This is a genomic window from Janthinobacterium sp. YR213, from assembly GCF_900099875.1.
In the GTDB taxonomy this organism is placed as follows: domain Bacteria; phylum Pseudomonadota; class Gammaproteobacteria; order Burkholderiales; family Burkholderiaceae_D; genus Janthinobacterium; species Janthinobacterium lividum.
On the sequence record NZ_FNDA01000005.1, the window covers coordinates 335,878 to 393,548 of the forward strand.

The 57,671-nt window shown below is 61.2% G+C and carries 44 protein-coding genes (1 of these 44 running past the window's edge); 20 read left to right on the forward strand and 24 right to left on the reverse strand.

The features are described from left to right. Both BLT98_RS22625 and BLT98_RS22630 read right to left on the reverse strand, forming a co-directional pair. Positions 1-139 carry the 5' end (the start) of a M24 family metallopeptidase gene (locus BLT98_RS22625; RefSeq protein WP_034784489.1) on the reverse strand. It extends 989 nt beyond the left edge of the window, so 139 of the gene's 1,128 nt are visible here — the first part of the coding sequence; its start codon is at positions 137-139; its stop codon lies beyond the left edge, outside the window. Between the two features lie 194 nt (positions 140-333). Next, positions 334-1,839, reverse strand: coding sequence for a dipeptidase (locus BLT98_RS22630; RefSeq protein WP_092612052.1), 1,506 nt, complete (start codon positions 1,837-1,839; stop codon positions 334-336). A 214-nt stretch (positions 1,840-2,053) separates the two neighbouring features. On the opposite strand from BLT98_RS22630, the gene BLT98_RS22635 reads away from it, so the two are divergent. After that, a complete protein-coding gene (locus BLT98_RS22635; protein ID WP_034784490.1) occupies positions 2,054-3,052 on the forward strand; it encodes an LLM class flavin-dependent oxidoreductase in 999 nt (332 codons plus the stop codon). A gap of 184 nt (positions 3,053-3,236) precedes the next feature. Then, complete coding sequence (locus BLT98_RS22640) at positions 3,237-4,466, forward strand: MFS transporter (protein ID WP_092611661.1); 1,230 nt, start codon at positions 3,237-3,239, stop codon at positions 4,464-4,466. 126 nt (positions 4,467-4,592) lie between these two features. Here the strand turns inward: BLT98_RS22640 and BLT98_RS22645 are convergent, their stop codons facing one another. From BLT98_RS22645 to BLT98_RS22670, 6 genes are all read right to left on the reverse strand, one after another. Then, on the reverse strand, positions 4,593-6,233 hold the full coding sequence (locus BLT98_RS22645) for a M28 family peptidase (RefSeq protein ID WP_092611664.1): 1,641 nt from the start codon (positions 6,231-6,233) through the stop codon (positions 4,593-4,595). A 137-nt stretch (positions 6,234-6,370) separates the two neighbouring features. After that, on the reverse strand, positions 6,371-7,207 hold the full coding sequence (locus BLT98_RS22650) for an HDOD domain-containing protein (RefSeq protein WP_092611668.1): 837 nt from the start codon (positions 7,205-7,207) through the stop codon (positions 6,371-6,373). A 115-nt stretch (positions 7,208-7,322) separates the two neighbouring features. Continuing rightward, entirely contained in the window at positions 7,323-8,399 is a 1,077-nt protein-coding gene (locus tag BLT98_RS22655) for a BMP family ABC transporter substrate-binding protein (RefSeq protein WP_092611671.1), read from the reverse strand. Between the two features lie 21 nt (positions 8,400-8,420). Further along, positions 8,421-9,350 (reverse strand): ABC transporter permease, encoded by a 930-nt coding sequence (locus BLT98_RS22660; RefSeq protein ID WP_092611674.1) that lies wholly within the window; start codon positions 9,348-9,350, stop codon positions 8,421-8,423. Then, positions 9,343-10,419 (reverse strand): ABC transporter permease, encoded by a 1,077-nt coding sequence (locus BLT98_RS22665; protein ID WP_092611677.1) that lies wholly within the window; start codon positions 10,417-10,419, stop codon positions 9,343-9,345. The genes BLT98_RS22660 and BLT98_RS22665 overlap by 8 nt, the downstream gene beginning before the upstream one ends. Next, positions 10,412-11,926, reverse strand: a complete 1,515-nt coding sequence (locus BLT98_RS22670; protein WP_092611680.1) for an ABC transporter ATP-binding protein — start codon at positions 11,924-11,926, stop codon at positions 10,412-10,414. The genes BLT98_RS22665 and BLT98_RS22670 overlap by 8 nt, the downstream gene beginning before the upstream one ends. 440 nt (positions 11,927-12,366) lie before the next feature. Between BLT98_RS22670 and BLT98_RS22675 the strand changes: the two genes are divergently transcribed. From BLT98_RS22675 to gluQRS, 10 genes are all read left to right on the forward strand, one after another. Continuing rightward, entirely contained in the window at positions 12,367-13,179 is an 813-nt protein-coding gene (locus BLT98_RS22675) for an outer envelope protein (protein ID WP_092612055.1), read from the forward strand. 78 nt (positions 13,180-13,257) lie between these two features. After that, on the forward strand, positions 13,258-15,123 hold the full coding sequence (gene tssF, locus BLT98_RS22680; RefSeq protein ID WP_092611683.1) for a type VI secretion system baseplate subunit TssF: 1,866 nt from the start codon (positions 13,258-13,260) through the stop codon (positions 15,121-15,123). Further along, a complete protein-coding gene (tssG, locus tag BLT98_RS22685; protein ID WP_092611686.1) occupies positions 15,087-16,127 on the forward strand; it encodes a type VI secretion system baseplate subunit TssG in 1,041 nt (346 codons plus the stop codon). Before tssF ends, tssG begins: the two co-directional genes overlap by 37 nt. A gap of 77 nt (positions 16,128-16,204) precedes the next feature. After that, on the forward strand, positions 16,205-18,346 hold the full coding sequence (gene tssI, locus BLT98_RS22690; RefSeq protein WP_092611689.1) for a type VI secretion system Vgr family protein: 2,142 nt from the start codon (positions 16,205-16,207) through the stop codon (positions 18,344-18,346). Between the two features lie 2 nt (positions 18,347-18,348). Beyond that, entirely contained in the window at positions 18,349-19,647 is a 1,299-nt protein-coding gene (locus BLT98_RS22695) for a DUF2169 family type VI secretion system accessory protein (protein ID WP_092611692.1), read from the forward strand. Then, positions 19,644-24,653, forward strand: coding sequence for an RHS repeat-associated core domain-containing protein (locus BLT98_RS22700; protein WP_092611695.1), 5,010 nt, complete (start codon positions 19,644-19,646; stop codon positions 24,651-24,653). The genes BLT98_RS22695 and BLT98_RS22700 overlap by 4 nt, the downstream gene beginning before the upstream one ends. Then, on the forward strand, positions 24,650-25,114 hold the full coding sequence (locus BLT98_RS28925) for a hypothetical protein (protein WP_139179353.1): 465 nt from the start codon (positions 24,650-24,652) through the stop codon (positions 25,112-25,114). The genes BLT98_RS22700 and BLT98_RS28925 overlap by 4 nt, the downstream gene beginning before the upstream one ends. 473 nt (positions 25,115-25,587) lie before the next feature. Beyond that, positions 25,588-26,001: a VOC family protein gene (locus BLT98_RS28930; protein ID WP_139179354.1), complete on the forward strand. Its 414-nt coding sequence runs from the start codon at positions 25,588-25,590 to the stop codon at positions 25,999-26,001. 521 nt (positions 26,002-26,522) lie between these two features. After that, complete coding sequence (locus BLT98_RS29365; protein ID WP_211615070.1) at positions 26,523-26,906, forward strand: hypothetical protein; 384 nt, start codon at positions 26,523-26,525, stop codon at positions 26,904-26,906. Positions 26,907-27,033: 127 nt separating this feature from the next. Beyond that, complete coding sequence (gene gluQRS / locus BLT98_RS22705; protein WP_092611698.1) at positions 27,034-27,948, forward strand: tRNA glutamyl-Q(34) synthetase GluQRS; 915 nt, start codon at positions 27,034-27,036, stop codon at positions 27,946-27,948. Positions 27,949-28,023: 75 nt separating this feature from the next. Here gluQRS and BLT98_RS22710 read toward each other — a convergent pair whose 3' ends face one another. After that, complete coding sequence (locus BLT98_RS22710; RefSeq protein ID WP_092611700.1) at positions 28,024-30,255, reverse strand: TonB-dependent receptor; 2,232 nt, start codon at positions 30,253-30,255, stop codon at positions 28,024-28,026. 516 nt (positions 30,256-30,771) lie between these two features. On the opposite strand from BLT98_RS22710, the gene BLT98_RS22715 reads away from it, so the two are divergent. Then, on the forward strand, positions 30,772-33,447 hold the full coding sequence (locus BLT98_RS22715) for a hybrid sensor histidine kinase/response regulator (RefSeq protein ID WP_092611703.1): 2,676 nt from the start codon (positions 30,772-30,774) through the stop codon (positions 33,445-33,447). After that, complete coding sequence (gene bla / locus BLT98_RS22720) at positions 33,440-34,333, forward strand: class A beta-lactamase (RefSeq protein WP_092611706.1); 894 nt, start codon at positions 33,440-33,442, stop codon at positions 34,331-34,333. Before BLT98_RS22715 ends, bla begins: the two co-directional genes overlap by 8 nt. Here the strand turns inward: bla and BLT98_RS22725 are convergent, their stop codons facing one another. From BLT98_RS22725 to BLT98_RS22790, 14 genes are all read right to left on the reverse strand, one after another. Continuing rightward, a complete protein-coding gene (locus BLT98_RS22725; RefSeq protein ID WP_092611709.1) occupies positions 34,334-34,768 on the reverse strand; it encodes a DUF695 domain-containing protein in 435 nt (144 codons plus the stop codon). It abuts the gene before it with no gap. Positions 34,769-34,812: 44 nt separating this feature from the next. Next, complete coding sequence (locus tag BLT98_RS22730; RefSeq protein ID WP_070282410.1) at positions 34,813-35,475, reverse strand: hypothetical protein; 663 nt, start codon at positions 35,473-35,475, stop codon at positions 34,813-34,815. A gap of 84 nt (positions 35,476-35,559) precedes the next feature. Continuing rightward, positions 35,560-35,826, reverse strand: coding sequence for a PAAR domain-containing protein (locus tag BLT98_RS22735; RefSeq protein ID WP_092611712.1), 267 nt, complete (start codon positions 35,824-35,826; stop codon positions 35,560-35,562). 13 nt (positions 35,827-35,839) lie between these two features. Beyond that, positions 35,840-37,456 (reverse strand): type VI lipase adapter Tla3 domain-containing protein, encoded by a 1,617-nt coding sequence (locus BLT98_RS22740; RefSeq protein ID WP_092611714.1) that lies wholly within the window; start codon positions 37,454-37,456, stop codon positions 35,840-35,842. 54 nt (positions 37,457-37,510) lie between these two features. Then, positions 37,511-39,805 carry a T6SS effector phospholipase Tle3 domain-containing protein gene (locus tag BLT98_RS22745; RefSeq protein ID WP_092611717.1) on the reverse strand — a complete coding sequence of 765 codons (2,295 nt, stop codon included), beginning with the start codon at positions 39,803-39,805 and terminating at the stop codon, positions 37,511-37,513. Between the two features lie 18 nt (positions 39,806-39,823). Continuing rightward, positions 39,824-42,619: a type VI secretion system Vgr family protein gene (locus BLT98_RS22750; protein ID WP_092611720.1), complete on the reverse strand. Its 2,796-nt coding sequence runs from the start codon at positions 42,617-42,619 to the stop codon at positions 39,824-39,826. A gap of 242 nt (positions 42,620-42,861) precedes the next feature. Further along, positions 42,862-43,725: a hypothetical protein gene (locus BLT98_RS22755; RefSeq protein WP_139179355.1), complete on the reverse strand. Its 864-nt coding sequence runs from the start codon at positions 43,723-43,725 to the stop codon at positions 42,862-42,864. A gap of 75 nt (positions 43,726-43,800) precedes the next feature. Then, the gene (locus tag BLT98_RS22760; RefSeq protein ID WP_070281050.1) at positions 43,801-44,796 is read right to left on the reverse strand and encodes an extracellular catalytic domain type 1 short-chain-length polyhydroxyalkanoate depolymerase; all 996 of its coding nucleotides are present in this window, start codon (positions 44,794-44,796) and stop codon (positions 43,801-43,803) included. Between the two features lie 84 nt (positions 44,797-44,880). Next, positions 44,881-47,100 carry a TonB-dependent receptor gene (locus BLT98_RS22765; protein ID WP_211615074.1) on the reverse strand — a complete coding sequence of 740 codons (2,220 nt, stop codon included), beginning with the start codon at positions 47,098-47,100 and terminating at the stop codon, positions 44,881-44,883. A gap of 148 nt (positions 47,101-47,248) precedes the next feature. Further along, complete coding sequence (locus BLT98_RS22770; protein WP_092611724.1) at positions 47,249-48,055, reverse strand: alpha/beta fold hydrolase; 807 nt, start codon at positions 48,053-48,055, stop codon at positions 47,249-47,251. 107 nt (positions 48,056-48,162) lie between these two features. Next, positions 48,163-48,810 carry a TetR/AcrR family transcriptional regulator gene (locus BLT98_RS22775; protein WP_211615077.1) on the reverse strand — a complete coding sequence of 216 codons (648 nt, stop codon included), beginning with the start codon at positions 48,808-48,810 and terminating at the stop codon, positions 48,163-48,165. Positions 48,811-48,917: 107 nt separating this feature from the next. Continuing rightward, on the reverse strand, positions 48,918-49,874 hold the full coding sequence (locus BLT98_RS22780; RefSeq protein ID WP_092611728.1) for a bifunctional helix-turn-helix transcriptional regulator/GNAT family N-acetyltransferase: 957 nt from the start codon (positions 49,872-49,874) through the stop codon (positions 48,918-48,920). Between the two features lie 97 nt (positions 49,875-49,971). Then, complete coding sequence (locus BLT98_RS22785; RefSeq protein ID WP_092611730.1) at positions 49,972-50,397, reverse strand: hypothetical protein; 426 nt, start codon at positions 50,395-50,397, stop codon at positions 49,972-49,974. A 27-nt stretch (positions 50,398-50,424) separates the two neighbouring features. Continuing rightward, positions 50,425-50,850 carry a hypothetical protein gene (locus BLT98_RS22790; protein WP_092611732.1) on the reverse strand — a complete coding sequence of 142 codons (426 nt, stop codon included), beginning with the start codon at positions 50,848-50,850 and terminating at the stop codon, positions 50,425-50,427. Positions 50,851-51,021: 171 nt separating this feature from the next. On the opposite strand from BLT98_RS22790, the gene BLT98_RS22795 reads away from it, so the two are divergent. The 4 genes from BLT98_RS22795 to BLT98_RS22810 are packed head-to-tail and all read left to right on the forward strand — an operon-like array spanning position 51,022 to position 53,321. Beyond that, the gene (locus tag BLT98_RS22795) at positions 51,022-51,516 is read left to right on the forward strand and encodes a hypothetical protein (protein WP_092611734.1); all 495 of its coding nucleotides are present in this window, start codon (positions 51,022-51,024) and stop codon (positions 51,514-51,516) included. A 9-nt stretch (positions 51,517-51,525) separates the two neighbouring features. Continuing rightward, a complete protein-coding gene (locus BLT98_RS22800; RefSeq protein ID WP_092611736.1) occupies positions 51,526-52,047 on the forward strand; it encodes a DUF1993 domain-containing protein in 522 nt (173 codons plus the stop codon). Continuing rightward, positions 52,031-52,762, forward strand: coding sequence for an Lcl C-terminal domain-containing protein (locus BLT98_RS22805; RefSeq protein ID WP_092611738.1), 732 nt, complete (start codon positions 52,031-52,033; stop codon positions 52,760-52,762). Before BLT98_RS22800 ends, BLT98_RS22805 begins: the two co-directional genes overlap by 17 nt. Positions 52,763-52,802: 40 nt before the next feature. After that, a complete protein-coding gene (locus BLT98_RS22810) occupies positions 52,803-53,321 on the forward strand; it encodes a hypothetical protein (protein WP_092611741.1) in 519 nt (172 codons plus the stop codon). 3 nt (positions 53,322-53,324) lie between these two features. On the opposite strand, the gene BLT98_RS22815 is transcribed toward BLT98_RS22810, so the two are convergent. Continuing rightward, positions 53,325-54,041 carry an SDR family NAD(P)-dependent oxidoreductase gene (locus BLT98_RS22815; RefSeq protein ID WP_092611744.1) on the reverse strand — a complete coding sequence of 239 codons (717 nt, stop codon included), beginning with the start codon at positions 54,039-54,041 and terminating at the stop codon, positions 53,325-53,327. Between the two features lie 163 nt (positions 54,042-54,204). On the opposite strand from BLT98_RS22815, the gene BLT98_RS22820 reads away from it, so the two are divergent. Next, complete coding sequence (locus BLT98_RS22820) at positions 54,205-55,509, forward strand: MFS transporter (RefSeq protein ID WP_092611746.1); 1,305 nt, start codon at positions 54,205-54,207, stop codon at positions 55,507-55,509. Positions 55,510-55,846: 337 nt separating this feature from the next. Beyond that, the gene (locus tag BLT98_RS22825; RefSeq protein ID WP_034784508.1) at positions 55,847-57,427 is read left to right on the forward strand and encodes an isocitrate lyase; all 1,581 of its coding nucleotides are present in this window, start codon (positions 55,847-55,849) and stop codon (positions 57,425-57,427) included. Positions 57,428-57,671 lie beyond the last annotated feature (244 nt).

The following is a 57,671-nucleotide window of genomic DNA, read 5'->3' on the forward strand; positions in this document are numbered from 1 at the left end:
GGCTGTTCGATGCGCCCGCCGTGGCCCACGCAAACCAGTCCACGCCGCGCAGGCGCACGGCACCGGCACGCTGGTCTTCCAGCCAGCCCCGCATCTGCGCCAGCTTGTGCGCCACTTCCAGCTCCAGCGGCCAGTTCATGACCGCCCCTCGTGCGGGATGCGGCGCGGCGCCACCCCGCCTGCCCTGCCTGGCACCAGCCGGGAATCCTGTTGTGCATGCATAGCTGCTCCCTTCCTACATGGAAACTTAAGACCGGCGCGCGCATAAAAAGTTCAGTGCCTGGCCTCGTCTCAGGCTTGCAGTCTATGACTTCCCGCTATTTTTGCAAGCGGCTATTTCGCCAGTTCAATCAACACGGCCGTGTACATCTGCAAGTTCAACAGCAACTGCTTTTCCGTGATGAACTCATGTTCGGAATGCCCCGTGTAGACTGTGTGCGGCATGGCCGGGCCAAAGCTCACGGCATTCGGGAACAGGCGCGAATTGGTGCCGCCGCCGATGGCCACCGGTTGCGGATTGGCGATGCCCGTGTAGTGTTCGAAGACGGACAACAAGGTGGGAATCTGCGGCGCCGCCGTCTGCAGCCACGGTTCACCGATCTGCACCTGCAGGGTAGCCGGCACGTGGCGCCGCGCCTTCCAGCCGTCGAACGCGGCCGTCACCTGCTGTTGCAGCACGGCCGCCGTCTTGCCTTGCGGACGGCGCAAATTGATAGTCAGTTCCAGCGCGCCACCGTTCTGCTTGAGCACGGTCGGCGCAACCGTCATCGGCCCCATGAAGCCGTCGCGGTAAGCGATCTGCCCAAAGCGTTCGCCGTAGATGCCAGTGCCCACCAGTTCATTCAGGAACGACAGCATGTCGGCCGCCTGCGTGCCCTGCCACGGCTGCACGGCCAGCGCGTCGGCCAGCATGCTGATGGCGTTGATGCCGTCTTCCGGTTTCGACGAGTGGGCCGACACGCCCAGCGCCGTCACCGTCAAGGTGCCGCCATCGCGTGCATAGCTGTAGCGCACGCCCTGTTGCTGCTGCGCGCGGGCGCGGATGGCCGCTTCCAGCGCGGCTGGCGCGTGGTCGATCACGGCTTGTGCATCTTCCGGGATCTGACTGCCGAAAAAGCCGCCCGTCAACCGCGCCAGCACGGGGCCGCCATCGGCTGGCAGGGCCGTGCGCGGCGGCAAGGTCAGCTTGATGGAACCGTAGCCCTTCTCGGCCGTCACCACCGGATATTCCGCATCGATGGTGATGTTCACTTGCGGCGGCGTGTGGGTTTTCAGGAACTGTTTCAGCGGTTCCCAGTCCGATTCCTCGGCCATGTAGACGTACAGCTCGATGCGCTTGCTCAGCGGCACCTGCTGGTCCTGGATAGCCTTCATCGCGTACAGGGCCGTGGCGATCGGGCCCTTGTCGTCTTCCGTGCCCCGTCCCAGCAGCTTGCCAGGTTCGCTGGTGCGGTCCAGCTCGAACGGCGAACGGGCCCACTTGGCGGGATTCACGGGCTGCACGTCGCCGTGCGTGATCACGCCCACGCGCTCGCTGCCGCTGCCCATGCCGATGATCACCACATGGCCATGCTCCTGGAAGTCGAATCCCAGGCGCTGCGCCTCGGCCGCCAGGTAGCGCTTGAAGCCCGTGTGCTGGGGATTCGCGGCAAACGGCACGGCCGGGTCTGCCACCGTGTTGAAACTGACCATCTTCGCCAGGCTGGCGATCAGCGGTTCAGGATAGGTGGCCAGCGCGTAGCGCGCCGTTTCCTGCGCCTGCAGGCTGATGGGCGCGGCGTGAACGGAGGGCTGCAGCAGCAGGCCAATCAGGGTCAGCAGGATGGGTTTCTTGAGCATGGCGGGGCGCATAAAGTGGGGAGGCCCACTCTAGCATTGCCCGCACCGATTTCCAATCGATACGAGTTTTTTACCGATCAGTACGCAAATTCCCGATTCGCATTATCATGTGCACAGCCTGTCATCCCTGCCGCTTCCAAGGCCGACCCTATTGTCGTCAGGGGATAGACAAATCGTCCATTGTGATTTTCCACCACGTCCCGATATCGCTACCATGATTCCATTTTCCATACTCGACCTGGCCCCCATCGCCGAAGGCAGCGACGCCAGCCAGTCGTTCAAGAACACGCTCGACCTGGCGCAGCACGGCGAACGCTGGGGCTACAACCGCTACTGGCTGGCCGAACACCACGGCATGCCCGGCATCGCCAGCGCCGCCACGGCCGTCGTCATCGCCCATGTGGCGGCTGGCACGACAACCATCCGCGTGGGCGCGGGCGGCGTCATGCTGCCCAACCATTCTCCGCTGGTCATCGCGGAACAGTTCGGTACCCTGGAAGCGCTGCACCCGGGCCGCATCGACCTGGGCCTGGGCCGCGCGCCCGGCTCCGACCAGACGACGGCGCGCGCGCTGCGCCGCGACCTGCAGTCCGACGCGGAACAGTTCCCGCAAGACGTGCTGGAATTGATCGACTACATGTCCGACGAGCCGCGCCAGCGCGTGCTGGCCGTGCCCGGCAAGGGCGCGAAAGTGCCCGTGTGGATACTCGGGTCCAGCCTGTTCGGCGCCCAGCTGGCCGCCCACCTGGGCTTGCCGTATGCATTCGCCTCGCACTTCGCGCCGCAAATGATGATGCAAGCCGTGGCCTATTACCGCGAACATTTCAAGCCTTCAAAACAATTGGCGAAACCATACGTGATGCTGGGCTTTAACGTGTTTGCCGCCGACACGGATGCCGAGGCGCACTTGCGCGCCACGTCGATGCAGCAAGCCTTCGTCAACCTGCGCACGGGCCGCCCGTCGCGCCTGCAGCCGCCTGTGCCCGGTTACCTGGAGCAATTGGGTCCGCAGGAACGCGCCATGCTCGACTCCGTCCTGTCCTGCACGGCCATCGGCGCGCCGGATACCGTCAAGGCGAAGATGGCCGCCTTCATCGCCGAAACGGGCGCCGACGAGCTGATGATCACCTCGCAGATTTTCGAGCACCAGCACCGGCTGCGGTCGTATGAAATCACGGCGCAGGTGCATGCGGAGCTGGCGCGCGCACAGTAAGTTTTAAGTCTCCCCTGGTATATCCCCCTATACCCTTTTCCCGGCCGTCGGCAACGATCGCCGGGATTTTTTTGCCTGCTGCGTTGTCTGCCGCCCCACCGCAAAATCGGCCGCGCCCGGCAAGAAATGTGCAGCCCCGCTATCATGCTCATCCAAAAGCATCACTCCAAGAAAGTTGTCTCGCATGAAATCTGCACCATCCACCGTCGACGCCAGCGCCCTGCTGACGTCGACCCGCATCCTGTTGTTCGCCCTGTCCGCCGGCGTGCTCGTCGCCAGCCTCTACTATGTGCAGCCGCTCACTTCCATGCTGGCCGCCTCGTTTGGCGTCAGCGTGCCGCAGGCGGGCTACCTGGTCACGGCCACGCAAATCGGCTATGTGCTGGGCATCGTGTTCCTGGTCCCCCTCAGCGACGTGCTGAACCGCCGCCAGTTGCTGACATGGATGCTGATCGCCAAGATCGGCGCCCTGCTGCTGGCCGCCACCAGCCAGAACATTATTATCTTTGCCATCGCCAGCGTCTTGATGGGGATCACGTCCAGCGCCTTGATGGTGGTCACGGCCATGGTGGCGTCGTATGCGCCCGACCACAGCCGGGGCCGCATGGTGGGCACCGTCATGACGGGCTTGTTGCTGGGGATTCTGCTGGCGCGTACCGTGTCCGGCACCGTGTCGCAGATCAGCGGCGGCTGGCGCACCGTCTACGTGCTGGCCGCCATCGTCGTGGCCGCCCTGCTCGTCATGCTGCGCCGCATCCTGCCGAACGAGGCGCCACGGGGCACGCTGCAATATGGCAAGCTGATGGCCTCACTGGCCGACATCATCCGCCAGGAACCGTTGCTGCGCCAGCGCGCCCTGTTCTCGGGCCTGGGCCTGGGCACCTTCAGCGTGTTCTGGACGGGCCTGACCTTTTTGCTCAGCGGCGCGCCGTACCACTACTCGGAAATGCAGATCGGCTTGTTCGGCCTGGCCGGCGCCACGGGCGCCTTTGCCGCCAACACGGCAGGCCGCATGGCCGACCGCGGCTATGCGCGCCAGGCCACCTGGCTGCTGGCCGTGGCTTCCATCGCGGGCTGGGCATTGATCGGCTTTGGCGCCCATTCGCTGGTGCTGCTGCTGATCGGTATCGTCCTGCTGGACATGGGCGTGATGGGCTTGCAAGTGACGCACCAGTCCATCATCTATAAACTGGCGCCGCATGCGCGGGCGCGGGTCACCACCGTATTCATCGCGGGCGGCTTCATCGGCGCGTCGGCAGGCTCGGCCCTGGCCAGCGCCAGCTTTGCCGCCGGCGGCTGGCCCGCCCTGTGCATGGTAGGCGGCGCCATGCCGCTGCTGATGCTGATTGTGTGGAGCAAGTACCGCCACACGCAGCGCAGGCTGGAACGGGCCGCCCAGGCATCTATCACGTAGGTCGAATTAGCGGCGGCACGCCGCGTAATCCGACGCTGATGCGCCAACTGTCGGATGACGCTCTTCGAGCTAATCCCACCTACGATCCTGAAAAAAACCGCTCGGCCGAGCGGTTTTTTTACGTCCCTATTTCGCTGGCTCACGCGCCTTGCCAAACGCATCGCCCGCCTTCCAGGCCGGCATCTTCGCGCCATTTGCCACGGCTTGCCCCAGGTTCAGGGTAAATTGCGCCTGCTGTGTCATGCCGGACAAATCCCAGCTGGCATCGTACTCATCGGTAACCTGATGGTAGCGGGGGCCATACGCGGCCGCCTTGGCTTTGGACGCTGCCACGTCCTTGATGTACTCGCGTCCGCCATTGATGGAAAACGCGGGCACGCCCGCCTTGGCAAAGCTGAAATGGTCGCTGCGGAAATAGCCGCCGGCCAGGTCGGGACGGGCTGGCGCGATATGCATGCCCATGGCTTTGGCCACCGTGGCCGCCATGGCGCCCAGCTCCGTGCGCTCGCTGCCCTGCGCGCCGATGTCATGCGTGGCACCGACAAAGTTCAGGCTGTCCAGGTTCAGCGCGGCGGCCGTCTTGTTCAAGGGCCACAAGGGGTCGGCCGCGTAGGCGGCGCTACCCAGCAAGCCTTGTTCCTCTGCCGCTACCCACAGGAAAATCTGCGTGCGCTTCGCAGGCTTTTTCACGGCTTCCTGCGCCATGGCCAGCAAGCCGGCCGTGCCGGAAGCGTTGTCGACGGCGCCGTTGTAGATGGTGTCGCCAGTATCCCCTTGCTTGCCCAGGTGGTCCCAGTGGCCGCTATAGATGACGGCTTCATCCTTCAATACCGGGTCGGTGCCCGGCACCATGCCGGCGATATTGAATTGCTCCACCTTGCGCACGGCGGACTTCATTTCGCCGCTCAGCTTGGCATTCAAGGCGACGGCCTTGAAATCCTTGCTTTCCGCTTGCGCGCGCAAGGCGTCCAAGTCCAGCCCACCGGCCGCGAACAGGCGGCGCGCCGCGTCTTCCGCGATCCAGCCCTGCAGCGGCGTGCCGGCCGTGCGGTCGGCCAACTGGAAACGCTCGCTGCCGCTCCAGCTGTTCTGCACCACGCTCCAGTCGTACGATGCGGACGGTTTCGTGTGGATCAGCAATACGCCAGCCGCGCCCTGGCGCTTGGCTTCCTCGAATTTGTAGGTCCAGCGGCCGTAATAGGTCAGCGCCTTGCCGGCAAAGCGGTTCGGCTCGGCACTAGTCGGTTGCGGGTCGTTGACCATCATGACGACGATCTTGCCTTTGACATCGGCGCCCTTGAAATCGTTCCAGCCTTCTTCCGGCGCCGTGATGCCATAGCCGACGAACACGAGCGGCGCATCAAAGGTGTGGGCGGCAACGGAGTCGCCCGTGGCCCATACCCAGTCCGGGCCGAAAGCCAGCGGCACGGGCTTGCCGCCCGCCACGGCTTGCAGGCTGCTTTCCTGTGGCAAGGATTTCACGCCGGCGATCTGCACGCTTTGGCGGTAGCTGTTGCCGCGCACGGGTTGCAGTCCGGCCATCTGCGCCTGGGTTTCCAGGTAGGCCACCGTCAGGTCGGCGCCGCGCTGGCCCGTGCCCCGGCCTTCCAGCAAATCGTTGGACAGGAAGGCCAGGTGGGCGCGCAGCGGGGCTTCCTGCACCACGGGCAAGCCGTGCGCGGCAGGCGCGGCGGCGTGCGCGGAAAACGCCAGCGCCAGGCTGGAAGCGAGCGCCGTGACGGCCAGGGAAGAAAACAGCTTCTGCATAAGATCCTTTGGGTAAGAGGAGACATTCAGTCCGGCGGATGGCCGAGCCGGCGATTGTATGCCATAGAGAAAGATGCATCAAAATGCGGACGAAAAAAATCCCCGCGGCAAGGGCGGGGATTTTGCAGGGGAAACGTTCAGACCAGCAAAGCGGCCGCCAGGGATTCGATCTCTTCCGCCGATTCCTCGAGGATGGTGTGCAAGGTGCTGCCGCCGATGCCAAAGTCGATCTTCGCGGCCGCCTGGCGCCGCGCGGCGCTTTCCGGCGGGTGCAGGGGCGAGCCGACGGGCGACAGATCGTTGGCCAGCACCAGGGTCGCGCCCAGGGTGCGGGGCGGGAACGTGCTGCCGCCGTGCCACATGCCTTCCACGGCCTGCAAGACCATGTCCGGCACTTGCAACTGGCGCAGCACGCCGCGGCCGATCAGTTTTTCGCCGTATTCGATCCAGTCTTCCGTATTGTCGTCCAGCAAACCTGGATATTCCTCGGCGCGCGACAGCAGATAAAAGCCGCCCACTTCGTGCACGATGGCGGCGAACATGGCCGTTTCCACGTCCACATGCGTGACTTTCTTGGCGATTAGCTGGCTCAGCGCGGCCACGTGGGCCGTGTGTTCCCACAGCTTGGCCGCCTTGGCGCGCAATTGCGGGTCGGTAATCTGGCTGCCCAGCTGGCGCACGATGACGGATGCCACCATCGATTTCAGGGTGGCAAAGCCCAGGCGCGAGACGGCCGCGCGCACATTGGCGATTTCATTGCCGGAACGGTTGTAGGCGGCCGAGTTGGCCAATGCCACGACCCGCGCCGACAGCAGCGGCTCGGCCATGACCATGCGGGCGGCCGCCTCGATATGGCAATCGGGGTCGTCCAGCGCTTCCTGCAGCTTCAAGGTGGCCTTGACGTTGGCGGGGAACGTCAGCTCGCCCTTGCTCGCTTGCAGCGCGATAATCTTGAATACTTCCAGTCTGTCCATGGGTCAATCTCCGGTACGGGCCTGTTCAGGCTCTGCTGTTTGGGTGGGCCGGGAATGCGCTCCCGGCCCGGCTCCCGTTTCCGGCAATATTACAGCAAGTTCAAACTCAAACCTATTACTTTCCGGAAACTTTTCCTGCCACGCCTTCGACAAAATAATCCATCTTCGTCAGCGCCGCATCGTCCAGCACGCCTTTGTCCAGGCGCACCTTGCCATCGTTATCCTTGACCGGCGCGCTGAAAGGATTGAGCTTGCCAGCCACCAAGTCTTTCTCGCGTGCCAATACAAACTGTTTCACGTCGGCCGGCACTGTGGCGTTGATGCCTTCCAGCTTGACCATGCCATCCTTGATGCCGCCCCAGGTGCTGCTGGACTTCCACGTGCCGTCCAGCACGGCTTGCGCCTGCTTCGTATAGTAGTCGCCCCAATGGTGGGTGACGGCAGCCAGCTGCGCCTTCGGCCCGTACTTTTTCATGTCCGAATGGTAGGCGATCGCGTACTTGCCCTTCTCTTCCGCCGCCTGCACCACGGCGGTCGAATCCGTGTGGTGGGTAACCACGTCGGCGCCCTGGCCGATCAGGGTGATGGCCGCGTCGCGTTCCTTGCCCGGATCGAACCAGCTATTCACCCACACCACTTTCACTTCCGCCTTCGGGTCGACGCTGCGCATGCCACGCGTAAAAGCGTTAACCCCCTGCAACACTTCCGGGATCGGGAATGCCGCCACGTAGCCGGCCACATGGGTCTTGCTCATCTTGCCCGCCAGCACGCCGGCCAGGTAGCGGCCCTCGTAGAAACGGGCGTTGGTATTGGCAACGTTGACGGCCGTCTTGTAGCCCGTCAAATGAATGAACTTCACATTAGGAAATTGCTTCGCCACTTTCAAGGTGGGATTCATGTAGCCGAACGAGGTTGTGATGACCAGCTTGCTGCCCGTTTGCGCCAGGTCGCGGATCACCCGTTCCGCATCGGCGCTTTCCGGCACGTTTTCCACGTACTTGGTGGTGATCTTGCCGCCCAGCGCCTTTTCCATTTCCTTGCGGGCCAGATCATGCTGGGTGGTCCAGCCCGCGTCGCCGATGGGGCTGATATACACGAAGCCGACATTCAGCGGCGCGGTGGCGGGAGCGGCGGCCATGACGGGCATCAAAACAGCACTGCAAACGGCGGCGCATACTAGTTTCTTGGACATGGTTTTCCTTGTGGTGAGTGATTAATTTCCCGGATTGAAATTCTTGCCTAGCGAAGCGGGCATATTGAGCTTGATGTAGTTGGCATTGCTGGAGATCAAAACCAGCACGACGATGGCTGCCACATACGGCAGCATCGACAGCAGTTGCGACGCGATGGGCACGCCCAGCGCCTGCGCGTGAAAGGTCAGAATCGTGATGCCGCCGAACAGGTAGGCGCCGCCCACCACGCGCGCAGGGCGCCAGGTGGCAAACGTGGTCAGCGCCAGCGCGATCCAGCCCCGTCCCGCCACCATGCCCTCGACCCACAGGGGCGTGTAGACGAGCGACAGGAAGGCGCCGGCCAGGCCGCAGCAGGCGCCGCCGAACAGCACGGCCGCCAGGCGGATGCGGCGCACGGGGTAGCCGAGCGCATGCGCGGAAGCGGGCGACTCGCCCACGGCGCGCAGCACGAGGCCCGCCCGCGTGCGGTACAAAAACCAGGCGATGGCCAGGCACAGCAGCAACGACAGATACACCATCGGATGCTGGCGGAACAGGGCCGGCCCCAGCACGGGAATGTCTTCCAGGTAAGGGATGCCGAAGCGGCCGTTCTGCAAGCTGTTGCCCACATATTTCAGGCCGATATACGTGGACGCGCCCGCGCCGAACAGCGACAAGGCCAGGCCCGTCGCGTACTGGTTCGTGCCCAGCCACACGGTCAGCCAGGCGAAGAAGCCGGACAGCAGCATGCTGGCGCCCGCGCCCGCCAGAAAGCCCAGGGTGGGGCTGCCCGTGTTGACGGCCACGGCAAAGCCCGTGATGGCCGAGACCAGCATCATGCCTTCCGCGCCCAGGTTGACCACGCCCGCCTTTTCATTGACGAGCAGCCCCAGCGCAGCGAGCATCAGCGGCGTGCCCGCATTGATGCTGGCCGCGACCAGGGGCGCGATGGTCAGCAGCAAGTTATCCATGTTTCCTCCAACGCAATTTGTATTGGATCAGCACATCGCAAGCGAGCAAGGCGAACAGCAAGATGCCCTGGAACACACCCGTGATCGCACTGGGCAAGCCCAGGCGCGACTGCGCCAGTTCGCCGCCGATATAGAACAGGGCCATGACGAAGCTGGAGAAAATCACGCCTACCGGATGCAGGCGCCCGACGAAGGCGACGATGATGGCGGCAAAGCCGTAGCCGGGCGAGACCGTGGGCGTCAACTGCCCCATCGGCCCCAGCACTTCGCACGCACCCGCCAGGCCCGACAGGGCGCCGCAGATCAGCAGGGAAGACCACAAGGTCTTGCGCGAGGAAAAGCCCGCATAGCGGGCGGCGGCAGGCGCCATGCCGCCCACGCGCAGGCGGAAGCCGGCAATGCTTCTGGATAAGTACAGCCAGCCGCCCAGCGAGGCCAGCAAGGCAAACACGATGCCCACGTGCAAGCGCGTGTCGCTGATCACCATCGGCAACAGCAAGCCGTCCGATAGCAGTTTCGACTGGGGAAAATTGAATCCTTCCGGGTCGCGCAGCACGCCATACACGAGATAGCTGAGCAGCAATTGGGCGATATAGACCAGCATCAGCGAGACGAGGATTTCGCTGGCGTTGTAGCGGTCGCGCAGCCAGGCCACCAGCCCCGCCCACGCCATGCCGCCCGCCATGCCGGCCAGCAAGGACACGCCGATGATGGCAATACTGCCTACGCCGTCGTCCAGGTACAGGGCCGCCGCGCCGCCGCAGATGGCGCCCAGGGTCAGCTGTCCTTCCGCGCCGATGTTATAGATGTTGGCGCGAAAGCAGATGGCCAGGCCGACGGCGATCAACAGCAAAGGGGCGACTTTAATGCCCAGCTCGGACCAGCCGTGCGCGTCGCGCAAGGGTTCCACAAAGAAGACGGCCAGGCCCGCCAGCGGATCGTGTCCCAGCGCAAGAAACAGCAGCGCGCCGCACAGCACGGTAAGCAGCACGGCCAGCACAGGCGACAGCCACGACATCAGCCGCGACGGAGAAGGACGGGCTTCCAGGCGCAAGGCGAACTTAGCCATGGATTGCCTCCTGCGGCCACAGCCCGCTCATCCATTGCCCCACGAGGCTCACGCTGGCCTCGCCCACATCCAGCGACGGCGAAATCTTTCCTTTCGCCATAACCAGCAAGCGGTCGCTGATGTCGAACAATTCATCGAGCTCCTCCGACACGACCAGCAGCGCGCAACCAGAGTCGCGCAGCGCCAGCAACTCGGCGCGGATTTGCGCGGCCGCGCCAACGTCCACGCCCCAGGTCGGCTGCGCCACCACCAGCACGGTGGGTTCGCGCATGACTTCGCGTCCGACTATGTATTTCTGCAAGTTGCCGCCCGACAGGCTGCGCGCCAGCGCCTGCGGCCCGCCCGCCTTCACCTGAAAGCGCGCGATGATGGCGGCCGCCCGCTGCGCGATGACCTTGTGGCGCACGAAGCCATGGCGGATGGTGGCTGGTGTCTGCAAACTCAGCAGCACGTTGTCGGCCAGCCCCATGTCGGGCACGGCGCCCCGCCCCAGCCTTTCTTCCGGCACGAAGCCGAAGCCCAGGGCGCGCCGGCGTCCCGGCGGCAAACGGCCCGCCGGCGTGCCGTTCAGCACGATGCTGCCGGCGGCTGCGCGCATGTCCTCGCCCGACAGGGCGGCGAGCAATTCCTGCTGGCCATTGCCAGACACGCCCGCGATGCCGACGATCTCGCCCGCGCGCACGTCGAAATTGATATCGATCAATTGCGTGGCGAACGGATGGCTCTTCGGCAACTGCAAATTCTTGACGCTCAGCATGACGGTACCGGGCGTGCGCGCCACGCGGGTGACGGCGGGCGGCTCGGCACCGATCATCATGCGCGACAGGCTGGCCGCCGACTCTTGCGAAGGATCGCACACGCCCGCATTCTTGCCGGCGCGCACCACCGTGCACGTGTGGCAAAGGGCGCGGATCTCGTCGAGCTTGTGGCTGATGTACAGGATGCTGCAACCTTCGGCGGCCAACTGGCGCAAGGTGGTAAACAGCTTTTCCACGGCGCCCGGCGTCAGCACGGAAGTCGGTTCGTCGAGGATCAACAGTTGCGGCTTGGCCAGCAGTGCGCGCACGATTTCCACGCGCTGGCATTCGCCAACGGAAAGCGTGTGCACGTGGCGCTGCGGCTCCAGGTCCAGGCCGTACTGGCGCGCCGTCGCTTCGATCCGCTGCGCCAGCTCCGCCATGTTGGTGCCCGCGGGCAAACCGAGGGCGATGTTTTCCGTGACCGTCAAGGTGTCGAACAGGGAAAAGTGCTGGAACACCATGGCGATGCCCAGCGCCCGCGCGGCCGACGGGTTGGCGATCTCGACTTCACGGCCATTCCACAGGATGCGGCCGCCATCGGGCTGCACGGCGCCGTAGATGATTTTCATCAAGGTCGATTTGCCGGCGCCGTTTTCGCCAAGCACGGCGTGAATCTGTCCGGGCACGACGGTGAGACAGATGCCGTCATTGGCCACCACGGCCGGATAGCGCTTGCTGATATCGATGAGTTCCAGGCGTGCCGTCATTGTTTTTTTCGTGCCTCGCTGCGTGGTATGCGGGATGCCGATCGGTGGAAAAAATCAACACTCGGTCTCTATCGTATCGGCATCCGCGGCGCTTGGGGGGCGGGCGCGGCGGCGTGCATTTCTATTTCCACAAAAAAACAACACCTGTATACAATTTTGAAAAAAATTATCAGCTTTACAGCGTCCGCCTTGCCCCGCAAGGACGAGAAGGTGCGATGATTATATTCAGGAACTGATAGTAAGTATGCGCACAAGACATATCGCCCGGCGCGGCGATGCTCGCATCATGGATTGAACGGCGCGCGTTATCCCATTGCAGCGCTACATGCAGACTACGCGTCCAGCCATCCCCAGTTCCCGTTTTCCCACACCGCCATCAGGAGCCGAAAGTGCCAAAAACCATACCGTGTCTGTTGCTCTGCCTCACTACCACCCTCGGCGTGGGCGCGACCGCCCAGGCTGCCGAATGGAGCGATACCGCGCTGAGCTGGCGCGCCGGCAATGATTACCGCGAGCCGTTCAATCCGGACGACATCAAGAAAAACATCTTTGCCATCACGCACGCCAGCGGCTACAAATACGGCAGCAATTTCGTCAACCTCGATTTCCTCATGTCCGACAGCAAGGACCCCGGCGCACTGGGTAAAACGTCGGGCGCACAGGAGGCGTACCTGGTCTACCGCAACACCATCGACATCGGCAAGGTGCGCGGCAGCGACATCAAGTTCGGCCCCGTGCGCGGCGTCGGCGTCACCCTGGGCTTCGACGTCAACACGAAAAATGACGTCGGCTACAACTCGCGCAAGCGCATGCTGGTGGCCGGCCCCACCCTGATGTGGGACGTGCCCGGCTTCTTCAATACCAGCCTGCTGTTGCTGCGCGAAAGCAACGCCCCCAGCGGCGCCTTCCCGCCCATCTCGCAGGTGACGGGCCGCTACACGTATAAAACGCACGCCATGCTGACGGGCGCCTGGGCCATCCCCCTGTCGCCGCTGTTCTCGTTCGAAGGTTTCTTCAACCTCATCGACTCGAAAGGCAAGGATGAAGTGGGGCGCGACACGGCGGTGGAAACGAATATCGACATGCAAGTAATGTACGACGTGGGCGCGGCCTTGGGCAGCGCCAAGAACACCTTCCGCGTGGGCATCGAATACCAGTACTGGAAGAACAAGTTCGGCAATTCGCCCGCCACCACGGGCAATGTGGGCCAGACGGCAAAGACGCCGATGATACGCGCGGAGTACCATTTCTAAAATTCATTGTTACGCATCAACACCCACGATCGCGCCTGATGCCAGCATGAAGCTTTCCCACTGGCGGAGAGCGCGACCGTGGAACAACTACTGCCATATTACGAGCGCGAGCTGGGCCTGTTCCGCCAGTACACGCGCGAGTTTTCCAGCCGCTACCCGAAGGCGGCCGGGCGACTGCTGATCGCCGGAGAAACCTGCGAAGACCCGCACATCGAGCGCCTGATCCAGTCCGTCGCCCTGCTCACGGCCAGGGTCGCCAAGCGCCTCGACGACGCCTATCCGCAATTTACCCATTCCCTGCTCGACACCTTGTACCCGCACTACCTGCGGCCGTTTCCCTCGTGCTCCATCGTGCGCATCGCCGCCGACGAAGCGCCGGGCGGCGGCCAGCTGGACCAGGTGGCGCATGTGGCGCGCGGCACGGTGCTGCGCTCGCAGCTGGTGCAGGGCGTGGCTTGCAAATTTACGAGCGCCTATGACGTGACCCTGGCGCCGCTGGTCATTTCTCGCCTGCATTTCTCACCTGTCATCGACGCGCCGCCCGGCCTGCGCCTGCCCGCCGGCGCCAGCGCCTTGCTCAGCATTCAGTTCACCAGCAGCAGCGACAACTATCATCTGGATCAGCCGGATTTTGCCAGGCTGCGCCTGTTTGCCGATGGCGAACCATCCGTGCGCGCGGCCTTGCTCGACGCCCTGTTCCTGCGCGGCGCGGGCGCGTACGTGGCGCTGGACGAACACAGCCCGTGGCAAGCCGTCGATGGCACGCCGCTAGCGCCAGCCGGCTATGCGGAAGACGATGCGCTGATCCCCATTTCCGCCCGCTCGCACCCGGCCCTGCGCCTGCTGACCGAGTACTTTGCGTTTCCGGAAAAATTTCACTTCATCGATATCGGATGGTCCCTGCTAACGCCCTTTCTGCCGAAACAGTGCCGCCAATTCACCTTGCACCTGCCGCTCAAAGGCGTGCGCAGCGACAGCCACGAAGCGCGGCTCTTGTCCGGCATCAGCCGCGACAACCTCTTGCTGGGCTGCACGCCCGTCGTCAACCTGTTTGCCAAATCCGGCGTGCCGATCCGCCTCACGCATACCGAGCCCGACTATGCGCTGGCGGCCGATGCCACGCATGCGTTTGCCTATGACATCCACAGCATCGAGGCCGTCACCGTAGTGCGCAAGGACGAAACCGGCGAGCGCCTGAGCAGCTTCTTGCCGTTGTATGCCTCGCTGCAAGGCGCCCAGGCCGCATATGGCCAGGAGCGTGGTCAGGAGCATGGACAGTACTGGCTGGCGCGCCGCGACGAAACCGTGGCCGCCATCAGCCCCGGTCACGAAATGCGCCTGAGCCTGATCGACCCGCAGTTTTCACCAAGCAGCGCGGCCTGCGCCACCGTCTCGACGCAACTGCTGTGCAGCAACCGCGACTTGCCCGTGCAGTTGCACTACGGTTTGCCCGGCGGCGACCTGCTGGCCGAAGACGTGCCCGACGGCATCCCCGCGCGCTTCCTGCGCAAACCGTCACCCAGCATGCGTTTCCTGGCGGACACGCACTGGCGCCTGATCGCGCACCTGTCGCTCAATTACTCGAGCCTCACGCAGGCGGGCCTGGGTGAATTCCAGAAAATGCTGAGTCTGTACGACCTGTCCCGCTCGCCCGCCACGCAACGCCTGATCCAGGGCATCGTCACGCTCGAGCACGGCAGCACGCGCGCGTGGATGCCAACGGTCCCGTTTCCCACCCTGATGCCCGGCATCGCCATCCGCCTGGGCATCGACGAGCAAGCCTTCGTCGGCAGCAGCGTCTATATTTTTGCCCAGGTGCTGCAACGCTATTTCGCCCTGAACAGCCAGCTCAATTGCTTTAGCCAACTGACGCTGCTGTCTCATCGCAGCGGCGAGGAACTCCTACGATGCCCAGAACGCAGCGCCGACGCCACGCCAGCGTGATCCAGCAATTGCTCGATGCGCCGCAGCGCTTCGAGTGCTTCCAGGCACTGCGCCTGCTGCTGGCGTGGCTGGCCGAACACGGCATCGATGAGCACACGGCGCTGGCAAAGCACATACGCTTCGACAACAGCGTCTCGCTGCGCTTTCCCGCCAGCCAGGTCGAAACGCTCACGGCAAACAGCATCGGCGATGCGAATGCCCTGCTGCAAGCGCTGCTGTCCGGTCACGGCCAGCACATCCACCTCACGCCCACCTTCATGGGCCTCCTGGGCTGCCAAGGCAGCTTGCCCAGCCACTATTCGGAGCGCATTGCCGCGCACCAGCATAACGAACGCGAGAATAGTCCGCGCGCTTTCCTCGACCTGTTTTCCAGCCGCACCGTGGCCCTGTTTTACCAGGCCTGGCAAAAATACCGCATCGAGCAGGCCGGCCACAGCGGGGACTTCCTGTCGCGCCTGCTGGCCTTGGCCGCATGCCAACCGGGCCAGGACGAGGCAGCGGCCGGCTTGTACAGCGGCTTGCTACAGCAGCACAACATCTCATCCATCGTCATGGCGCGCATCCTCGGCGACCACTTCGGCGTGCCTTGCCATATCGACGAAACGACGGGCGCCATGGACGTGCTGGCGCCGCGCGAACAAACGGCGCTGGGCATGGAAAATGCCATGCTGGGCCAGCGCGCCCTCGTCGGCGAACGCTGCCGCCGTCCCGACCTGGCCGTACGCCTGCGCCTCGGTCCGCTCACGGCGCAGCAGCACGCCAGCTTCCTGCCGCGCGCCCCTGGTAGCCACGCGTTGCGCCACATGCTGATGCTGTTCGGCCAGCCGCTCGTGCGCTACGACATCGTGCTGGTGCTGCGCGCCAGCGATGTGCGGGGGACGGCATTGACAACCGCGCCACAAGGCGGCCTGGGCTGCAACAGTTTCCTTGGCGGTGCGGCAACGCCGCGCCACCGCGATGACAAACATTACGAGATGCAATTGATGCCCTCATTCAACGATTGATCCTTGCGGCCGCGCAAAACGCTTGTGTTTGCTATTGCTACAGTCGGCCAACGATCCCTACCGTGAAGCGATGCGCGATGAGCCTGTTCCCCGATACGACGGCGGCATGGACGGCATTAACGGGCGACATGCAGGGCCAGCGCCTGCTGCGCCTGCAGTTTCCGCATGGCGACGGGCCTGCCGGCATCCAGTTACTTGCCAACAGCCTCGACGCGAGCGAAAGCCTGTCGCGCGATTTTTCCTTTGTGGTGGAAGTACTCTCCGATAATGCCAGCATCGCGCTCGACAAGGTGATGGGCAAGATGGTGAGCATCGAACTGGTGCGCGAAGACGGCACCTTGCGCTACTTCAATGGCTATGTGTTCGAATTCCGCTTCCTGCGCACGGACGGCGGCTTCGCCTTTTATGAAATGGTGCTGGAGCCGTGGCTGTCGCACCTGCACTTGCGGCAAAACAATGTCGCCTTCCACGGCTTGACGGTGGCGGCGCTGACGGACAAGGTCTTCGATGACTACCTGATGCGCGACTACAAACTGGCTGCCAGCGGCCTCGACCCTGCCATCACCTACACGTGCCAGCACAACGAGAGCGACCACAACCTCCTGCACCGCCATTGGGAGCAACTGGGCTGGCACTACCGCTACGAACATCGCCTTGACGGTCACACCTTGTGGCTGTCCGACGACAGCACCACAGGCAAGCCCATCGATGGCGATCTGAGCGAAATCCCCTTCCAGCACCAGGCCGGATCCCTGGAAGACGATGGCGTGCATCAATGGAGCACGGTGCGGCGCATGGCCCCGGCCCAGATGACGGTGGCCAGCTTCAATTTCAAGAACCCGCGCAGCGCCCGCGCCAGCCGCGACTCACTGAACAGGCAGGGTGCCGTGCCATCGCTGGAAGTGTATGAAAACACGGGCAGCTACGGTTTTAAAAACATCGACGATGGCGAGGCGCTGGCGCGGCGCCGCATGGAAGAGGTTGACGCGCGGGGACAGCTGTTCGAAGCGCAAGGCAATGACCGCACGGCGCAACCGGGACGCTGGTTCACGCTGGGCGGGCATTTCGACAGTGCAGCCAGCGAATATCTGATCCTCTCCGTGCACCACCACGCCAGCAACAACTACCAGCAAGGGCACGGCGCCACCTCGCAATACAGCAACACATTTACCTGCATCCCCCGCGCCATCCCCTGGCGCACGGGACGCAACTTCCACAGCCGCGAACCGAAGATCTACGGCGTGCAGACGGCCACCGTCGTCGGGCCGCCCGGCGAGGAAATCCATACGGATGGTTACGGACGGGTAAAGCTGCAATTTCACTGGGATCGCCTGGGCACCTTCGATGACAAAAGTTCGCCGTGGATACGGGTGATATCGAACTGGGCCGGACCGAATTTCGGCCACATCAGCCTGCCCCGGGTCGGCATGGAAGTAGCCGTGCAATTTCTTGACGGTAATGTCGCCATGCCCCTCATCATCGGCTGCGTCTACAACGCGCGCAACATGCCGCCGTGGGATTTGCCAGCGAACAAGACGCAAAGCGGCATGCTGAGCCGTTCCTCAAAAAAGGGTTCCGCCGCGCACGCCAACGCCCTGCGTTTCGAAGACCGCAAGGATGCGGAAGAACTGTGGCTGCATGCGGAAAAAGACCAGCGCATCGAGGTCGAACATGACGAATCGCACTGGGTGGGAAATGACCGCAGGAAAACCGTGGATCGCGATGAAACCGTGCACATCAAGCGCGACCGCACGGAAACCGTGGACCACGATGAAGACATCACCGTGCATAACAACCGCAGGGAGCGCGTCGACCATGACGAACACATCGACATCGGCGACAACCGCCGCGAACACGTGGGCGGCAACGAGCAGGTGCAGATCGACGGCCACCGTTCGGAACGGGTGACCCTGGCCAAGGAAGAGAGCATCGGCCTGGCCAAGGTGCTGACCATCGGCGCCGCTTACCAGACCACCGTCATCGGCGCCATGAACACCACCGTGGTGCTGGCGCAGGCGGAGCAGATCGGCCTGGCGAAAAGCGTCATCGTCGGCGCCGACAGTACGCTCACGGCCACCGATTCGCACACGATGACGGTCGGCACGTCCAGCATCACCATGACGCCAGGCCGCATCGAACTGGTTGCCGATGAAATCATCATCCGCGGCAGATCGAAGGTGCAGATCCATGGCGACGACATCGACAACAATCCGGGCTGACGATGAACGACGCCGGCACAGCCCATTTCAACATTCCCAACCTGCTTTTCGACAACCGCACGCCGCATGCGGCCAGCCAGTTCGACATGATTGACCAGTTTGGCGCAGCCTTCCACGTGGTGGTGGTGCGCATGGGCTACACGCTTGGTCCCTGCGGCGCGGACGGCCTGGCCAGCCTTCTGCCCATGGCACGGCCATCGCCGCTGGCCACGGAAGACCGGCACCTGGATGGCGACACGCAGGCGGGCACCGTGCAGGAGAGCGACTTCGCGCCGTACAAGCCGCGCTGCGACGTGATCGTCAATGGCGTGGCGCACGCACCGCGCGGGCAAGCGATGCCGCAATTTCTCGTCAACCTGAAAGTGCAGTCGGAAAAGAAAACCCTGATCGACAAGACTCTGCAAGTGAGTGGCGAACGCGCTTTCCGCAAGAAAGCCGTCCTCACGCGCCTGGCGCAAAGCTGCGCCCGCATCGCCACGGCGGGCTTGCTGCGGCCCAACCCTTGGCAACTATCCGCGCCTGAACCGTTCCTGCAATTGCCGCTGCACTATGCCTACGCGTATGGCGGCCAATGCCGCATCGAGGCCGATGACTGCAACGCGGCGGCGCACGATTCCTGCCAGGCCAACCCGCTGGGACGGGGCTTTGCGCGCCACTGGTACCTGGATGCGAAACACATCAATGAGGTGCCCGCACCGCGCATCATGCATCCGTCGCTACCGTGCACGGCCGCCCAGTTCTGGCAAGGCGCGGACGGCAAGGAGCTGCCCGCGCCGACAGGGCTGGCCGTTATCGGCCGTGGCTGGCTGCCGCGCCGCGCGCTGGCCGGACACATCGTGGAAAAAGAAAAATGGGGTGCCGATGAAGTCCCCGCCCTGCCGGATGACTTCAACTTTGCCTACTGGAACAGCACGCCGCCCGACCAGCAATGCCCGTACCTGGCGGGATGGGAACAATTTACGCTGACCAATCTGTGCCGCCACGACCATCCCTCGGCCTGCATCGACCAGCGCGGCAACACCGTGCTGCGCTTCACCCTGCCGCGACAAGTACTGTGCTTGTTACTGGCGGACAGGAACGACCAGTTGCTCGTCTGGCGCCTGGCCATCGATACGGTGCTGATCGACCCTCAGGCGGCCAGCGTTGAACTGGTCTGGCGCGCCATCGTGCCGGCAGACGCGGGCCAGGTCGCGTCGCGCCTGCTGCACGTGATGGAGCCGGCGCAGATCGCGCGCATCGAACTGCTGGAGCAGGCGCAGGAAGCGCTAGGCGAAGCCACCGGGCAAGGCAAGAAACCATGACGAATGAAACCGTCACCAAGGCCTCGCGCTTCTATTGCGTCAGCCTCAGCCCCGACATTTGCAAGACGCCCGTGGGCTCCAGCACGCCCCCCATTCCCTACAGCATCACCGGCGAATTTGCGGATACGCAGAACGCCTCGCCCAACGTCAAGTCGCACAGCGAGCCCGTCATCCTGCACCAGCGCAGCATCATTCCCACCGTCAAGGGCGACGCGGCCGGCAAGGCGGGCGGCGTCAAGAGCGGCACCGTCGGCAAGCAGGTCGACACCAAGGTCGCCAGCAGCATCCACCGCGCCAACGGCGCCTACCTGGTGCAGATGGGGCGCGAAGTATGGATGAATTCGCGCAATACCGTGGGCAAGATTTATGAGCGAGGTGGGGAAGCGGCCAAACCCGTGCTCCAGGAACTGAAGGCGGCGATACGGGAAGCGGCACAGGATTACAAGGATCACGGCTCCAGGAAAATGCATGGCGCCGCGGAAGATCTGGTGGACGTGGGCGGCACCGTCCTGACAGGCAGCGCCGTGCTGGGCGTTGCCGGAGTGGGCGTGGCGGCAACGGGAGTCGGCGCCCCCGCTGCCGCCGCGATGGAAGCGGGCGCGGCAGCGGGCGCTGTGGCCGGCACGGCGACCGTTGCGACAGGCACGGCCATTGACGCATCGGCCACGGTGCTCGACCAGGCAGCCGACTACATATTGACAGGCAAGACACCCGATTTACTCAATACGGCCGCAGACATCGTCACGAATGCCGCAGGCACAGTACTGCAAACGGCGGTGTTCAGCAAGGTTCCGGGCGGGAAAATACTGAGCAAGTTCCTCGGCAAAAAAGCGGCGCCGACCATCGACAAGGTCAAGGAAAAGCTGGTCGGAAAAAAGCCGGACAAGCCACCGCCAAAACTCGACAAACCGCCCCCGAAAAACGGCGGCGACGACGGCAAGAGCCGCGGCAGGAAGGAGCCGAAATCGGAGCCGCCGTCCGACTGCTGCCCCAAGGATAGCGGCCCCGCGAAAAAACCCGTCAAGGGCCGCAAGCCCGTGCATTTCGGCACGGGCCAGGAAATCCTGTACCAGACGGATTTCGCGCTCGAACGCAGCATCCCCATTGCCTGGACCCGCTGTTACCGCTCCGGTGCCGAATGCGAAGACTGGGGCTTGCTGGGCGCGCGCTGGTCCACGCCCTACACCACCAGCCTGTCGCTATGCGATGCCGGCATCGTCTACCACGACGACAGCGGCCGCGCCCTGCGCCTGCCTGGCCTGGAACCGGGTCGGCAACACGACAGCCGCAAGGAAGGTTTTACGCTCACGCGCGACAGTGCCGACAGCTTCAGCCTGCTGTGGCGCGATGGCAGCGTCGACCGCTTTGCGCGCGCGGAAGGCGGCTGGCTACCGCACGGCTACGACGGCGTCAACGCCATGCTGGTCCCGTCCGTTCCCGTCGCCACGCAACGCTTTGCACTCGTGCGTAGCGAAGGACGCGATGGGCGCGGCATCAGCATCGACCGCTTGATCGATGCCAAGCCGGGCGACGTGCTGCTGCGCCTGCGCAGCGACGATGGCGGCGTGCTCGAAGCCATGCGCGGGGAAGCGGAGCAGGCCATCCACATCGGCAGCATCGACGAGATATTGCCCGACGGCGGCCGCCTCTGCCACGTACGCTACGAATACGCAGCCGAAACAAACGAGACGCAGCCGCCCTTCCCGCCCCGCCACAACCTGGTCAGCCAGTCGAATGCGCTGGGCGACACGCGCCGCTACAGCTATCGCCACCACCTGCTCACGTCGTGCGGCAGCTACACGGGTTTTACGTACGAGCTGGAATGGATCAGCCTGGACGCGCTGCGCGCCCGCTGGAGCGGATCGCCGCTGATCGAGCAGGAGCTGTCGCAGCACCATCCCGTGACCCTGGCCAACAGCTACCAGGCGCGCGCCATCGCCACGCGGGCGTGCGATGGCAGCGAGCACACGCGCATCGATTACGTGGACAACGACACCAGCCGCGTCACGGAGAACGGCGGTGTCCTCGAGTACACCTTCGACGCCAACTGGCTGGTCACCGAAGTGCGCCGCGTGCTCGACGGCAAGGCTGCTTCGCTGGGCCGGCGCGAGTGGGACCGCGATGGCATGCTGCTGGCCGATATCGACGCCAACGGCGCCGCCACGCGCTACGCCTACGATGCAGCCGGCAACCTGACCCGCAGCACCGATGCCAAGGGACACAGCAGCAGCATCGACTACGACAGCCAGAACCAGCCCGTCGCCTTCACGGATCCCCTGGGCAACACCACACGCCGCGACTACGATGCTGCAGGCCGCCCCGTCAGCATCACGGACGCCTTGGGCCACGTCACGCGCTACCGCTACGACCCGCGCGGCCAGCTGGTGGAACTGATCGACGCCAGGGGCGGCAGCAAACATTTCCAGTACAACCGTCAGGGCTGGCTCACCAGCTACACGGATTGCTCCGGCCACACCAGCGAATTCGCCTACGATGCGCTGGGCCGGCTGGAAGCGGCCCGCGATGTGCTCGGCCATGCCACCCGCTACGAATATGACGCGCTGGGCCGACTGATCCGCCTCACGGCGCCCGATCAGACCCGGGAGCAATATGCCTACGATGGGGACGGCAATCTGGTCTTGCACGTCGATGCGGCCGGTCAGCAGACGCGCTACCGCTACAACGGCCAGGGCTTGCCCGTGGAGCGCACGGACGCCATCGGCCAGACCTTGCAGTATCGCTACGATGCTGCGCTGCAACTGAGAGAATTGATCAACGCCAAGGGCGAAAGCTACCAACTCGCATATCATGCGGAAGGCTGGCTGTCGTCGGAAACGGGCTTCGACGGCAAGCGCACGCACTACAGCTATGACCCTGCCGGCAACCTCACTGCCACCGAGTGCGGCAGCCAGCGCACGCAGTTGCTGCGCGACGCGCTCGGTTTGTTGCAAGTCAAGACCACGGCGGACGGTGCGGTGCGCTACGCCTACGATGCGCTGGGCCGCCTGACGGCCGTCTCCGCGCCACAAGCCGAACAGCGTTTCTTCCTTGATGCGCTGGGCCAACTGATCGAAGAACGCAGCGCCTGCTTCCTGCAAACGCTGCCTGAAGCGGCCAGGCTGCCGAATACCCCGCGCGCGCCAGACGCCAGCTTTGTCATGACGCACTCTTATGACGAACTGGGCAACCGTATCCAAACCGTCCTGCCGAACGGACGCCGCGTCGACACCCTGCGCTACGGCTCCGGCCACTGGCATGGCGTGCTGTGGCATGGCAAGACCGTGGTCGATGTCGAACGCGACAAACTGCACCGCGAAAAGCAGCGGCAGCTGGGCACCAGCGGCTTGCTCGCTACGCGCCAGTACGACCCGCAATCGCGCCTCACCCGGCTGACCCTGGCACGCGGCGCCGACGCGCCCGTCCCCGTGCGCGAGCGATGCTTTGACTACGATGCGCAGGGCAACTTGCGCACCATCTCGCAGACGGGCATTACGGCCGCCGGCCCGCTCGGCAAACTGCGCTACGCCTATGACCCCGTCGGGCAATTGCTGTCCGCCGTGCAACCCGGCCTGGCCGAACACTTCGCCTTCGACCCGGCAGGCACTCTGGTCGACACGGCTCCCGCCTCCGGCAACGTACTGAAACGCTACGGCAATACCGAATACGACTACGACGAACAAGGCAATACCACCGCCAAGCGCTTCCATCCGCCGGGCAGGGAGTCGAGCTGGAGCGACCTGGAGCTTGAATACGACGCCGAAAACCGCCTCAGCCACGCCACCCGAACGGAACGCCAGTCACGCCACCGCGCCCGCTACTTTTATGACGCCTTCAGCCGCCGCATCGCCAAACGCGTCGAGGAAGCACGCTGGAGCAAGCAGCAAGACATCACCAAAGACCAGCCCACCCGCAAGAGCGCCACCACCACCTTCTTCGTCTGGGATGGCGACACGCTGGCGCAGGAACTTGGGCGCGACGAGACGGTCACATACCTGTACGAGCCGGACAGCTTCGTGCCGCTGGCCCGGATCGGTTCGCCAGCCTGTCGCCAGGCAAGCGCCGTCCACCTGCCGCGCGTCGCGCAATGGGATTTACCTGCCACCCGACACGACACCGAACTCCAGGCAGCCATTGCGCAAGAACAGGCGGACACCGAAGCGCAGCGTGTATCGGCATGGCAGCGTACCCAGGCGGCAGCCGATGACGCGGCACTATACGACCGCATCACCCACTACCACTGTGATCACCTGGGCACGCCGCGCGAGTTGACGGATGCGCAGGGGAGCGTGGTCTGGAGCGGGGTCTACAAGGCCTGGGGGCGTTTGCTGCACGTCGAGGGAGAAATTGAGCAGCCGCTGCGGTTTCAGGGGCAGTATGAGGATCAAGAAACTGGACTGTTTTATAACCGGTATCGCTACTATGATCCGGATGTAGCTAGGTATGTGACGCAAGATCCGATTGGCTTGCTTGGTGGACTGAACAGCTATCAATACGCGCCAAACCCGATCTTGTGGATTGATCCATTAGGACTGGCGAAAAACGCAAAGAAATGTCCTAAAAATCCGATTTGTAACGCATGTACAGGTCGTGATCCGGCTAGTGAAGCAAGAAATTGGCAAGGTCCGCATAATTATCCATATTTAGGTCAAGATATTTATACTAATGTTGTCGTAAAAAAGGGAACCGTGTTATTTACTTTATATCCACATGGTCCTGCGCCGGGAAATTACTTCTCCAAGGCGGATGCAGTTTTGGCAAATGGTGAGGCGAGAAAATTCAACGATGCAGTACAGGTAGCACATGCTGACAATTCCAAACATAGAGGGGTTCGTCCCATGCGCACCCAACTTCATGTTTACATATTAAAAGAAGATATTTGCATGGCAGAGGGAATATCAAGAAACAATCCAAATTTTGGGCCAGGAGGTGCGCAACAATTATTTTTAGAAAATAGAGACAAAAAAAACTTAATTGACACTGGGAAAATAATATCTTTAAAAAAATGAAAAAAATATCCTTCGACACAAAAAATGGTTATCTACTATTAGATAACATAATAATAGCACCACTTAAAGAATATGAATTTACCAAAACCGCAGAAGAAAATGACATTAAAATAGAAAACAATCAAACAAACACCTATGTGCATAATTTATCAACGTGCGGAAGTTTGAATGAATTTGAATTTGGCATAAATTTTACTTTTGAAAATTATTTAATGACGAGTGTTTGGCTATCGTGGGATGGAGGAAACACAAAAAAATATGGATACAACATAACAGAAAACCAGCTAATAGCCGATAAGAACTACCTAGCCAGATTACTTTCTGAAGTCTTGGGCAAAAATCCTGATGAGATAAAAAAATCATTTTCTTCATTTAATTTTCCGTGGGGCAATATTTCAGCTTCAGCATCTCTTCAATCAGTGATGGCGTCCATTGGAATGTCTTGGAAAAGAGTTGATTGATCTAAAAGGGGTAGCAGCATGGTGAAATTTAAAAAAATTATTAATATTCACCATAACACTAAATTTAAACGTGGATATTTTTTCGCAAACGAATCGATTATTTTATTCAGAGGAATGAAAAGAAAAAATTTGCACTCGATGGATCAATACTGGAAAACATGGATAAAGCATGAGGAGGAAGTTATCGCCTACAAAACAAGTTTCAAACTAAAAAATTTGAAAATAATAGTTAGTTGTTTTTTGAGAAAAATGATGCCCCCATAAATATTGGGATTTTGATCCTGAAAATTGGACGGATGGTTTTCAGTCTGAACCTGAAGGAAAATACACAAGAAGATTGAGACGTAGGACAGGGCTTCGAACTTTTAGAGAGGAGCATGAAGCCTGTGAAAATTTTTCATCCAGAATAAAATCTTGGTTCAGGTGATTTGCAATAATGTTTCCCGCATTCGCCCTCTACTACAATGTCATTCATGGAATCCAGAAAAGAAAATCCCATTTTAGATAGCATAAATATAGGAATATATTGCCTGAATTTTGACGAGGCAAAAAATTTTTACATTGAGAATCTCGGATTTTATATTACGATGGATAGCACTATTCAATGTGATTCAGGTACCAGTCGTCGACTGACGATGGCGCACGAATCCAACAAAAATTTCTCAATAGAATTCATCCATCCTTCAAGCATTGAGCAAGCACATCACGTAGGTAGCAAAGGTGGTACGATTAATTTATTTACTTTACCAACGAAAAATATTGACATACTCAAGGAGCGACTGGGGAAAACTGCTTTTTTCGTCAATTATGTAGAGGCTCCCTACGCGAGTTTTCTAAGCGTGGAATATCCGATGGGAAACAATATTTGCCTCTACGAACCGTGCTGACCACTGAGATCATTCATTTCAAGATGCATTATTAAAAATCATGCATAATAAAGTGAAAAAAATTAAAATACCAGGCTATATTTTTGATTTCATTGATGGATCACTGATCATCAATGGAGAGGTTACATTATCGAAAAAAAACTCCAGCAAAACATTTCATAAACAAAATTGTAAATATATCTCATATCCAACCCAAGACAACAGGACCAGGAGTAAATGTTTTTGACATTAATGGCTGGATAGGCGACCACATTGTCGAGTTAATTATTGCAAAAGAAAAGCTCCTCAAGATAGATTGCATATTAATTCATTATTTTGAAAATAATTCTGTAGGCAACGGCGTGAGTGAATCATCCTTAGTCAAAAAGATTCAACTAAAGTCTGGCATTCCCGGTCAGATGAAGGGACTATCAGAAATAGTATTTCAATTTTCGTGGGGGAGCGTTATTGCACGCCATGACATTAAATCATCATATTCCTGCATAATCTTGCAGTACAAAACAGCCTAAAAATAATCCACCATGTCGAAAATAAATGAGGATTACAAATCGCACGTCAATATAGAAAAATCGATAGAGGTGCAGCAACGAATAATGGAGTTCATAAAAAATGGTGCAACTTTTTTTCCAAAATCAAGTGATATACGATGGCTGATTTTATTGAAGAAACTACCTCTAAAATTAAAAACATGTATCTTTGATGAAATTTCTTTTGGAAATTCCTTGATAGCATTGCATTCTTCCGACTGGCCAGAGAAGGGGAGCGTTGTAGCGCTGTTAAATAGCAAGTTCAGAAAGAAGGAATTCGACAAGGATTTCCATTTCAGAGCGCTCAACGATCCGCATTACTGTAACGAAGAAATTTCATATGCCGAAGATAACGTTACGCATTTGATTATAAATTAGATAACAACAAGAATAGGCCAAGATTTGACTTGACGGACGCCCTGCACGATACTTGCCGCTGTCGTTAAAGCTCTCCACCCGAAGCAATCAACCATCAGTAGCTGTCACCACCATCCGCACCCACCGCATGCCCACCTCCCCCTACATCGGCCGCTTCGCCCCCTCCCCCTCCGGCCCTCTGCACATGGGCTCGCTCGTTGCCGCCATGGCCAGTTACCTCGACGCCAAGGTACATCGGGGCACGTGGCTGTTGCGCATCGAGGACCTGGACTATGACCGCAATGTCGAGGGCGCCGATCTCGGCATCCTGGCCAGCCTGCAGCGCTGCGGCATGTACTGGGATGGCGAGGCGACGTGGCAGAGCAAGCGCTTGCCGCTGTACGAGGCGGCGCTGAAGCAGTTGCAGGATGATGGCCTCGTGTATGCGTGCGGCTGTTCGCGCAAGGAGATCCAGGATTCGGTGCTGCAGGCGGGCGGACCCAAGGGTGGGGCCGCCGTGTATCCGGGCACTTGCCGGCACGGCTTGGCGCCGGGCAAGGCGGCGCGGGCCTTGCGGCTGCGGGTACCGCAGGGGGCCGATGCGGTGTACGCGTTTGCCGACCGCTGGGCGGGTCCGCAGCGGCAGGATCTGGCCAGTGAAGTGGGCGACTTCATCGTGCTGCGCGGCGATGGCTACTGGGCGTACCAGCTGGCCGTGGTGGTCGACGATGGCGCGCAGGGCATCACGCAGGTGGTGCGCGGCGCGGACTTGCTCGATTCCACGCCGCGCCAACTGTATCTGCAGGACGTGCTGGGCTTGCCGCATCCCGGCTTCCTGCACGTGCCCGTCGTCACGAACGACAGCGGCGAAAAACTGTCCAAGCAGACGGGCGCCCTCGCCTTCGATACGGCAAGCAATGCTGCCGACCTTCTGGCGTCGGCGCTGCAGCCTGCGGCCCGCTTCCTGGGACTCGACGTGCGCGCCGACAAGGTGGAAGATTTCTGGCAGCAAGCCATTCCCGCCTGGGCACAGCGGCTGGCGCAGCTTCCCGAGCACCCATAAAAAAAACCCGCCGCGGCGAACCGGGCGGGTTGCAATGCAGGCGCCAGCACATGGCCGGCGCCTGAAGTCTGGCAATTAGAAGTTGCCTTTAAATTGCACCCCAAACTGACGTGGCTCATTGATGAAGCCCGTGCGGTTGTTGAAGTCGATGGCGCCCGTGATACGCTGGGTGTCGGTGATGTTGCGGCCAAAAGCGGCCACTTCATACTTGCCGGCATCCCAGGTGTAGCCTACGCGCAAGCCGCCTTCGACCATCGGCTTGCCGGTGAACTCGGTTGCTTCATACAGGAAGAAGTTGATCTTGCTGCGGTAAGCCCAGTCCGTGAAGACGAAGAATTCGCCGTTTTCCATCGGGATCGAATAACGGCCCGTGGCGGTGATCGTCCACTTCGGCGCTTGCGGCAATGGATTGCCGTCGATGATGGCACGGTTGCCGGTGGTCAGCGAATCGGTCACGGTGCAACGCGTTTGGGCGCAGGTAGCGATCGACAGGCTCGGGTCCTTGATTTCCGTGAAGTTGTAGCTGCCGCCCAGGGACATCTTCAGGCTAGGCGTGACAAAACCTTCCAGTTCCAGCTCGGCGCCACGGCCATTCGTCTTGGCTGCATTGATCAGGCGCGTCACGTTCGAAGTGCCGCCAACGACCGTCAATTGCTGGTTCTTCACCTGGTAGTTGTACAGGCTGAAGGCAACGCGGGCGCGGCGCTCGAACAGGTCAGCCTTGATGCCCGCTTCGAACGAGGTGATCGTTTCAGCATCGGCCACGGTGACAGGCACGCTGGTGCTGGCCGGGGCGATACTTGGCGCGCGGAAACCGGTAGCGACACGGCCGTAGAAGTTCACGTCCTTGTTGTACTTGTAGGTACCGCTCAAGTCCCAGTTGACCTTGGCTTTGCTGACATCGGCGCTGGTCGGGTTGACCTGCACGATGTTGGTCGCTTCCACCGTGTTGAAATCCTTCTTGTCCTTGGTGTAGCGCAAGCCGGCGCGCAGCATGAAGTCATCGCTGATGGCGTAGTTGACGGAACCAAACGTTGCCCAGGCCGAGTTCTTCTGGCGGCTGGCCAGGTGCGTGGTCAGCACATGCGTGTTGGTATCGAAGTTGTCGGTGAAACCGTTGGCATCTTCGTTGAAGTAGTACACGCCTGCCTGCCAGTTGAGGGGACCGGCATACTTCGATTCGGCGCGGAATTCTTGCGAGTATTGTTTCACGCTGGTGATGCCGCCAGCCGTTTCAACCTGGAAAGGAATGAAGCCTGGGCCCGTCGGCGTGCCGCCGTCGATATCGCCATGCGACACGTAATTGCCGACCTGTTCAAAGCCCGTGATCGAGTACAGTTTAATACCGTCCAGGTCCCAGCTCAGGCGGGCGCTGGCGCCGTTGGTGCGCAGGCGCTGGAAGTTCGGCGCATTCGTGAACGACTTGTTCGGGTCGAAACCGTCGACGATGTCGTTCGTGCCCTGCTTGATCATGTTGGCGTAGAAGACGCGCGCGCTGCCCGTGGTGTTGCGCTGGTGCACATTGAACAGGGCATTGAAGGTGGTGTTCGGTGCGTACAGCAGTTGCACGCGCTCGGCGTGTTCGTTGTAACCGTCCAGCGCGTTTTTCTGGCCCGTAAAGGTGTTGTCCACGTAATCGTCGCGGTGCTGGCGCAGGGTCGAGAAGCGCAGCGCCCATTCCTTGCTCAGCGGCACGTTGACGGCGCCGTCGAAGTTGGTCGTGTTGTGCGTGGCGGCGGAAACGTTGTAATAGCCTTCAACCTTGTCCAGGTTCGGCTTGACGGATTCGAACTTGACCACGCCGGCAGGCGTATTGCGGCCGAACAAGGTGCCTTGCGGGCCGCGCAACACTTCCACGCCAGCCACGTCGAAAATCGGATAGCCCTTGAGGATCGGATTTTCTTGCACGACATCGTCGTAAATCAGGGAAACAGGTTGCGATGCAAAAATGTTGAAGTCGGTATTGCCGTAGCCGCGGATGTAGAAGCGGGGGAAGGTGCGGCCATTCGACGATTCCACGTTCAGGCTCGGCACTTTGCCGGCCAGCACGCGAATGTCTTGTCCGCTGGACACCAGCACGTCGAGCTTCTCGTCGCGCAGCAGCGACACGGAGACGGGCACGTCGCGGATATTTTCCTTGCGGCGCTGCGCGGTCACGGTCACGGTTTCCAGCTGGCTGGCGGCAGGGGTCGTATCAGCAGCGACTTCATCAGCATAAGCCGAGCCGATAGGCAAGGCAGCGGACAGTGCCAGCATAGCAGCGCTTTTGGCGCACAAACGCTTGTGCATCTTGGACATCTTGATCATGTTGTTTCCCAGAAGTTTAAAAAAGAATTGCGAAACCTGTCTCCGGGTTATGTACGGCGCTGGATGATCGTCTGCACCATCACGGTGCAGCAGCGCGAGCGGATGTTTCTCCGCCCATGGCGTCACTGGCTCTGCCCTGGCTGTCGTCCAAGCCGACAGCGGTCTGGCCGCATCTCTGGGATGTCTGATGAACACCAACTTTTGAGTAAGGCGCCAATTTAATTCAAGCGCCTTATACGCTGCAAGAATATTGTTATGTAAAATATTCATTCATCAACATAATGCGCCGACTAGTGGTTATTCAGCCACAATAGCGCCCTTGTCTTGCTATTTCCTTGCTATTTCCCCCGATCACTTGCCGCCTGGCGCGATTTTTTCGCCAACCCTGAGAAAGTGGAAACGGCGTCCTGCAAGACAGCCCAGAGTGTATAAATAGTTGTAATATCGCCAGAATTGAGTTGCCAGGCCGCCCCATTCCGGTGCGGCGGGGCCCCTGCACCATCGTCCATCACCTCCATGCCAGAACCCAGCCAGCCCAGCAACGCCGCCCCGTCCTCCACCGTCGCCGCCCAGGCGGCGCATTTACTGCTGAGCGCCCATTGCGACATCGTCTGGAGCACGAAAACCTTCGGCCAGTTCGACGCCGACCAGCCATCCTGGCGCGCCTTCACAGGCCAGACCGAAGCCGAACTGCTGGGCCGCGGCTGGGTCAATGCCCTGCATCCGGACGACCGCAACTTGCCGTACGTCATGCCATCGCACCTGACCAGCGTGTTCGAGGCGGAATACCGGCTGCGCCACGTCAGCGGTAGCTACCGCAACATGCTCGTGCGCATGCTGCCTGTGCTGGCGCCCGACGGCAGCATCGTTGAATGGCTGGGCTCGCATTGCGACGTGACGCAGCAACGGCAGACGGAACAGCGGCTGCGCCTGGCCATGCAGGGCGGCCGCATGGGCACGTGGGAGATCGACCTGGGCAGCGGCAGCATGGCCGGCTCCGACGCCTTCAAGGCCAATCTGGGCTTGCCGCCGGACAGCCGCATCGATTACGCGCAACTGACGGGCGCCATGCTCGACGGCGACCTGCTGCATTGGCAGACGGTAGTGCACGCCGCCATCGCCAGCGCCAGCGATTTCGAAATCGACATCCGCGTGCGCTGGCCCGATGGTTCACTGCACTGGGCGCACATGCGCGGCACCTGCGCCAGCGATGGCGCCGGCAACGTGATCGCCCTGTCCGGCATCTCGCTCGACCTGACGACCAGCAAACAGAACGAGGAGACCCTGCGCCTGACCCTGGCGGCCGGCGAAGTGGCCACCTGGAACTGGGATATCGTTGCCGACCGGGTCACGGCCGACAGCAATATGGCACGCTTGTTCCCCGTCAATGCCGATGCGGCCACGGCGGCGCCGCTGGCGCGCTACCTGGACATCATCCATCCCGACGACCGCGAGCAAGTCAGCGCGCAGATTACCCAGGCATTGCACGCGCACACGCCGTTCGAGGCCAGTTACCGCGTCGGCGACGGCGACGGCCAATACCGCTCGGTCATCGCGCGGGGCCGTGCCGAATACGCGCCCGATGGCACGCCCCTGCAATTGCCAGGCGTCCTGCTCGACATTACGCGCCAGAAACAGGTGGAAGATGCGCTGCGCCGCAGCGAGGAACGCTACCGCACCCTGATCGAGCTGATGGACCAGGCCTTTTGCGTCATCGAAATGCTGTACGACGAGCAAGGCCGCCCCATCGATTTCCGCTATCTGGAAGGCAACCCCGCCTTCGTCAAGCAATCGGGACTGGACAATGCCATCGGCAAGACCATCCGCAGCTTCGTGCCCGACCACGACCAGCACTGGTTCGACCTGTACGACCAGGTCGTCAAGACTGGCGAACCCGTGCGCTACGAAAACGAAGCCGTGGCCATGGAGCGCTGGTTCGAAGTCTTCGCCGCGCGCCTGGGCGGCCCCGGCAGCCGCCTGTTGACGGTATTGTTCAGCGACATCAGCGAGCGCAAGCGTTCTGAGCAGCAATTGCTCCAGCTGGCCGACAACCTGTCCGAAATGGACCGGCGCAAGACGGAATTCCTCGCCACCCTGGCGCACGAACTGCGCAACCCGCTGGCGCCTATCCGCAACGGCTTGCAAATCATGCGCCTGGCCGCCGACAAGCCCGCCACCGTGGCGCGCGTGCGCGACGTGATGGAGCGGCAAGTCAATCAAATGGTGCATCTGGTCAATGATTTGCTGGATGTGGCCCGCATCACGCGGGGCCAGATCGAACTCAAGCTGGAACGCGCGGACTTGAAAAGCATCATCGCGGGTGCCGTGGAAACGAGCATGCCGCTGATCGAAGCGGGCCGCCACCAGTTGCAGGTGCAACTTGCTGAAGCGGCGCTGCCGCTTGAGGCCGACCCCACGCGCCTGGCGCAAGTGCTGGGCAATTTGCTCAACAATGCCGCCAAGTACACGCCCGCCGGCGGCCACATCAGCTTGTGCGCCTTACGCGATGGCAACGAGGCATTGATTGAAGTCAAAGACAGCGGCGTGGGCATTCCCGCCGAATCGCTGGCTACCGTCTTCGACATGTTTACGCAGGTGGGGCAGAACATGGGCAGGGCTCAGGGCGGCCTGGGCATCGGCCTGTCGCTGGTACGGCGCCTGGCCGAGTTGCATGGCGGCAGCGCCACGGCGGCCAGTCCAGGCACCGGCCTGGGCAGCACCTTCAGCGTGCGCCTGCCACTGCTGGAGGAGGAAGCGAAGGCGCCTGCCGTACTGGCTGCGCCTGCCAACACCACCAGCGGCCCGCACTTCCGCGTGCTGGTGGTCGACGACAATGTCGATGCGGCCGATACCCTCGCCGCCGTGCTCGACATGATGGGCCATGCCGCGCAAGTGGCCCACGATGGCGCGCAAGCCCTGGCCTTGGTGCCGCAATTCTTGCCAGACGTTATATTCCTCGATATCGGCCTGCCCGGCATGAGCGGCTATGAAGTGGCGCGCGCGCTGCGCCGGATACCGGCCGGCGCCAACGTCGTGCTCGTGGCATTGACGGGCTGGGGCGCCGAAAACGACCGCAGTCAATCGAGCGCGGCCGGCTTCGACCACCATTTGACCAAACCGGCCAACCTGCTCGCCATCGGCGAACTGCTGGCCGCCCTTTCCACTCCTAACACTCCTACAAACCATGACTGAATCCCTGAACCACGTCCGCCGCAACCTCCTGTTGGCCGGCGGCGCCGCCCTGCTGTGCCCGGCACCGCTGCTGTTTGCCGCGCCCGCCACCAGCATCGCCGCAGCACAGACACAACTGGCCGCGCTGGAAAAAGCCGCCGGCGGACGCCTCGGCGTTGCCGCCTGGCGCCAGGGTAGCGACCTGCGCGTTGCCTATCGCGCCGACGAACGCTTTCCCCTGGCCAGCACCTTCAAGGCGATGCTGGCGGCCGCCGTGCTGGCCCGCAGCGTCAGCCAGCCGGGCTTGCTGGACCAGCACGTGCGTTACGAGAAAAAAGACCTGGTCACCTATTCGCCCATCACGGAGAAGCATCTGGCCGACGGCATGACCGTGGCCGATCTGTGCGCCGCCACCTTGCAGTACAGCGACAATAGCGCGGCCAATTTCTTGATGACACTCTTGGGCGGGCCGCAAGCCGTGACGGCGTTTGCGCGCAGCATCGGCAATACGGTGTTCCAGCTGGAACGCTGGGAAACGGAATTGAATAGCGCCATCCCCGGCGAAGTGCGCGACACGGCCAGCCCCGCGTCGATGGCGCACAGCCTGCAGCAATTATTATTGGGAAATAGCTTGCCGGCGCCGCAGCGCCAGCAACTGGACGCCTGGATGCGCGGCAATACGACAGGCGACAAGCGCATCCGCGCCGGCGTGCCGGCCGGCTGGCAGGTGGCCGACAAGACGGGCTCGGGCGCGTATGGCAGCGTCAACGATATCGGCGTGGCCTACCCGGCCAGCGGCGCACCGCTGGTGATCGCCGTGTACTACACGCGCGAACAGAAAAAAGCGGACACGAATCAGGACATCATCACGGCCGCCACGCGCATCGTGACGGCCGCGTTGGTCTGATTACGTCGGCAACGCAGCCATGAAGCCCGCATACGTGGACCAGGCGGGGTCAGCCGCGCTGCGGATTTCAATCGGGAACTTTGGACGCGGCGCCAGCGCCGTGTTCAGGCGATTGAAGAATTCTTCGCCCGACTGCGTGTAGTAAATCCATTCGCGCAGGTTTTCACCCGTCGATACGAGGGCCAGGGTGGCGAAGCCGCCCTCTTCCACCACGGGTGCCAGCGCTGCTTCCAGCTCTTCCATGTGCTCGCGCTCGTTCGGTGCGGGCATGCCCGTCTCGTCCTCGTAGCGCCAGGCGATGATGATGCGGTCCGGCTGCGACGACAGGTCCCAGTCGTCATGGAAGGCGTCGACATAGCGGTAGATGATGGCCATCTCGTCGCTATGCGTGACGATGGTGCCCCAACTGCGGGCGGAAGTGGAGTTTTCGTTCATGGTTGCAACAGTCAAAAAGTGAAATCGGGCAAAGGGCGAGCAGTCTACAGTACTGGCGGGCAAGTCACATTCCACGCGTCATACTGAGCACCGCTCTTGCGCAGCCAGACGCGGGCGTAGCTGTCGCGGTCGCTCTTGAATACCAGCGCATAACGCTCTTCGGCACGCGGTGCGGCGGCGCCCACGTCGACGGCCGCCAGCGTAAACTTCAGCGCCCGCAACGGGGCACAGGCCGTGTTACCCGCCATCAATAATCGCGCCCGCTCCAGCAGCGGCTTTTGATACAGCAACACGCCTTCCAGCTCGACATCGGGAACGCGCTGCAGCATGCGCACGGGTTCAGCCACCGCGCGGCAGGTGCCACGGTCGAGCCAAGCGTAATACTCCATGCCCGCCTCTTGCCAGCGCGCCTGCTTGCCCTCGCCGTGCAGCACGAACTTGGTGCGTTGCGTACGGCACAGCGCGCCATGTCCACGATACGGCGACGTTTCCACGCTGCCCACCACTTCGCTGCCACGGCCACCGACCACGGGCACGCTCTCGAACACGGTGCGTGCAGCCGGCTCGCCTGGATATTGCTGCGCATAAAATTCCAGCAAGGACGCGCGCTGCTGCGCATCCACCGCCACCGCCTCAGCGGCACTGGCAGAGAGGCACATGGCCGACACTACACACAGCGCCAAGGGGCGCACGAAATAACCTGGCATGGCATTCCTTCAATCTGAGTCCAGGGCGGGTATCGCCCAAGCGCAGATTATATAGTTACCGGGAAATGGCAGGCGGACGCGGCGTCAGGAGGTGCGCAAGGTGGCGCCGCCAGCGAGCAACTTGGCGCCACAGGTGGTGGTATCGCCTTCGAAGGCGATGGCAATGCCGTTGATGCTGTGCCGGGACGAGCCGCCGGAAATCTTGCAGCCCTGATGTCCCTTGATGGGGCAGCTGCACAAATCCCCGACGCAGGCGACAGGAATCCCGTTGACCGTAAAATGCGTGGCGGCACAACTGAGCACCTTGCCGCCATGCGACGTGGCGTCGCCCAAACGGATGACTTTGCGCATACAGCCTCCCGAATTATTGTCCCGCCTGGCTTTCCAGGATGGCTTCCACCGATGGCGCCGCGTAATTGGCCGGATCGACGGCAGGTGTGACGCGGCTGCGGAAGATATCGCCATTGGCATCCTGCTGCCGGCGTTTGGTGTCCGATGGCGGCGTGATGAAGATGATGCTCGCTTCATTATTGTCGCGTAGATTGATCGCCGCACTGGCGCCGCCATCGCGATAGCTGCCCATCACGCCAATGGCCATCTGCATGAACCAGGTCGCCGCACCGGTATTGCCCAGGCGATGATCGGTATTGATGAACTGCGCGCTCTTGCTGCTGTCGATTTCCGGTCCACCCTGTGACGCGTAGTCGTGCAACATGCTTTCCAACATCAGCAACTGCTCGGGCTGGTTTCCAGTCCCTGCCACGATGCGCGCCGCCCCCTTGCCGCGCTCCGCTTCCGGCAAGGTCTGCAGCGCCTGCTGCCAGCCCGCATTGAATATCTTCTGGCGCTGGTCACGCCGCGTGACGGGCTTGCCCTCTTCATCCGCAAATTTGACAAACACGGGCCGATGCACGAAACCGAACGAGGGCAAACGGTCAAAGGTTTCCATCTGTTCCCGGTTCCACGGAATGGGAAACCACGGCGTCGGTTTCCAGTCTCGCGGGGGACGATTTTCCCAGGGGTTGAGTTTGTCGAAAGTATGCAAGCCCACGCCGCGGATATCGGGCCGCTGGGCGAAGGCGGCGGCAGCGGCGAGCCATTCGGCGACGGTGGGTTGACGTTCGCTAAAGGCTTCGGGTCGCTGCTGTTTCGCGCGTGAAGGCAGCGACTGCATGACGTCGTAATACATGCCACGCAGTTTATCCTGGACGAACTTATTCTCCGGGTCATCCCATACAAATGGGCGCAACGGTTCTATTCGTTCGCGGCGTGCCAGGATGAATACCGCCGTGGCATCAGGCATATCTGGAATGAAATATCCATTTACCAATTTCCTTGCAGTGCCTGGCTTACGATTACCATCCCGCGTGCCAACGCTGTCCTCGGAGTGTAAGGCGACGTAGGGTACGTCAGGATGCTTGTCGAAAAAATCAAATACGTCAATAAGCAATTGGTCAGGATGTTCATCCAGCTTCCATGAAGCCAAGGAAAATAGGTGCAAGGGCATTCCCCCCGTGCCAGCGCCAGCCACGAGTCCCGCCATCGGCTCAATCAAACTCGGTTGTGCATTCGGGTCAAGAATAGGGGTTCCTGCATAAAACGAAGGCAGGTTCCAATACATCGGAGTGAAATTGATGCCATTTTCCAGCGCATCGTAGGCTCTGCTACCACTGTCGCCATCCTTGTCATCACCCGTCCAGGGATATTTCTTGGGATCTTGTTCGCGTATGCTCGTGTAAGGACTTCCTTTTTGCAAGGCTCCCCACAATTTACCCTGCCGGTATTTGTCCAGCGTCACACCCAATCCGATCACTTCCAGCACGTACTCCTGCCGTGGCTCCATCGGTTTCTTTGGCTGTTTTTCCTGAACCTGTAATGCAATTTCACGCGCCTGACTTTTCGATAAAGCACCTAACCATAACAAGCCAAAAAATAAAATTACAACAACTATTGATATTCCCAACCAACGAAGCGTCATCATGGTTATCACCTTTTTGCCCGCAGTTTCGGAAAAATAATCGGTCCAAGCGAGTTGCTACCGACGAGACTTCGACACTTCATTTATTTTGCTTTTTTCGCTCACTATTTTTATATTTTTTGTTTGTGATGCTACAATTTTCCACAATGGTCCTGATAGCAAGGGCAGTCCTGCCGGCAAAATCCCAGTGTTGTAATAGTCAATGCTGCCATTGATCACGGCACTTCTCCAGGCCGGTTCTACGGATAAATATGGGGCGAACTCCAATACGAATTTTTCTTTTATCCGTATTCCTTTACGCCCTTTATCGTGGCTCTTCAGGTCCTTCACTCGCCAATCCGCCACCGCACACAGATATGCATAAAACTGCGGATCTGACGACGCCTTGCCACTTCCTATGGCCACGTCATACGCCGTCACCTGGCTGTGATTCTTCGCGCTGCCGATGATGGAACTGTGGAAAGATCTTGGACTCACTTCACGTTGCCAGCGCAAGCGTGACTCATTCGGGCTTTCCTGAATCTGTGCCACGACCTTGCTGTCTGGGTAGCGTTTCGCGGAAACAACTTCGCGTTGATCACGCTTGTCTTTCACGTGTAGTCCTTTTTCCTTGTTGTAGCTTGCCGTCATCAATGCCAACTCTCGTTGACTAAGATATTCTTCCCTTTCGGGAAACTTTTGATAACCTCCCGGGTCAGGACGATATTCGCTGCGTATCTGCATGCCGCTTCCGCTGGTCGGTACTACCGACGCATCGCAGGGATCGACTTCTTCCACAGGTCCCTGATCTTCAGGTTTACGGTTTCGCATCATGGACGTTGTGGGAATATTGGCGGGATCAATTTGCGAGGTGCCACGCAAGTCGGCCGGTACCGGTTGTTTCAACGCTTCGCCAGTGATGGTGCGTACGCCATTGCGCTGTTCCACCTTGCTCAACCTGGTATTGACAGGCCACGCCACCGCCTTGTGTAGCGCACGATGACTACGCAAGGAAACCTCCACATGGGACTGTTCGCTTTCTGTCGCGAGCCTTAGTGGAAAATCAAAAGGTGGCGGTTTCCCAACCAACGACACCGTGGTCTTTCCCGTAGCCGGATCCAGTCTGGTCTTGTTGCTGAATACCCGCTGATAAAACCTGCCGCCCAGTTCCGCCAGCGCGCCGCGTACCTGTTTGTGCTCCACCATCTTGGTATGTCCGGAGGAGATACTGTACCCATCAAGACTGGATGTCTCCTCTTCTTCTATCAATTCACTTCCCGAGGCATAATCGGGCACGCCATCCCATCCTATGCCCTGGATATTATCCAGCGCCACCGTCATATCTTCAGGGCAAAAATACAGATAGACCTTGCGGCGATTGTCGCGGTCCTCTGCACTCTGCCAGCGGCTACCTACCATGCCACGATGTTCGTCCTTCTTCAAGTCGGCAAACGGCGGCATGCAGGGCTGACCGTTACCTTTCGCCACCCCGGCAACTATATTCACCAAGGTCTTCAGACGCGCACCCAGCGTCTGCGCACCACTGAGCAAATGGTAATAGGGCTTCATCGCCGCATCCTCACCGCCATCGAACCAGGCAGCGCCTCGCATCAACAGAGGCAGGCTGTCCACTAGGCTGTACGGCGGATGCGTGAGTATCAAATTATCGGCTGGCGCCAGTCCCTTCTCCATCAACATGGCTTGCGCCAGCAGCGACAGCAGGCAACCCTGGCTATGCGCAACGATGCTGACGGTATCATCCGCATCGTAATCGCGAATCATGGCAATGAGCGCGGCCAGCCGCTGGGCCGCCAGCACCATGTACATGTGTCCAGGCGCCGTCCTTAGTGGCCGCAAGGCATCCCCCATGGGATCGGCTGGCGCATAGATTCCCGGACGCCACATATCGGGCAAATTACTGGTGGCGTTGCCGAAAGGACCTCCTTCCTTGGACAGGTCCTTGTCGAGGCGGTTACCGTAACGGTCGACAAACTGGCCGTTGACGGTACTCGTCTTACCTTCGACTTCACGGTAGCCCCAGTAAAACGGAATCACGGGGCTATCGGTGTCCTTGTCTATCGTGCGCTTGAAGAATACGGCGTCGGGATCGTCTTCCAGCCTGTCCTTGTCCGCCGCCACGGGCATGCGGTAAGAAGCTGGCGTAAAGCCGCGCCCCAGCCTTTGCGTCAAGCCTTCGCACAAGCCATGTTCCACCGCCTTGTAGCTGACGCCCACATCGTTGACGCCATGGATGACGATGACATTTCCCGGCAGGTTGCGGCGTATCTTGACCTTTTTGCACACGCTGCGTTCGCAATGCAGGATCGCCACGTCGTCACCCACGACGTACGGTACTTTCGGATAGCTGCCCATCGCACTCTCCTGGCCTCATCAATCCTTGTTGTTGAATACTTCGATGGCGGCCAGGTGCATTGCCGCGCGCTCCAGCACGTCCGTCTTGCCGCTCCCATCGCTGCGCCCATCGGCCGCCGAACCATCGCCCAGCTTCACGGCGAAGTGCGCCTGCGGCGCCAATTGCGGCGCTGGCGGCACGCCATCGACGGCACTGTCGTCGCCCGCGTACTGAAAGATGAATTGCTGATCGGCCTTGCCTTCGGCAAAGCTTGGCAATTGCACTGCCATGCTTTGCGGGTCGTTGAAGACAAAGTTGGGCGCATTGAACTGCAGCGGCGACTTGCTGCCAAAGGTGATGCCGTCGGCGATGCGGATGAAAGCGCCGTGCTTGGAAATCAACACGATTTCATCGGCCATGCCAATCACCTTGCCTTCGCTGGCCGTCAGCTTCAGGTTTTTCGCCGCATTGATTTCCATGTCGTCATGCTGGCTTTGCAGCAGGAACTTGCCATGGTGGGCGATGGCGCGGATGCCGTCCGCGTGGGAAAACAGCGAGATACCCTTGCCCGCATTCACACTGTAGCGCTGGCCAGCCACCGCCTGCAGGTGCTGCCGCGCCACGGTATCGATGCTGCCGGCGGCGTAGCTGACGATAGCCTTCGAACTGGCAAAGCTGATGCCGGCGGGCGCCGTGACGGCTATCGCCGCCGCCCCACCCAGCTCGGCACGGGGCGCCGTATTGCTGCCGCCTTCCCAGCCTTTCAAGCTGTGCTGCAACTCCTGCTGCGCGTGGTCTTCCTGTTCCAGTGCCTGATGCGTCGCCGCATAGCTGCCCAGCGAGCGAAACAATTCCAGGCAGTTTTCCATCAAGCCCAGATATTCGCTGCGCGCCATGTGGCCGCCATCGCCGTTCAGGCGCTTCCAGGCGGAAATCAGCATGCCCTTGCCCGCCCGCATCGCCAACTGCTCGTCGGTACGCAATTCAGCGCCCTCGCCCCGCGCATCGCCCTGGCCATTGCGCCGGTCCTGCGTCAGCCAGCCCAGGTTGAGCTGGGTGGAACCATGATCGCTGGCAAGCTGGGTGTTGATTTGTCCGTGGACATCATCAAAGCGCAGCTGATTGCCACGCGTGCCCTTGATTTCGCGGCTCTTCATGCCGGACAAATAACGGTTGCCGGGCAAGTCGCCTGCCTTGCTCAAGGCAGCCGGCTGCGCGTTGTGGTTGTACAACTGGCCCACGATAATGGGCCGGTCCGGATCGCCACCGAGAAAGGCCAGCAAGACTTCGCTGCCCACGCGGGGCAAGCCCAGATAGCCGCATTGCAGCATGCTGCCGGGACCGTTACCTGCCCAGCTCGACGCGACGCGCACCCAGGCCGAATCGGCATCCGTATCGGAGGCGCCCGTGCCGCCTGCATGCTCGTGATCCAGCGTGCGCGTAGCGGGAAAGCGCACCTTGACCCGGCCCATCGCGTCGCAATGGACCTCCTCATTTGCCGGCCCCACCACCACGGCGCTTTGCATGGGAACTGGCGGCAGGTCGATGCGCGCATCGTAGGCTGGAACGATGGGCACGCCGCGCCGCACGGCAGCCAGTTCAATATGCATGCGCAAGGGGCCATCGTCCACCGCCGCCGCCAGTTCACGCTGCGGCAGCGATCCGTCATCGGCCAGCCAACGGTTGCGCGCAAACAAACGAGCCACCCTGGCGGCAAGCTCCCTGGGTAGATTATTTTGCGCCGCTACCTGCAGCGATGTGACGACAAAATCGCGCTCGGCCGCTGGCAAGGCGTCGATATCGGGATGCTCGGCCAGGCTGAAGTACTCGCCTGGGCACAGGTCGCGCACGCTGCCTTCGGCGTGAAAGCAGTGGCTCTCGTAATCGTGCTGCTGCATGGCCAGCATGCCCAGCTGGCACAATGCCTCATGATCGTTGCCCGCGCGCGGCGGCAGCACGCGGTAATCATCGAGGGTGGCGGCAATGGCATTGCCATGCATGCCTTGCTGCCCCCGCCCCAAGGCATCGGCAGTCATGAACGGCCGCGCACGCGGGTGCTCCTCATTCCAGCTATAGCGCGTCACCTTGCCCGCCTGCAGCTTGCGCACTTCGCTCCACGACGTCAGGGTATCGCGCTGCTCCGTGGCGCGGTCCGCGTGATAGCGCACGGTGTCCGCCATGTTTTTCCGCAAGCCGTCGGCATGGTTGAACAGCACCAGGGTATGCGCCGGCTCGGCATGTGCATCCGTATTGTCCACGGCACGAAAAAACCAGGCGACCCCACTGCGCTTGAGCAATCGCCGCACAAAGGCCGCATCGGACTCATTGTGCTGCATGACAAATTCGCGCTGCGGGTATGCCTGCGCTTCGAAGAAATCAGCAAACGCATACTGGAAGACGTGCGCCAGCACGGTATTGCTGCGTATCCATTCGTCGAGCAGGGTCTTGACGATCTCGATATCCGTCAGGCGCCGGAAGACGCGCGTATTGCAGCGCTTTTCCATGATGGCGAAGGCGTCCGTCAGCACCAGCTGGTAGCTGGCCAGCGCGCCATCGCTGTCACCGGCGCTCGCTTGCGCGACGATGCCGCAAATACTGCGCAGCTGCCCCTGGTCGGTAACGATATCGATAGCAGCGGGCAAGGCGATCAAACTATTCAGCGGCAAGTCCGCATGCGTCGAGACGCACAGCACGCGGTACTCGATGCCATCACAGATGGCCTCGCTGCCGGCGATACGCTGCGGTATCAGCACATCGGCGGGCACCTTGGGCGATACCCCCAGGCGCAGGCGCAAGGGACGCTGGGCTCCCGATATCGACTCGTCACCGTCCATGGCGCTCTCCTCATTCGCACTTGCATTTAGAGCCTATCCCAGTAGATGAATACATCTCCCGCTGGCGCGCCTCAGAAGCGGGGACTGCGCTGATCGTCGTTGTGTGGCTCGCCACGCGTCCTCCTCACGCCTTGTCCGCGCTCCTGATGTGCTGCCAGCAGAAGACGCTCCCTACTGGGATAGGCTCTTAATCAAGCTGGAGAACCGACAATGCCATGGGATGGCAAGGAAATACTTGATATTTAGTAAGAACCCGACAAGGTTTGCAATACTTCCCTCAAACTTTGCCGCTTGGCCAGCAAAGCGGGATCAAACGCCGTCCATTGCTGCAAGCGCATGGCATACGCCGGCGTCATCATCCAGCCGAACACTTCCGCCTTGTCCTCCTCGGGGCCGTAGGCCGCGTACAGGCTGACGAGGCCTGGCTGCGGGTGGCCCAGGTTCTGGAAGCCCTTGCCGTAGGCCGTGGCGCCGCCCTGACCGTAGGCTGTGCCGGGCGGGTTCAAGGCCAGCCAGGCGGGGTCGCGGTAATAGAAATCATTGAACAGGCGGTACTCGATGAAGTGGTAATACTCATGGTGCACGCGCAGCTCCATGCCCGATGGACACAGGGCGGCCAGCAGGTTGTCGGCATAGACGACGCTGTCGATTTCCGGCGCCGGCATGGCCAGGCGGCGCTGGCCGTCCACGCGCAAATCCTTGACCAGCACGACGTGGCGCAAGCCGGTTTGCGCGAAGACGCTGGCCGGGTAGCGTTCCATGGCCGGCAAGACTATGCTGAGCAACAATTGCAGCCCGGCGCGGTCTTCTTCCGACGCCGTAAAGGCATGCGCCTCGCTGCCGGGCATCGACAAGGTCCAGGCGGGCACCAGATGCAAGGCCGCCAGGCGCGCCGTGGCGATGGCCTGCAATTGCGCCACGCTGGCGTCCTTTGCTGCGATGGGCGCATAGCGCACGTTCCAGTCGCATTCGCTGCGCATGCTGTCTTGCTGGGCGGCACGCTCGAACGCTTGCGCATAAGCGGCCGATGGGGCGGGCGGGCCGACGCTGGCGCAAGCGGACAGCAACGCAAGGGCAAGACAGAACAGGAGGCGGCAAGCAGGCATGGGATCTTTCACAGGCATAAAAAATGGGGCGCAATCGCTGCGCCCCATTGTACAAGCTGCAAGTTTCTCAACCCATCACCGCTGGTAATTCTTGAAGAAATTCCAGCTGATCACGGTGGCGTCCGGACCCAGTTCATCGCTGAACGGCCAGCCGGGAGGACCGCCGCTCCACGCGTGGTTCATGCCTTCCACCGTATACTTTTGCGCGATGACGGCGCCGTTGTGCAGATACGTGTCGATGGAATAGCTGCGGCCGTACGGCACCGTCTGGCGCACGATGCTGTCGGCACGGTAGCGCACGCTGTCATTGTCGAGGCCATCGTCGCCATAATCGCTGGTCTGCAGGAATTGTTCGATGGTTTGCTCGCCGTTGACGGGATTGACGACGATGTCGGAGGTGCCATGGAACACCATTGTCGGCATCAGGCGGCGCGGCGAACCGGAGCAGCGCCAGGCATCCTTGCCCCGTACTTTAGGGTCGAACGAGCTGCCGTTGAACAGCGAGTCGGCAGCCGTGAGCATGCCGATGGCGCCCTTGTACATGCCGCCAGAATGCACCATCACGGCGGCGAACACATCGGAATAACAAGCGGCCATGATGGAGGCCATGGCGCCGCCGGCCGAGATGCCCGTCACATACACACGGCTGTCCTGCACCGCATACTTGTTCTTGACCTTGTTCAAGATGCCCATCAGCACGGCCGGCTCGCCCGTACCCCGCTCCTGGTTCAGCGGCAACATGAAATTCCAGCAGCGCATGGGGTTGGCCGTGGCGTTCTGGCGCGGATAGACAACAATAAAGTTTTCGCTGTCGGCCAGCTGGTTGTAGCGGCTGACGGCGGCCATGCTGTTGGGCTCGGAACCGCAGCCGTGCAGCATCAACACGACGGGCAGCGGCGTGTTCGGATTGTAATTGCTCGGTAGCCAGACCTGATATTCACGTGTACCCCACAGGCTCGCGTACAGGCCGAAATCCCACTGCCCGGCGGCAGCGGGCAGCGCGGCCAGCAAGCCGCAGGCGGCGATCAGTGCAGATAATAAATGACGCAGTTGTTGATTCAGATGTGCCATGCCAGTCTCCTGATTATTATTCACGACGAAAACAGCGACAACCAACCGGCTTGACGCCCGTCAAGCCGGCACTTCTACAACCTCTTAAAATTTGTAGCCAGCCTTGGCGATGATCTGGCGTGGCGGACCATAGAAACCGTCGAGGATGAACACGGCGGGAATGTTGTAGCCATCCGTGCGGTAGCGTTTATTGCCCAGGTTGCTGCCATGCAAGCTGAAGGTCCAGTTCTTCGGCGCTTCCCACACGACGCCAGCCGTCCAGATGCTGTAGCCGCCCTGCGCCAGGGTTTCGCTCAAGTCCGTGGTCGGGTAGACCTTGCTGCGGTAGCCGTAGCCGACCATGCTGCGCAGCGCGCCGCCGAACACGTCGCGGTCCGTGCGCGTCAGGTTCAAGCCCACTTGCCGGGCTGGCGTATTGCTGAACTTTTGCGTATCCGCGATGTTCTTGCCGCCGCTCATGAACTCGTCATAGCCGGCGCTCAGCAAGGCGAGGAAGCCGTTGACTTCCCACTGGCGGTTGGGACGCCACGAGAATTCGAACTCGGCGCCTTTGACGGTGGCCTTGCCCGCATTCGTGAAGTCGCCATAGAAGCCCGGCACGCCGCCCGGCTGCACATAGCTGGTGAACACGGACAACTGGATATCCTTGTAGCGGTTGTAGAACAGGGCCACGTTGGCGTCAAACGTGTCGTCCGGCGCCGCGTACTTCATGCCCACTTCCAGCGCATCGAGTTTTTCATCCTTGTACGGCCGCGCCGAGTCTGGCACCACCAGGTTGTTGGCGCGCACGTTGTAGCCGCCCGACTTGAAACCGCGCGACAGGTTGCTGTAGAAATTCGTCGTCTTTGACGCTTCGTAGCGCACGGACAGTTTCGGCGAGGTATTGTTGACCGACAAGGACTTGTCGAAATCGGCCGCCGTCTGGATAGGCCGCGTAAAGCCCACGTCGGCGAAAGCACGGTTGAGCACGATGGCGCGCTTTTCCTCGCGCGTGTGGCGCAAGCCCGCATTGATGCTCCACACCTTGCCCAGCGGCCAGGTCCAGTCCGTGTATAACGCCGTGCTGTCCGTCTCCACCGTGCTGACGGCGGCCGTGAACTGGCGCCCCAGGAAATTGTTGTAGATGCCGCCGCCGGCCGTGCCTTCGAAGCGGTACAGGCCGATCACGCCGGCGCCGTAATCGCCGCTGTACGAGGCCTGCAATTCCAGGCTCTTCTGTTCGTCACGCGAGTCGCCGAACACGTCGGCGATGGGCAGCGGCAAGCCGTCGAAGTCGATGGTTTGCTCGGACGTGCTGCGCCGCTTGGCGCCGATCACTTTGACGGACCAGTCATTCGACAAGGTGTAGTTGGCCACCAGCGAGCCGCCCCGGTTGTGCGTGAAGTTGTTGCCCGGCATGCCGCTCTGGATGTCATAGGCATCCGTGCTGGCCGGCCGCTTGAGCGGATCGAAGGCGCTCACGCCCATGCGCTGGAAACCGCGCACGCCCGACTTGTCGTCCGTGGCGTCCAGGCTCAGCACGACGGTGAGCGGGATGTCCTGTGGAAAATAGCCGACGGACAGGCGCGCGGCTGTGCTGTCCTGGTCGCTGACCTGTTCGCCGTTGAAGGTGTTGCGGCCGAAACCGTCGCGGTCCAGCTTGGCAGCCGCCAGGCGCGCGCGCCAGGTGCCGTTCTCGTTGGCCACATTGAAGGCGGCCTTGAAGTTGCGCTGGTTGTAATTGCCGATGCCCACTTCCGCCGAGGCGCCGTTTTCCTTCGCCAATGGGCGCGAGATGTACTTGATGGCGCCGCCGATGGTGTTCTTGCCGTACAGGGTGCCTTGCGGGCCGCGCAGCACTTCGATGCGCTGCACGTCGAACACATCGAGCAGGGCGCCTTGCGGACGGGCCATGTAGACATCGTCAAAATATATGCCCACGCCCGGGTCCACGCCCCAGACGGGGTCGGCCTGGCCCACGCCGCGAATGAAGGCCGTCAGGGTGGTATTCGTGCCGCGCGACGCGTACACGGTCAGGTTCGGCACGCGCTCCTGCAAGTCGGCCAGGTTCTGGATATTCGCCCGTTCCAGGGCCTTGGCGGAAAACGCCGTGACGGCCAGCGGCACGTCCTGCAGCCGCTCTTCGCGGCGGCGGGCGGAAACGGTGACGGTTTCCATGCGTTCTTTCGCATCGCTGGCCTCGCTGGCGCTTTGGGCGCTGGTGGCGCCAGACGTGGCGGCCTCCTGTGCCAGGGCCTGGGTGGAAAAGCTGAAGGCACCGGCAACGGCAAGGGCGGCGGGCATCAATTTCAAAGCAAGTTTCATAGCGTCTCCAATGTCAGGCTTGCTTACCGCCAAGGAAGACGGCCGGATTCCAGAATCGCAAGACGTAACGGTACCCGCGCGCGCAATGCGAGCACCTGCCCAGCGATGACTGTTTCCCGGCCCTCGGCCCGTACGGCGAGTGGCCTGTTTATTTTGAATGTAGAGTAAGGAAGGACTGCAACAAGGTATTCACACGCTGCGCCTGGTCCAGAGGCGTGGCGTGGCGCGAGTTCGCGATAATCTCGATCTCGCACTGCTGAAACTGTGCGGCAAAGGCCCGCTTGCTGGCGACGGGCGTGTAATCCTGGTCCGCCGCCATGATGAAGACGGGCATGGCCAGGGCCTGGAAATGAATGTCGATATCCCAGTGGAAAATGGCGTCCAGCGCGGCCAGGTAGGCGCGCTTGTCCATACCCGCCATCTGCGTGGCAAAGCGCTCGACGAGGGCTTGCTGAGCAGGATCGGGAAACAGTTTCTTGCCGATGATCTTGCCCATGGCTTTCAGGCCGAAGGTGGCGATCACCGTGCGGCGCAGCCAGTAGGCAAACAGCAGCGCCGCCGGCTTGCTGCCCTGGAATGGCTGGGAATTGATCAGGCACAAGCTGGCCACGCGGCCGGGGGCGCGGTTGGCCATTTCCAGGCCCACCATGCCGCCCAGGGAAAAGCCGACGATGTGCGCGCGCGGCACGTCTAGCTGGTCCATCAGATTGAAGAGGTCGTTGGCGAAGTCGCCGATCTGCCAGTCGCCGTTTGGCGCGGGACTGGCGCCATGGCCACGCAGGTCTGGCACGATCAGGCGGTAGCTTCTGCCGAGGGCGTCGATTTGCGGGCGCCAGTCTTCGGCGCAGGAACCGAGGCCGTGCAACAACAACACGGGATCGCCCTGCCCTGTCTCGGTTCCGGGATCGAGGTCGAGGTAATGCAATGGAACATCGGATGTCGTGTGACGCCGCATTCTGTCTCCTTGCTGTTGAACATGCTTTGTGTTCAGGTGCAGGAATATATTTTCCTGCTGTTGGAAAACATAATACGGAATCCGAATTCCGATTTCAAGTTAAATCGCTAAATATCTGAAGTCAGGTAATTTAAAGCAACACGCACCAGCTCATCCTCCAGCGCGGCGGCCGATAAAAAGGAGAGCGAGCCCGACAACACGTGCTGGTTCAAGATGCCCAGCAGCACGGGCGGCACCACCATCATCGCCTGCGTGGGATTCGGGTGGCGGATGCTGGACGACTTGCTGGCCAGCACGGCGACCGTGCGCTGCGAAATCAGATGGTTGATCTGGTGCACCTTGTCGCGGAATTGCGCATCCTGCGAGCAACGGGTGATCAAGGCGCGCAACACGCCGCGCCGGCCCATGTTGACGGCCACGAACATGGCCACCATGGCGCGGATGAACTCTTCCAGGCTGCGCCCTTCCCACTGGCGCAGCTCCGTCAGGGTCTCGACCTTTTCCACCATATCGGAAAAAAAACGCTGCAGCAGCAAGCGGCTCAGGGTGTCCTTGTCGCCCAATAAACGGTAAAACGTGCCCACCGAGGTTTCCGCCAGCTTGGCCAGGTCGGCCACGCCGATTTCATCGAAACGGTTTTCCGCCAACAACTGTTCACCCACCAGCAGCAAGCGTTCGAAGGCCAGCTTGCTGCGCGCCTGGGTGGGCTCGGGTGGAACGATCAACTGCGGGAAGGGCATCGGGAAGGAAGGCATGCGGCGTCGGCGTCTCGAAATAGTGGAACCTGGGTTCCGTTATGGGTGCGCGTATTGTAACGCGGGAGACGGCCGATGGGGAGCGCCGCGTGGCGCCCTCGCGTGTGCTACCTGCCCTGCCACTCCATGTAGACGTCGGCGCGCTGGTAATGGGCGTCGCCGGCGGGCCGCGCCACGTGGGTAAAGCCGCTGCTTTCATACAGGCGGATGGCGGGCGCCAGCTTGCTGTTCGACTCCAGGAACAGCAATTGCGCGCCGCTGGCCTCGAAGGCGTCGAAGGCCCGCTCGATCAGCCGGCGCGCGATGCCCAGGCCCTGGCATTCGGGCGTGACGGCCATCTTCGACAGCTCGATGCTGCCATCGCCGGCGTGGATGAGGGCGCAAGTGCCGACGATCTTGCCGTCCAAACGCGCGAGAAAAATCTGTCCGCCGTCGTCGAGGATCGAGCGTTGCGGATCGGACAGCACCTTGTCGTCCAGCGCCTCGACATAGAAATAGCGTTCCAGCCATTCGATATTCAGGCGCTTGAAATCTGCTCCGTACTGCGCCGCATAATGGATGATCTCCACGGCAGCCTGCTCGCGCTGGCGCCGGCAGGCGGCGATCGTCTCGCCGAATCCCTGCGATTGCAGGCGCGCCTCGGCCCGGTCCAGGCTGGCCATCAGCTGCGGCGCGCCCTGCTCGAACACCACATCGACGGCCGCGCGCACATCGTCCCACAGGGGCGCCATGTTATGCAGCAAGGCTTGCCCGGCGTCGGACAGCGCCAGCAGGCGGCGCCGTTCATCCTTGGCGTCCGGCATCTCCGCCACCACGCCCGCATCGAGCAGCTTGCGCCCCAGCTGCACCACCACAGGGTGCGTCTGCCCGATCTGCGCGGCCAGGGCCGTGATCGCCGTCGGGCCATTGTCGCGCAGCAGCAATAACAAAGGGAAACAGCGCGACGTCAGCTCGACGCCGGCCGCCAGATAGCTGGTATCGACGCCGGCATACAGTTGATCGGAAAGACGACGCAGGCGGCTGGCCAGCATCAGGGAGCCGTAGGTTTGCAGGGTGGAAGACATGTTGGGCGGGATATATGTAAGTAGTTACGTATACCCTAACGTAAACCAGTTTCCTTGGTCAAGAAGAAGTATTCGCCGCACAACAGGCACGTCGATGTCAGAACACGCCAGCCTTGCCCGCCTCAAAGGCGTCCTTCCACAGATGGTAGCCCTCCAGTTCGCTTTCATGAACAGCTTCATGGCCTATCAATGAATGCCCCTCCGCCGCGCCCGGACTGCGATTCGGAGCGTGGCCTATCCTGACCGTCCAGCTGCCTTCCAGCGCAGCGGCCTGCGCCTCTTCGGCCGAGTCGAACTCGTATTCGCCGTATGCACAGCCGATGATCAGCAGGTAATCGTCCTCCGTTGCCACGATGTCCTTGCCGCCCATGTAAATCGCCTCGCCGCGGCCGACCTCGACTGTATCTATCTTCAACACCTTGGAAACAGAAAACTTGCCGCCCTCGTCTTGGGAAAGCAACAGGTCTCCTTGCTCGAAAGGAAAAGTTTTATAGTCGGGAGGGAAGAAATTTCCTGCAATCATGAGTACACCTTTCAGTTTATATTTACATCAATCTTCATCGGCCAGCGCCGCTTGCAGCCTGGCTCGGAACACCGCCCCGGCCATCTCGCCCAAGGTCGGCCACACCTGCGTCAGCCAGCGCTTGCCCGCCTCGCTCACCGCCACATACGGCGCGTCGCGCGTGGCGCAGGCCTGGCCAATCGCGATGACTTGCCCCGCATCTTCCAGGCCGCCCGCGATCATGGCGTCGATGGGCAAGGCGATCAACTCGGCGGTCAGATGCGGGCGCAGCAGGCAGGCAGGCGCGATGATGGCGAACGACGCTTCCACATAATTCCAGCAATTGGTGGGCCAGTGGGCGTTTTTCACATTTTCCAGGAAGACAGCATCACTGAGCGTTTCCGGATGGGCTTGCGCCTGCGCATAAAAGGCGGCAAGGGCGACGAGTTGTGGCGGGGAGGTCCAGGTGGGCATCGGTCATTGATCCAGGCAAGCTGCGCCAGGCTGGCGGCAGTGGCGGACTGTAACATGTTCAATTAACACGCTGAAACACCAATGAGCGAGGCATAATCATGGCAGCCGCCACTCTCGCCAGCCACAGCCATGCCAACCGCCTTTGAACCCTGGAAAGCCGAACTTTTAATTGTGGGTAACATCGTCCAGGATGACGATACCTCCACGCCGTCCAATGAAGCGCAGCGGCGCTTCCAGCGCTACTGCGCCATGCTCGATGCGCTGACGGGCACGGAAGGCGCGCAATACGCACTGGCCATTTTTCAATCCGTGCAGGCCGAGCACGACTACGGCGCCTATCAGACGGCCAACCGCACCGCCTGGCGCTTCGGTGAAACAGTGTATTGCACGGCACTACTACACGAACTGCCGCGCCTGATCACCAGCCTGCCCGACTGGGCTGGAGAATTTCTCGTCGGTATCGCCAACGGCGCCGGCACGCCCAGCGCCTCGACCATCACCTGCTTCAACACCGTGCTGGCCACCGCGCCACCGGCGCATCAGGCGCTGATCGCGGCCTTTATTGCACAGGAAGAAGACGACGGCTGGTTCGACCATTGCCCTGGCGTACTGGGGCATCCGTCAAGGCCGGGCGCCTTTCCACTCCCTGTCAACATCACTACTTGAGGAATATGCATGTCGGTCTACGCCATTACCATCCCCTGCTTTGCACAGATGCTGCGCTCCCTGACGACGCTGTTAAATAAAGGCGAGGAACGCGCCCAGACGCTGGGTTTCGATCCCCAAAATCTGCTCGACGCGCGGCTGGCGCCCGATATGCACACCTTGGCGCGCCAGGTGGAATTCACGTGTACCCAGGCGCAGGAAGCCGTGTGCCGACTGACACAGCAAGCGCTGCCCCTGCTCGCCACGCCCGCCAACATGTCGCAAGCCAAGGTGCTGATCGAGGACACCTTGGCCATGCTCGCTTCGGCGGACCGTGCAGCCATCGACGCAGGCGCGCAGCAGCCAGTGTCGATCGCCCTGGCCGGTGGCCTGACCTTCGACATGACGGGCCAGGAATACGCGCTCAACTGGGCCACGCCGCAGTTCTATTTTCACCTGGTGACGGCGTATAACATCCTGCGCCACAACGGCGTGCCACTTGGCAAGGCCGAGTATGTACAACATATGTTTGCGTATGCGCGCCAGCCATAACCACCAGGGCGCCATTGACGGCGAGCGCTATGCGGGCATCATGCCTGGCCACGCTGGCGGCGCCGGTTACCGGCTGTTCCTGCTGCCCGGCGAAGCCGATGCCCTGCCCTGGCAAGCCGCGCTCGACTGGGCCGCGGCACGCGATGCCTGCCTGCCGACGCGCAACGAATTGGCCCTGCTGCACGCCAACTTGCGCCATGTCTTCCCGGACGCCTGGTACTGGTCGTCGGAAGCGGACGCCATCCTGCCCCGCATGGCCTGGAGCCACGATTTCGATAACGGCACCCAGTACAACTTTCGCAAGACCTACTCGGGCCGCGCCTGCGCCGTTCACCGGGTGGCGCTGCCGCCATCGGCCGCCGCGCCCGTCCCTTTGCGGCAGGGCGAACGCTATGCCGGCCTGATCCTCGGCACGGATGGCGCGCCCGATTACCATCTGGTATTGCAGCCGGACAAGTTCGAGCAGGAGTACAACTCGTGGCAAGCCGCATCAGACTGGGCCGCCAGCCTCGGTCACAGCTTGCCGGATCGACGCGAGCAGACCTTGCTGTATGCAACGCTGAAAGATGCGTTCCGGCCAAACTGGCACTGGTCGAGCGAATGGGGCGACATCGAGGACGAAGCGTGGTGCAAGGATTTTGACACGGGCGTCGCTTATCAGAACGCGCGCGAGTTTGACGGCTATGCGCGCTGCGTGCGCCGGGTGCTTGTATAGTGCGCGTTTGCTCAGCCGAGCTGTCCCATCAAGGAAAACCATGCTGTTATCACTCGACGATCCCCTCTGGCCCACCCTGGAAGGCGGCTACCGCGTACCTTACGACGTGGCCGAGGCGCTCAAGGCCATGCAGGCAGGGGAAGACGTGTGGCATGAGCTATGGGAAGAGTTGCACCACCAGGGCGACGTGGGCGTCGCCTCGTATGCTGCCGTGCCCCAGCTCGTCGCCATGCTGGGCGGCGCGCAAGCGCGCGAGGAAGATTTCTATGCGCTCATCGCCCTGATTGAAATCGAGCGCCACCGCCAGCACAATCCGCCTCTGCCGGACTGGCTGGCCGACAGCTACCGCGATGCCTGGGCGCAACTGCCCGCCATCGCCGCGCGCGACTTGCAGGGCCAGCTCGATCCCGTCATGCTGGAATCCGTGTTCGCCGTGCTGGCCCTGGCCAAGGGCAAGCTGCGGCTGGGCGCCGCCCTGATGCACATGGATAGCTCGGAAGTGGACGAATGGCTGGAAGAGCATCTCGGCTGGTCCGAGGTCTACGGCAAGGACGCTTAAGAGTCAGAAACGCTCGTCGCGCAGCGCCGGCATCACCAGTTCGCGCACGAACGAGGCATTCGACAGGCTCAGCAAGGTGCGCACGACGGCGACGACATCATGCACGGGAATCAGCTCGCCTTCGCCCCGTGCGGCAGCGTCCGCCAGCGGCACGGACAAGCCGTCGTAGGTATTCAAGTAGCCCAGCTGCAGCGCCGTCACGGCCAGCCCCTGTTCGCGGAAACCTTCGCGCAAGGCGTCGGCAATGCCGTTCAGCGCGAATTTCGACGCGCTGAACGTCACTTCCGGGCGGCCGCTCTGGCGCAGGCCGGACGTCGAGCCCGTGAGTATCAGCTGCGGCTTGCTGCTGGCAAGCAAGCGCGGCACGAGGCGCTTGAGCAGCAATATCGTTGCCGTAATATTCGTATTGACCATGTCGACGATGGCGTCGTCCGCATCGCCGAGGAAAGCGTAGTCATCGCTGAAGGCCTTTTCCTCCCACACGCCCAGGTTATAGATCACCGCGTCCAGCGCGGCGGGCGCAGCACGCGCGATGCGTTCGACGGCCTCGGCGGGTGCGGCCAGGTCCGCCGCGATCCATTGCAGCTGCGTGCCCTGGCCGGCGGGCAAGTCGGCAGGTTGCTGGCGCGATACGCCGATAACGGCATGGCCGTCAGCGAGCAAACCGTCCACCAGCGCGCGTCCCAGGCCCCGGCTGGCGCCCACGATCATGATATGCATACTGTGTCCTTTCCAATGAAGTCAACGCTGATGATAGCGGCGTTGTATTAAGCACAGCTGAGGCGGCTCCCCCTACGCGCGCGCCTGCCACAGCATTTACTCACGCGGCGGAAATGCGTATGCTAGATCTGGCAATCTCCGATAACACACAAGAACGAGACACATGCCTACTTCCGACACCGCAGCAAGCAACGCCGCAACGCGTCCCCTCACCCAGCAAGACTACAAGACCCTGTCGCTGGCCGCCCTCGGTGGCGCGCTGGAATTCTACGATTTCATCATCTTCGTTTTCTTTGCCAACGCCATCGGCCAGTTGTTCTTCCCGCCGGAAATGCCGGAATGGTTGCGCTTGCTGCAAACCTTCGGCATCTTCGCCGCCGGCTACGTCGTGCGTCCGCTGGGCGGCATCGTCATGGCCCACTTCGGCGACTTGCTGGGCCGCAAACGCATGTTCACCCTGTCCATCCTGATGATGGCCGTGCCGACACTGCTGATCGGCCTGCTGCCCACCTACGCCACCATCGGCCTGGCCGCTCCGCTGCTGCTGCTGTTGATGCGCATCTTCCAGGGCGCGGCCGTGGGCGGCGAAGTGCCGGGCGCTTGGGTGTTTGTGTCCGAACACGTGCCCAGCCGTTTCACGGGTTTTGCCTGCGGCGTGCTGACGGCCGGCCTGACCGTCGGCATCCTGCTCGGTTCGCTGGTGGCGACGGGCTTGAACACCGTCTACACGCCGCAAGAAATCACCGATGGCGCCTGGCGCTATCCATTCCTGCTGGGCGGCATCTTCGGCTTCGGCGCCATGTATTTGCGCCGCTGGCTGCATGAAACGCCGGTGTTTGCGGAAATGCAGCAGCGCAAGGCCCTGGCGACGGAAATGCCCTTGAAATCCGTGCTGCGCAGCCACCGCGGCGCCGTCGTCGTATCGATGCTGCTGACCTGGATGCTGTCGGCCGGCATCGTCGTCGTCATTCTGATGACGCCTGCCCTGCTGCAAAAGATCCACCACATCGCGCCGCGCACCACGCTGGTGGCCAATACCGTTGCGACCCTGTGCCTGGCTTTCGGTTGCATCATCGCCGGCATGCTGGCCGACCGCCTGGGCGGCAAGCGCGTGATCTTCGTCGGTTCCGTGCTGCTGGCCATTTCCACGTACCTCTTCTACACCACCGTCGGCAGCCGCCCCGACCTGCTGCTGCCCCTGTACGCGATGACGGGCCTGTTCGTCGGCGTCGTCGGCGCCGTGCCCTACGTGCTCGTGCAAGCGTTTCCGGCCCAGGTGCGCTTCTCGGGACTGTCGTTTTCCTACAACTTGTCGTACGCCATTTTCGGCGGCCTGACACCCGTAGTCGTCACCCTCATGCTGAAGAACAACGTGCTGGGCCCCGCCTATTACGTGATCGGCGTGTGCGTGGTGGGCATGCTGACGGCGCTGTTCATCAAGGACCAGCGGCAGACGGTGGGACGTTAAATCAGCCGCCAGCGAGCCAAGCCACCTTCGGGTGGCTTTTTTTTCGCCCTGATTTGTCGCGCTGCACCAAAATCTGAAAAGGCGTTTCACATCGCGGAATTTCAAACGGCAGACTCATCCATTAATGCTCTCACTTTTTGAAAATTAATTTCACATCCTGAAAAATTATAATTAAGTCGTTGAAAAAGAACGATTAAATTTAAGTTATATGTCTTATATAAGACTTGAAGATCGGCGCGAATCGGCCTACTATTTAGTCATGCAGTTTGCTTCGACAAGACGTTGTGGCGCACTCGGCGATTTTCTCAAACATAGCTTTTCTTTTTAGGAGATTCACATGTCCCAATATCAAGACGACATCAAGGCTGTTGCTGGTTTGAAAGACCAACAAGGTAGCGCCTGGAACGCCATCAATCCCGAGTCCGCCGCCCGCATGCGCGCGCAGAACAAGTTCAAGACCGGCCTGGACATCGCCAAGTACACGGCAAAGATCATGCGCAACGACATGGCCGCCTACGATGCAGACCCATCCAAGTACACCCAGTCGCTCGGTTGCTGGCATGGTTTCATCGGTCAACAGAAGATGATCTCGATCAAGAAGCACTTCAACAGCACCGACCGCCGCTACCTCTACCTGTCCGGCTGGATGGTCGCCGCCCTGCGCTCCGAGTTCGGCCCGCTGCCGGACCAGTCGATGCACGAGAAAACCGCCGTCTCGGCCCTGATCAAGGAGCTGTACACCTTCCTGCGCCAGGCCGATGCCCGCGAACTGGGCGGCCTGTTCCGCCAGCTGGACGCGGCCCAGGGCGATGCCAAGCAAGCCATCCAGGCCAAGATCGACGGCCACGTGACCCACGTCGTGCCCATCATCGCCGACATCGATGCCGGTTTCGGCAATGCCGAAGCCACCTATTTGCTGGCGAAACAGTTCATCGAAGCGGGCGCCTGCTGCATCCAGATCGAAAACCAGGTATCCGACGAGAAACAATGCGGCCACCAGGACGGTAAAGTCACGGTGCCGCACGAAGACTTCCTGGCCAAGATCCGCGCCATCCGCTACGCCTTCCTGGAACTGGGCGTGGACGACGGCATCATCGTCGCCCGCACCGATTCGCTGGGCGCCGGCCTGACCAAGCAGATCGCCGTCACCAACGAGCCAGGCGACCTGGGCGACCAATACAATTCCTTCCTCGACTGCGAAGAAGTGTCGGCCGACGCGCTGGGCAATGGCGACGTCATCATCAAGCGCGAAGGCAAGCTGCTGCGTCCGAAACGCCTGCCGAGCAATCTGTTCCAGTTCCGCGCCGGTTCCGGCGAAGAACGTTGCGTGCTCGACTGCATCACCTCCTTGCAAAACGGCGCCGACCTGCTGTGGATCGAAACGGAAAAACCGCATATCGCGCAAATCGGCGGCATGGTCAGCGAAATCCGCAAGGTCATCCCGAACGCCAAGCTGGTGTACAACAACAGCCCATCGTTCAACTGGACCCTGAACTTCCGCCAGCAAATCTTCGACGGCATGAAAGCGGCAGGCAAGGACGTGTCCGCCTACGACCGCGCCCAGCTGATGAGCGTGGAATACGACCAGACGGAACTGGCGATCGCCGCCGACGAGAAAATCCGCACCTTCCAGGCCGACTCGGCCCGCGAAGCCGGCATCTTCCACCACCTGATCACCCTGCCGACCTACCACACGGCAGCCTTGTCGACCGACAACCTGGCCAAGGAATACTTCGGCGACCAGGGCATGCTGGGCTACGTGGCCGGCGTGCAGCGCAAGGAAATCCGCCAGGGCATCGCCTGCGTGAAACATCAAAACATGTCCGGCTCGGACATCGGCGACGACCACAAGGATTACTTCAGCGGCGAAGCGGCGCTGAAGGCGGCTGGTAAAGACAATACGATGAACCAGTTCTGAGTTTTTGGTTTGGTTGTAGAGTAAGAAGGCCCGCTTTGGCGGGCTTTTTTGCGTCTGAGCAGTGGGCAGGCGGCAGTTTCGTAGGTCGGGTTAGCGGAACGCGTAAGCCGACATGCACAGGCACATGCGTGGCTTGGTGAGGCTGCTTGTTGAATACAAAAAACCGCTTCTGCGAGCTTTTTTGCATTTGAAGCCTTGTATTGCAGCGACTATGCTGAAACACACGCTCAGGTCAATCACAGGG

Excerpts from the sequence above, each read along its gene's own strand:
- BLT98_RS22630 (WP_092612052.1), bottom strand. The coding sequence starts at position 1,839 with ATGCTCAAGAAACCCATCCTGCTGACCCTGATTGGCCTGCTGCTGCAG.
- BLT98_RS22635 (WP_034784490.1), top strand. The coding sequence starts at position 2,054 with ATGATTCCATTTTCCATACTCGACCTGGCCCCCATCGCCGAAGGCAGC.
- BLT98_RS22640 (WP_092611661.1), top strand. The coding sequence starts at position 3,237 with ATGAAATCTGCACCATCCACCGTCGACGCCAGCGCCCTGCTGACGTCG.
- BLT98_RS22645 (WP_092611664.1), bottom strand. The coding sequence starts at position 6,233 with ATGCAGAAGCTGTTTTCTTCCCTGGCCGTCACGGCGCTCGCTTCCAGC.
- BLT98_RS22650 (WP_092611668.1), bottom strand. The coding sequence starts at position 7,207 with ATGGACAGACTGGAAGTATTCAAGATTATCGCGCTGCAAGCGAGCAAG.
- BLT98_RS22655 (WP_092611671.1), bottom strand. The coding sequence starts at position 8,399 with ATGTCCAAGAAACTAGTATGCGCCGCCGTTTGCAGTGCTGTTTTGATG.
- BLT98_RS22660 (WP_092611674.1), bottom strand. The coding sequence starts at position 9,350 with ATGGATAACTTGCTGCTGACCATCGCGCCCCTGGTCGCGGCCAGCATC.
- BLT98_RS22665 (WP_092611677.1), bottom strand. The coding sequence starts at position 10,419 with ATGGCTAAGTTCGCCTTGCGCCTGGAAGCCCGTCCTTCTCCGTCGCGG.
- BLT98_RS22670 (WP_092611680.1), bottom strand. The coding sequence starts at position 11,926 with ATGACGGCACGCCTGGAACTCATCGATATCAGCAAGCGCTATCCGGCC.
- tssG (WP_092611686.1), top strand. The coding sequence starts at position 15,087 with ATGCCCAGAACGCAGCGCCGACGCCACGCCAGCGTGATCCAGCAATTG.
- tssI (WP_092611689.1), top strand. The coding sequence starts at position 16,205 with ATGAGCCTGTTCCCCGATACGACGGCGGCATGGACGGCATTAACGGGC.
- BLT98_RS22695 (WP_092611692.1), top strand. The coding sequence starts at position 18,349 with ATGAACGACGCCGGCACAGCCCATTTCAACATTCCCAACCTGCTTTTC.
- BLT98_RS22700 (WP_092611695.1), top strand. The coding sequence starts at position 19,644 with ATGACGAATGAAACCGTCACCAAGGCCTCGCGCTTCTATTGCGTCAGC.
- BLT98_RS28925 (WP_139179353.1), top strand. The coding sequence starts at position 24,650 with ATGAAAAAAATATCCTTCGACACAAAAAATGGTTATCTACTATTAGAT.
- BLT98_RS28930 (WP_139179354.1), top strand. The coding sequence starts at position 25,588 with ATGGAATCCAGAAAAGAAAATCCCATTTTAGATAGCATAAATATAGGA.
- BLT98_RS29365 (WP_211615070.1), top strand. The coding sequence starts at position 26,523 with ATGTCGAAAATAAATGAGGATTACAAATCGCACGTCAATATAGAAAAA.
- gluQRS (WP_092611698.1), top strand. The coding sequence starts at position 27,034 with ATGCCCACCTCCCCCTACATCGGCCGCTTCGCCCCCTCCCCCTCCGGC.
- BLT98_RS22710 (WP_092611700.1), bottom strand. The coding sequence starts at position 30,255 with ATGATCAAGATGTCCAAGATGCACAAGCGTTTGTGCGCCAAAAGCGCT.
- BLT98_RS22715 (WP_092611703.1), top strand. The coding sequence starts at position 30,772 with ATGCCAGAACCCAGCCAGCCCAGCAACGCCGCCCCGTCCTCCACCGTC.
- bla (WP_092611706.1), top strand. The coding sequence starts at position 33,440 with ATGACTGAATCCCTGAACCACGTCCGCCGCAACCTCCTGTTGGCCGGC.
- BLT98_RS22725 (WP_092611709.1), bottom strand. The coding sequence starts at position 34,768 with ATGAACGAAAACTCCACTTCCGCCCGCAGTTGGGGCACCATCGTCACG.
- BLT98_RS22730 (WP_070282410.1), bottom strand. The coding sequence starts at position 35,475 with ATGCCAGGTTATTTCGTGCGCCCCTTGGCGCTGTGTGTAGTGTCGGCC.
- BLT98_RS22735 (WP_092611712.1), bottom strand. The coding sequence starts at position 35,826 with ATGCGCAAAGTCATCCGTTTGGGCGACGCCACGTCGCATGGCGGCAAG.
- BLT98_RS22740 (WP_092611714.1), bottom strand. The coding sequence starts at position 37,456 with ATGATGACGCTTCGTTGGTTGGGAATATCAATAGTTGTTGTAATTTTA.
- BLT98_RS22745 (WP_092611717.1), bottom strand. The coding sequence starts at position 39,805 with ATGGGCAGCTATCCGAAAGTACCGTACGTCGTGGGTGACGACGTGGCG.
- BLT98_RS22750 (WP_092611720.1), bottom strand. The coding sequence starts at position 42,619 with ATGGACGGTGACGAGTCGATATCGGGAGCCCAGCGTCCCTTGCGCCTG.
- BLT98_RS22755 (WP_139179355.1), bottom strand. The coding sequence starts at position 43,725 with ATGCCTGCTTGCCGCCTCCTGTTCTGTCTTGCCCTTGCGTTGCTGTCC.
- BLT98_RS22760 (WP_070281050.1), bottom strand. The coding sequence starts at position 44,796 with ATGGCACATCTGAATCAACAACTGCGTCATTTATTATCTGCACTGATC.
- BLT98_RS22765 (WP_211615074.1), bottom strand. The coding sequence starts at position 47,100 with ATGAAACTTGCTTTGAAATTGATGCCCGCCGCCCTTGCCGTTGCCGGT.
- BLT98_RS22770 (WP_092611724.1), bottom strand. The coding sequence starts at position 48,055 with ATGCGGCGTCACACGACATCCGATGTTCCATTGCATTACCTCGACCTC.
- BLT98_RS22775 (WP_211615077.1), bottom strand. The coding sequence starts at position 48,810 with ATGCCTTCCTTCCCGATGCCCTTCCCGCAGTTGATCGTTCCACCCGAG.
- BLT98_RS22780 (WP_092611728.1), bottom strand. The coding sequence starts at position 49,874 with ATGTCTTCCACCCTGCAAACCTACGGCTCCCTGATGCTGGCCAGCCGC.
- BLT98_RS22785 (WP_092611730.1), bottom strand. The coding sequence starts at position 50,397 with ATGATTGCAGGAAATTTCTTCCCTCCCGACTATAAAACTTTTCCTTTC.
- BLT98_RS22790 (WP_092611732.1), bottom strand. The coding sequence starts at position 50,850 with ATGCCCACCTGGACCTCCCCGCCACAACTCGTCGCCCTTGCCGCCTTT.
- BLT98_RS22800 (WP_092611736.1), top strand. The coding sequence starts at position 51,526 with ATGTCGGTCTACGCCATTACCATCCCCTGCTTTGCACAGATGCTGCGC.
- BLT98_RS22805 (WP_092611738.1), top strand. The coding sequence starts at position 52,031 with ATGCGCGCCAGCCATAACCACCAGGGCGCCATTGACGGCGAGCGCTAT.
- BLT98_RS22810 (WP_092611741.1), top strand. The coding sequence starts at position 52,803 with ATGCTGTTATCACTCGACGATCCCCTCTGGCCCACCCTGGAAGGCGGC.
- BLT98_RS22815 (WP_092611744.1), bottom strand. The coding sequence starts at position 54,041 with ATGCATATCATGATCGTGGGCGCCAGCCGGGGCCTGGGACGCGCGCTG.
- BLT98_RS22820 (WP_092611746.1), top strand. The coding sequence starts at position 54,205 with ATGCCTACTTCCGACACCGCAGCAAGCAACGCCGCAACGCGTCCCCTC.
- BLT98_RS22825 (WP_034784508.1), top strand. The coding sequence starts at position 55,847 with ATGTCCCAATATCAAGACGACATCAAGGCTGTTGCTGGTTTGAAAGAC.